Raw genomic sequence first — 41,435 nt, 5'->3', positions numbered from 1 at the left:
ACTCCTGACTCCTGACTCCTGTCACCTGTCACCTGTCACCTGTTCCCTGTTCCCTGTTCCCTACAGCTAACACCATACCTTCATAAGCTAGTAGCACATTGGGAAGAGCAGACTTAATTTCGTCTTGAATTGTGTCCAGAAAATCATCATCATCGTCTGGGTGATGGTGAGATATCACCAGTTTTTTGACATTAGCAAATTGAGCTAAATCTACTGGAGTTTTCCAGAGTAATTCCGCATATTCATGATTTTTATCAGTTGGTGGAGTATAGGTAGCATTAGTAACCAATAAATCAACATCCTGAATAATTGGTAAAATTTGGTTCTGCTCTTCTAAATCAAGACTCTTGTGTAAATCTGTCACGTAGGCAATGCTATAGTCTCCCCAACTTACCTTGTAGCCAACTGATCTCTGAGTTTTATTAATTAACGCCGTTGTAATTTTGACATCACCTAACTCTACTGCATTAGCAGGAGTCAAGTTATAAAACAGCAACTCTGACTGCATCACCTGTAAAGGGTAAGGGAAGTGAGGTTGGAGCATCTGGTCGCACAAGCATTGTTTGATTGATGCACCATTTGAGGCCGCTGTACCGTAAATATGAAAGCAATTATCGGTAACAAATGCTGGAGCAAAAAAGGGAAATCCTTGGATACGATTGGATTGACAGTTGGTAAAAAATAAATGGGCTTCTAGGGGGTTTTGTTGTTGTTGCCAAGATTTACCCAAGACACGTAAGCCAGTACCTCCATCAAAAATCAAGCGTTGCCCTGCTACATATATTTCTACACAAGCAGTATTACTACCATACCGACAGGTATGACTATTGGGGGTGGGTATCAAACCACGGACACCCCAAAATTTAATCCAAAACTCCCCAGCAAGGTGATTGAGCGGAGGAGTTAATTCATCATTGACGTAGCTTTGGGAATCAGAACGCTCAATATTTGACATATTCCTTGAGATTAGAGCTTACTGAGCAGATCATCGTAGTTTCTTACTTCCAACATCCGGTTTTTTTCGTCCACAATGACAACCGTAGGAGAGTAATGTTTTAACTCTTCTAGTGTAAACTGCCCGTAAGTCATTATAATCAAGCGATCGCCTATAATGCCTAGCCGTGCGGCCGCTCCATTTAATTCAATGATTCCTGAGTTAGCTGGAGCCGGAATTGCATAAGTAATAAAACGCTGACCATTAGCACTATTCACTACTTGTACTTGCTCATAAGGTAAAATACCAGCTTTATCTAAAAGGACTTGATCGATACTAATACTACCCACATAGTTAATATTTGCCCCTGTGAGGGTACAGTTATGAATTTTAGCTAAAAGGAGAGTCCGCTGCATTTCGTTTTAGGTTGTTCCGCAACAACCGGGAGTAGTGTGAGTCTGTTTAGTTGATGGGTATTTATGAAAATGGTAACATCTGTAACTGGTAATTGGGAAAAGGACAAGAGGCAAGATGTGAGTTACTTTTTCCAAGTCCCAAGTCCCAAGTCCCAAGTCCCAAGTACCCATCTATCTATTAATTTTTAGCAGCTTTGATGAATTTCTCTACTAAGGGTTGAACCATCTCTACATCCTGCCAACCGAGAATTTCTGTCACCTTTTTTTCCAAATTTTTATAAGAACGGAAAAATTCAGCAATTTCATCCAAACGGTGGTTAGGTATATCTTTCAATGATTTTACATGGGCATAGCGGGGATCTTTGTCAGGAACACAAAGAATTTTTTCATCGCGATCGCCACCATCAATCATTTCCAAATAACCAATCGGTCTGGCAGGAATGACGCAACCGGGAAAGGTTGGTTCATCCATCATAACCATACCATCCAGGGGATCTCCATCATCAGCTAAGGTGTTGGGTATAAAGCCATAGTCATAAGGGTATTTTACCGAAGAATAAAGTACCCGGTCTAGAGCAAAAGCGTTCAATTCCTTATCGAACTCATATTTATTTTTACTCCCGCCTGGAATTTCAATCAAAACGTTAATCACACCCGGTTTAGGTTGGGCAGGAATAAGAGATAAATCCACAACAACACTCCTTCGCTAACAGTTATTCTAGGTAGCACGCAGTTTGGCTCCCCGTGTAAGATTTTAGGACAATTTTGCCTCTGTTCCCAAAGTCTTTGTGCAGAAAACGCAGATCCCCGACTTCTTGGAGAAATCGGGGATCTTGTTATTCATAGTTGATTGATAATAGCTGTAGCACAATTAAACTGAAGCCAGCAACAGTTACTTCTGGCTTCTGGTTAAGTGGTAAGTTAGGGTTGGCTGATTATTTTGAACATCAGGTGAAGAATAGTGGGAGATGATAAATACTGGTAGGATCAGGGTCACGAGTGCGATCGCCGTTCCCACAATGTCTGCCAAACGTTGGGAATATGTGTCGGGAGGGTTGGCAGACTGGCTATTTGAATTCATAAAAAATTCTGGTTGTTCCTATCACTTGTAGTTCAAACTCTCGTTGAGAGCTTCATTTCTATTTTAGCTATTTTTCTCAGATAAAGCCTGTAGCTTTCACGAATCTTATCCTGTTTCAAAAGAAACATAGTCATGTGATTTTGTGATCATCGTCACATAATAATTAATTAATTTGTGCATTTACAGCAATTTGGGATTTTGGATTTATTGAAATTTATATAAAACTTAAATACAGTTCCAATTAGAGACATTCCAGAAAATTAGAGTCAGGAGTCAGTGAACAGTCAACAGTGAATGTAGAGACGTTCTATAGAAAGTCTCTACAAGGTTTTTAAACCACGCACATTTAATTACCAGCAGATGTCTAATGAATTACCTGCTATAAGCACTCATGGGTTCTTTGATAAAGCGGATATAGAGATGCCTAAAAGTAGACTTAATCACACGTGGCATAGCAAAATCAATGGGCATTAACTGATCAGGTAAACGCCAATCTTCTATTTGTAACAAATCAGGAGATAAATTAGGAAACTCAATTTCACTCAGTTCAGGACAAATACCCAATCTTTGAGAAGCAGCAATAGTGGGAACTTGTAAAGGATCAATTTTGAGAATTTCCAAAACTGCCCGATCTAAAGCAAACACATTACTTGATGCTGCTAAAACTCCCAAATCACGAGGTTCACCATTACTAGGTCCATTACCTTCATGACCAATAATACCATCTAAAATGGTTAAAGTTGGATTAATTGCCCTGGCGGTTTCTACTAACATTTCCCCAAAGCGGTTAGCATCTTTTCCCGCTTCTAGATGCCACCAAGCTTTCATTTTTCCAGGAACGCAACCAAAGAGATTTTTCACACCCAAAGTTACAGTTAATTGCATATGAGATTTAACTTTGGGCAAGTTAATAATTACATCTGCTTCCATTGCTTCTTTTGATAAAAGCAAATGATTAAAATTATCGTTCACGGTTTGGTAACGTTTACCGTGAAATTCCACAATAGGAATATTCAACTCTTCTAAAATTGGTAATAACCCATTTGCTTCCGCTACACCTTTAGCACTACCAAAAGCGGGACTATCTCCTAAAAATGGTTTACCACCAACTTCCATCACCATTTGGGCAACAGCGCGGACTAATTCTGGGCGTGTGGTACATTCTTTTGTAGGACGAGAACCTGTGAGTAAATTAGGTTTGAGTAAAACGCGGTTTCCTGGTTTCACAAAAGCGGCTATTCCCCCTAAAGGTTCTAACAGCGTTGTCAAGGATTCTCTTAAAGCCTCTTGTTCGTAGGATTTAGCCCGAATTAAACTAACGGATGGTTTTAGTGTCTGCATAATTAATAATTGCGTTATTATCTCACAATATAAACGATTTTTAGAGAATGATGGTATTGTCAGAATCAGGATTTACAGGATTTAAGGATGTAAAGGATGTTTAGTTTCAGGGTTTAGCAATGCTAAACCCCTACAACTTTATAGAGGAACAATTGCGCTCATTTGTTCCAAATCTAAAACATTAGCTAATTCTGCTTCTGTCATTAAACCTTTTTCAAGAACTATCTGACGCAGAGATTTTCCTGTTTCTAAAGATTCTTTAGCCACAGCCGCAGCGTTAAGATAACCAATGTGGGGATTTAAGGCAGTCACTAATGCTAAACTACCTTCAGCATAAGTTACACATCTTTCTTTGTTGGCGGTAATTCCTTGAATACAATTGTTAGTTAATGCAGAAATTGTATTCCCTAAAATTTCGATGCTGTGAATTAAATTGTAGGCAATTAAAGGCATCATTACATTTAATTCTAATTGTCCTGCTTGTGCTGCTAGTGCGATCGCATTATCATAACCCATCACCTGAAAACATACCATTGATGTCATCTCTGCCATTACCGGGTTATATTTCCCTGGCATAATTGAAGACCCTGGTTGCACTGGAGGGAGTTGAATTTCCTTAAACCCGGTTTTGGGTCCTGAGTCCATTAACCGCAGGTCATGGGAGATTTTAACTAGGTCTTGGGCTAAATTTCGCACGCACCCGGAAACATTCACAAATGCACCCATACTTTGCATCGCGGCCATTAAATGGGGTGCTGGTTCTAAAGGCATTTCTAACAACTGGGAAAGCACTTCTACTACTCGTTGACGATATTGGGGATGGGTATTCATTCCCGTACCGGCTGCACTTCCACCTAAACCAAGTACCATCAAATCACCGGAAGCAATGTATAATCGGTTTTGATGTTCTGTGAGAATTTGCGCCCAAGCCCGAAAATTTTCACCTAAACGCACAGGTACAGCATCCTGTAAGTGAGTTCTTCCCGATTTGACGATGTCTTGAAATTCTACCGCTTTAGCTTCCAGTGTGGAAATTGCAGCTTCTAAAGCTGGGTGTAAGGTTTGGGAAAGTGCTAATAAACCACCGATGCGGATAGCGGTAGGGATGACATCGTTGGTAGACTGTCCGTAGTTTACATGATCGTTAGGACTAACCCGCTTGTAATTGCCTTTTTCGTCTCCCAGAATTTCCAAAGCACGGTTAGCGAGAACTTCGTTAATATTCATGTGGTGGGAAGTTCCCGCACCTGCTTGGTAAACATCAACAACGAATTGATCACGGAGTTTACCGGCTAAAATTTCATCAGTAGCTTGGATGATGGCTTTGCTGATATCTGCGGGAATACAATCTAATTCTCCGTTGACAATTGCAGTAGCTTTTTTAATATACAAACCAGCATCTACGTAAGTGGATAAAGGCTTTAAACCGCTAATAGGGAAGTTTTCGATAGCGCGTTGGGTTTGAATGCCGTAATAAACATTACTAGCAATTTGGCGATCGCCCATCGAGTCCCGTTCAATGCGAAAATCTGTATTGTTAGTCATCGTCTGTGTGGATAATCTCAAAATACAGATCATCCCATGCAAGTACACCAAAAGCCTAATTTAGCAATCTTTTTTAGGATAAACTTGAGGCTAAATACAAAGGAGGTAAAAATATTATGGTAGCAACACCAACCCGTCAATTAAGTTTAGAAGAATTTTTACAACTACCAGAAACTAAACCCGCAAGTGAATATAGCAACGGAGAAATAATTCAAAAACCCATGCCACAAGGTAAACATAGCAGATTACAAGCTAAATCAGTTAACGCGATCAATAATCTAGTGGAAGATGCAAAAATTGCTTTAGCTTTTCCAGAATTACGCTGTACTTTTGGTGGACGTTCTATAGTTCCAGATGTGGCTGTATTTGCGTGGAATAGAATTCCCGTAGATGAAAAAGGTAATATTGCTAATGTTTTTAATACCTATCCAGATTGGACAATTGAAATCCTTTCTCCTGAACAAAGTGCAACTAAACCTATAAAAAATATTTTACATTGTTTAAATCATGGTACTAGCTTAGGTTGGTTAATTGATCCTGAAGAATGTAATATTATAGTTTATCCCCAAAATCAACAACCAATTTATTTAGAAAATGAAACAGATATATTACCAGTTCACGAAATAGTGAAAGAATTACATTTAACATTAGGACAATTATTCAAATGCTTAAAATTAAACTAGATATAAAATAAAAGATCCACGATTTCTGTTTTATCCTGATAAAAAAATGATAAATTAATCATAGAATTCGGGTATCTAAAAATTCTCTGCGTCCTCTGCGTCTCTGCGGTTCGTTTAAAAAAAGCAAACTTAAAAATTATGAACTTACCAAATACAATAACCTTTTCTCGATTATTAGGAATACCATTTTTACTTTATGGTTTATATATTCCCACACCCCAAGCACAATGGATATGTTTAACTATATTTTTAATTGCAGCGTTAACTGATTGGTTAGATGGTTATTTAGCGAGGAAACTGAATCAAATTACTGATTTAGGGAAATTTCTTGATCCATTAGTAGATAAATTATTGGTACTTGCACCGTTATTAGTGTTAGTTGAATTAGGTAAAATACCAGCATGGGGAGTATTTGTAATTTTAGCACGAGAATTAGCGATCGCAGGTTGGCGTGTCAATCAAACCACTATCACTGGTGCGAATATTTGGGGAAAACTAAAAACAGTTAGTCAAATAATTGCGATCGCTCTACTCATAGCACCTTTACCACCAGCTTGGCAACTTCCGGCTTTAATTTCCTTTTGGATTTCCGTAATGTTAACGATAATTTCTGGAGTTATCTATATAATACCGCCAAAAAGCAGTATGATTACTGAATAAAGCAAGCTAAGTCAAAACCAGTACATATTAATTAACAGACTTTTGCTTTTTAAAATACTTATGATGACAAAAAACACTTGCATTTTCTTCAAAAATCCAGTTGTTAGAGTATTAACTGCTATTTTCATTATTGCCAGCGTACCAACGCAGAGTGGAGCGCAATTAACCCCAGGATACCAAGTTAGCATTAAATTTCCACCAGTAGCCGACCGGGGAGCGCCAGAACGAACTTCACCAGGAGGGAGAAGAGGGGGTTGTGATTTAAAAGAAGCAACACCATCACATATCAATTCCAGGATAGAGCTAACCGCCATAGCACCAATCAATAACATTATTACAACCGTAGTACCTAACCCGGCAGTTTATGTGCATATTGCTACTATCATCGATCAGCAAGTTAATTTTCGTGTATTAGAAAAAGGCACAAAAATAGAGGTTTATAACACCAATTTTCAATTACCTCATACTGCGGGTATAGTAAAAGTCAAACTTCCAGAAACAGTAAAGTTACAAGCAAATAAAATCTATAATTGGGAGTTTTTAGTAATATGTGATCCTGAAGATTCATCGGACGATAAATTAGTAAAAGGTTTGCTTGAGCGTAAATCTTTGACTTTTGAACAACTCGATAAAATAGAGCAAATCAAAGAAAACCCCATAGAACAAGCTAAATTGTATGCAGAATATGGCGTTTGGCATGAAACTTTAGAAATTCTTGATTTGTTGCGGAAAAATTCTCAATTTAAGGCAGAGTGGAATGAACTTTTATCATCAGTGAAATTACAAAGCTTGGCTAATTATCCTGTGATTAATTGTTGTCAAGTTGCTAATTCTCGCGCTGCACCTGCAACAATAAACAACATTAAAAAACCTCAACCTGATTCTTTACCAAACACGGGCTGGGGAGGAAATTGATGATTTTACAGGATGTTTGAAAACGTAAGAATTCAGGTGAGAGGATAATATCCTCGACTTCTTTTGTTTATGGTTTTCATAAATGATAAATTGATCTAGTGAAGTCGGGGATATGTACAAAAGATATTCATTATTGAAAATGAACATCCTGTAAATTCTGATTCAGATAAATTGATTAATTCTTGTCCAAACTTTTTCTAACAAATCAGGATTATTCATATCAAAATATTCCATATTACGAGATTGTCTAAACCAAGTGCGTTGACGTTTGGCAAATTGTCTTGTATGCAAAGCAATTAATTCTGTAGCTTCATCTAAAGAAATTTCACCAGCTAAATATTGCTTAATTTCTTGATATCCCAAAGTATTTAATAAAGGTAACTCAGCACCATATTTTTGAGATAAATATTCAACTTCAGCAACTAAACCATCTGCAATCATTTGTTCAGTTCTTCTCCGAATTCTCATATCTAAATGTTCCGGTTCAGAATCTAAGCAAATTTGCAAAATCGGATAATTCGGAGGGTTTTCTCCTTGCTGTTCAGAAATTGGCAATCCAGTGACATAATATACTTCTAATGCTCTTAAAGTCCGCACTAAATCATGAGCGTGGATTTTTTGGGCAGCAATGGGATCAACTTGTTGCAACATCGGGTAAAGTTGATGTTGACCTAAAGATTCTAATTGCGATCGCAATTGTGGTTGTGGTGATACTCTCGGAATCTTCATACCTTGAACAATTGAACGAATATACAAACCAGTACCACCAACTAACAACAGTGGAGAAACACCAAGACTAGCAATTAAAGCTTGTGCTTGTTCCTGATAATCTGCTAATGTCATTATTTTAGTTGGATCACAAATATTAATTAAATAATGTGGTACTAATTTTTGTTCTGCCAAAGTCGGTTTAGCCGTGCCAATGTCAAACTCACGGTATACTTGACGAGAATCGGCACTCAAAATTACCGCATCCAACCGTCTAGCTAAACTCAAAGCCAAACCAGACTTTCCTGTTGCTGTAGCCCCACAAATTACAATTAATTTAGTCATTAGTCATTAGTCAGCATAAACACTCTTCCCAGTCCCCAATCCCCAATCCCCAGTACATTCCATCCCCTGTATAAACTTCCCATAAAATCACGCTACAGACGGCAACAAGGCTTTTGTGTTATAATTTTGGGGTGATTTTACTTTTTTGGCCTAAAGGCCAAGTTCAACCCCAAGCATCAGGAGAATTTTCATGACGAGCAGTTACAGTGCCGATCAGATTCAAGTTCTGGAAGGTCTGGAAGCCGTCCGCAAACGACCAGGGATGTACATCGGTACTACAGGTCCGCGAGGACTCCATCATTTAGTTTACGAGGTAGTGGACAACTCTGTTGATGAAGCTTTAGCAGGTCATTGTACCCATGTTGAAGTAGATATCAATGCTGATGGTTCTGTCACAGTCACAGATGATGGTCGGGGTATTCCCGTAGACATTCACCCCAAAACTGGTAAATCAGCTTTAGAGACTGTGTTAACTGTTCTCCACGCTGGTGGTAAGTTTGGTGGTGGTGGCTACAAAGTTTCTGGGGGTTTACACGGGGTGGGGATTTCGGTTGTTAACGCCCTGTCTGAGTTTGTAGAAGTTACGGTTTGGCGAGATAAAAAGGTACATAAGCAGAGATATGAACGGAGTTTCCCCGTTACAGAATTGGTAGCAACACCTTCCGAAGAAGATAGAACTGGTACATCTATTACCTTTAAGCCAGATACACAAATTTTTACCACCAGCATAGAATTCGATTACATTACTTTATCAGGTCGTTTGCGCGAGTTAGCGTATCTGAATGCAGGTGTCAGAATTATTTTTACGGATCATCGTTTAGAAATCCTCAAAAGTGATGAACCTAAGATAGAAACTTACGAATACAAGGGTGGTATTAAAGAGTATATCGCCTACATGAATCGTGAAAAGCAGCCTCTTCATGAAGAAATTATCTATGTCCAGGGGGAACGTAACAACGTCCAGGTAGAAGTTTCCTTGCAGTGGTGTACTGATGCTTACACAGATAATGTCCTGGGCTTTGCTAATAATATTCGGACTATTGATGGTGGTACTCACTTAGAAGGGTTAAAGGCAGTTTTAACCAGAACATTAAATGCGATCGCTCGCAAACGGAATAAAATTAAAGAAGGTGAATCTAACCTCAGTGGTGAACACGTCCGAGAAGGTTTAACCGCTGTAATTTCCGTTAAAGTTCCCGATCCTGAATTTGAAGGACAAACCAAAACTAAACTTGGTAATACTGAAGTTCGCGGTATTGTTGATTCTTTTGTCGGGGAAGTTCTCACCGAGTATCTAGAATTTCACCCAGCTATCGCTGATTCGATTTTAGATAAAGCTATTCAAGCCTTTAAAGCTGCTGAAGCTGCTCGTCATGCGCGGGAGTTAGTCAGACGCAAATCAGTCCTTGAATCCTCTCCTTTACCCGGTAAATTAGCAGATTGCAGTTCTCGTGACCCGGCTGAATCTGAAATATACATCGTGGAAGGCGATTCAGCGGGTGGAAGTGCCAAACAAGGACGCGATCGCCGTACCCAAGCAATTCTCCCTCTTCGTGGTAAAATTCTCAACATTGAAAAAACCGACGATGCTAAAATCTACAAGAATAACGAAATTCAATCATTAATCACTGCACTGGGTTTAGGCGTAAAAGGTGAAGAATTTAACCCCTCACAATTACGATATCATCATGTAGTCTTAATGACTGATGCTGACGTAGATGGCGCACACATCCGCACTCTATTGTTAACTTTTTTCTATCGCTATCAACGGGCGCTGATTGAACAAGGTTTCATCTATATTGCTTGTCCTCCACTTTACAAAGTAGAACGGGGAAAAAATTACCAGTATTGTTATAGCGATCGGGAATTACAACAGCATCTAGGTACTCTTCCCAGCAACGCTAACTATACCATCCAACGTTTCAAAGGTTTGGGAGAAATGATGCCAGAACAACTCTGGACAACGACAATGAACCCCCAAACCCGTACCCTCAAACAAGTAGAAATTGAAGACGCAGCAGAAGCTGATCGGATATTTACCATTTTAATGGGCGATCGCGTCGCACCCAGACGAGAATTCATTGAAACCTATGGTTCTAAACTTAACCTCACCGATCTAGATATCTAACCTGCTATCTGAAAAATATCGCTAGAGGACTCCCGTTATCTGAAAACGGTGAGGAACTTTACTTTTTCTTGATGAAAAAACTAGGTTCTCAGCCTCTCCTCGTCGACGGGGAGAGGTTTGGAGAGGTAACAAATGTAGTATTTTATTAGTAAAGACGTAAAAATACTTAATTCTGAACAGGGCTGCAAAGCCACAAATTATCTAAATACCAATTTATTCCTCTGATAAACAGACAACTACTACCCAAATATTTGCCAATATCGTCATATACCGCTATGGTAAAAAAATATTGAATTGATTTTTAGTGTATATCCGATGTAATTTTTTCATAACTAAGTAAATTGTTTAGCATATCCAATGACAAATTATTTCTCGACTGATTAAAATATCCTTGTATACAATAGGAACAGTTTGTCAAGTTGCATAGGGTTGAAATCTCCACAGTGCGCTAATGTGTTAATAGGGACGAAAGGAAGGAAATCTAAAATCATTCCGTTAATCGGCTCATTCTGCCACAACCTTAACTCCTTAGTTCAGGTAATGGGCATAGCATATACAAGGCTCTGTGCCTGGAAACAAGCACCACCAAGGTTGCACTATTACCCTATCTAAGAAAGCGGTTAGCCCAGTTTTACTCTCCCAAATAAGTAATTTATGAAGGAATGGTAAACATGGGTACATCAATACTGCTAACTTTAATGAACAGCCAATGTGCTGTTGCCAGAAAACTATTGTTGTACTTAAAGTCTAGAACCTACCGGGAGCAAGTGTGCCTACCTTTTAATTTAATGAGAATGCCACTGCCAAACCAAAAAGTTTTCGACAAAATTTAATGGTGCGACTACCGTTTTTAATGTCTTTTTGATAAAAGTGGCTGCATCTTGTTTAACGAGTTCGTGATTAACACACAAAAAGAGTGCAATTTCTGTGAAACAGGCTACAATCAGAACAGTCTTGACAGGTAAATCTGCCAGCAGTCATATCCATTATGTCTGACGTGGTTAATTTCTTGATTAAGGTGCATCTGGTTTTAAGCCAGTTAATCAGAAGTTGTGTACAACGGCAACAGTAGTGAATTTTACTTTGTTAAAGCAAGTCACATAAAAGTGATCATTGCCACTAAAGTAAAAAACCCACCTCCATTTGGAGGCAATCATACCGGAAAGCTCATAGGCCACCCAAAAGCCTATTTTCGGTAAAAATTAAGCTCGATCAAAAGAGCAGTAACCACATCTTGAGTAATTGATTCTGCAAGGAGCATGAGGAACGCGGCATGAACCAGGCTAACAACGTACTCGATAATATTTATCGGCCTGACCTAGAAATGATAAATCCGCCTGAGATCGAAGAAGAACTCTTATTAATCGAGGACGAAGAGGACTTACTAATTGCAGATGACGGCGAAATTGATGATTTTTTAGAGCCTCAGACTGATGAGGACGACGCAAAGTCTGGAAAAGCCGCTAAATCGCGTCGTCGGACACAAAGCAAGAAAAAGCACTATACCGAAGATTCGATTCGGCTTTACCTGCAAGAGATCGGTCGTATCCGTTTGTTGCGTGCAGATGAAGAAATTGAACTGGCGCGGAAAATTGCTGATTTACTGGAATTAGAAAGAGTAAGAGATCATCTGTACGAGCAGTTAGAACGCGAACCCCAATTTAAGGAATGGGCAGAAGCGGTACAATTGCCATTACCAACCTTCCGTTATCGCCTCCACGTCGGTCGTAGGGCGAAAGATAAGATGGTGCAATCGAACCTACGTCTTGTGGTTTCTATTGCCAAAAAATACATGAATCGTGGCTTGTCCTTTCAAGACCTGATTCAAGAAGGTAGTCTCGGTTTGATTCGCGCAGCTGAAAAATTCGACCACGAAAAAGGTTATAAATTTTCTACCTACGCTACATGGTGGATTCGTCAAGCAATTACAAGAGCGATCGCTGATCAATCTCGTACTATCCGTCTACCGGTTCACCTCTACGAAACCATATCACGGATTAAGAAAACTACCAAGCTATTATCTCAAGAAATGGGTCGCAAACCCACCGAAGAAGAAATTGCGACTCGCATGGAAATGACTATCGAGAAACTGCGGTTTATCGCTAAATCTGCCCAGTTGCCAATTTCTTTAGAAACACCCATTGGTAAAGAAGAAGATTCCCGTTTAGGCGACTTTATTGAATCTGATGGAGAAACACCAGAAGACCAAGTTTCCAAAAATCTACTCCGAGAGGATCTAGAAAAAGTTCTCGACAGTCTTAGCCCCCGCGAAAGAGATGTTTTGAGACTACGCTACGGTTTAGATGACGGACGGATGAAAACCCTTGAAGAAATCGGTCAGATTTTCAACGTTACCCGCGAACGAATTCGCCAAATTGAGGCCAAAGCACTCCGTAAATTACGTCACCCCAATCGTAACAGTGTCCTCAAGGAGTATATTCGGTAGTTAATTCGTGGTCAATTGTGATCAAAACAAATAGCTAGAAAAACCTGGTAGTTAATCAAAACCACCAGGTTTTTTAATTTACAGATAATTAATTTGGCATCTCAAAATTTAGAGAATACCCCAGAAGTGCAAGAAACCTTGACCTGAAAATAATTCAATTAAGGCAGCTGATAAAAAGCCAATCATTGCCAAGCGACCATTCCAAATTTCTGCTTGGGGGGTGAATCCCCAACGCCAACCGTTGAGGTCTTCAGGTAGAGAAGTAATAGTTTTTGTTGCGTTAGTCATGGTTCGCACTCCAAGCTGATTTTACTAAGTTTTGTTGCCTTATGTAAATTAATATAACAAATATTTTCAATAACGCAACATTGATTAATGTTTTTGTAGCGATTTGTGAAAATAAAATATTTTCACAAATCTCAAAAATCAACCAAAGGGAAGATTGTAATCACTCTTGGTTTATGCTCTACACTTTCACCTCAACAACGGTGATAATTTTCTCATCACGGTTGACCTGTAAAATATTGTCACCTTTAGCATCTCTATCTAAAATCGGAACTGTATCTACGGGTATTTTGATTACTCGATCCTTATTAGTAACTAGCGCCACTTCCCTTCCTGGGTTTACCCTTACCATTCCCGCTAGATAATCAGTTTTATTATGGAATTTCAGCAGTTGTATGCCTAAATCACCACGATTAGCTGCTCTTAAATTACTTGCAGGTATTTGCTTGGCGTATCCTTCCTGAGTAACCAGCAGTAATTGATCATCTTTACTAACAGTGACACAGCCAACCATTTGCTGATTTTTAACAAGGCGGAATGCTTGTAAACCCATTGCTGCCCGACCCATAAGAGGCAGTTGTTCCTCATTCACTGCAAATCGTAACAAGCGACCACCTGAACTAGCTAAAATCAAATGCTGACCGCTGGTAGTAAACTCAGTAAAAGACAACTCATCATCATCTTTAAGTTTTAAAATCGTGATCCCGCGCCGACTGAGGTTAGCAAATTCCTCCATCGCTATACGCTTAATGCGTCCTTGTTTGGTAAGAAGCACCATTTGAGTAGTTTCAGGAGATGCTGGCAGCACAAATCGGCTCACAATACCTTCCACGTTGGCTTGAGCCGTACTGGTGAGCATAGTAATTAATGGTGTTCCCCGTGGAGAACGTCCAGTTGTCGCCGGAATTTCACCCACTTTCACAGGGTAAACTTTGCCCCCCGTGTTAAGGATCAATAAATCCTGCTCCGTATTAGTTAACTCAGTTTGCAGAATAAAATCGTTCTCGTGTAAACCATTTTCTGTTTTCGGCTTCTTCCCTGTGGTTGAAAGACGACGCACATAACCGCGCTGAGTAAATTCTAAAATAGCTTCTTCTGGAGGCTGTTCAGATTGGAGATTTTGGATTTTGGATTTTGGATTTTCTTCTGTTGGTGTTTTTCCCTTTTCTGGCTGAATGAGAGTTTCGCTGATAGCGGAAATTTTGGTACGTCGAGAATCACTATATTTACGTTTGAGAGTTCGTAAGTCTTTTTTTAACGACTTCAGTAATTCCCGTCTATCTTCCAGTAATCTCCGCAATGAGGTAATTTGCTCATTGAGGTTGTCAAATTCTTGCTGCAAATTCTGCTGCTCTAAACTGGTGAGACGACGTAATGGCATCGCCAAAATTGCATCTGCTTGCACCTCACTCAAATCTAGTTGGCTACAAAGGGTTATTTTGGCTGTACTACCATCGGGAGCTTGGCGTAAAATGGCAATGACTTCATCCAATTGAGATAAAGCCTTTAATAAACCAGAAACAAGATTGACTCGGTTTTCAGCTTTACCTAATTCGTAACTGTAGCGACGGTTGAGAGTATGTTCTCGGAAATTGAGAAATTCCAGCAATATTTGCCGTAGGCTTAACTGGCGGGGTTGTCCATCCACCAAGGCCAAAAGAATCGCCCCAAAGGTACTTTGCAGGGCTGTTTGATGATACAAGTGCTGGAGAACATCCTGGGGGTTGGTATCGCGTTTGAGTTCAATGACTACTCGCATTCCTTCCCGATCGCTCTCATCCCGCAAATCAGAAATACCGTGTAAACGGCCTTGATTGACCAAATCCGCGACTTTTTCAATCCAACCTGCCTTATTCACTTGATAAGGCAACTCTGTAATGATAATTGCTGTGCGTCGCTTACTGCCCCTAGTTGCTGGAATCTCTTCTAGGCTGGCTACACCCCGCAGCACAATCCCACCTTTACCGCTGGTGTATGCTTCCCTAATCCCTGAATTACCAACAATTTCTCCACCTGTGGGAAAGTCAGGTCCGGGGATGAGCGCAAATAACTTTTCATCTGTCAAATCCGGGTTGTCAATTAAAGCGATTAAGCCATCGACTACTTCCCCTAAGTTATGGGGTGGAATATTTGTAGCCATTCCCACCGCAATACCCGCACAACCATTAAGTAAGAGAAATGGTAACTGAGCAGGTAATACGGTTGGTTCTTGCTGGGAATTATCGAAGTTACCGATAAATTCCACGGTTTCATCGCCAATTTCTGCCAGCATTCCCTCGTGACTCACTGATGCCAGGCGTGTCTCTGTGTAACGCATCGCTGCTGGTGGGTCATTATCGACGCTGCCAAAGTTACCATGTCCTGCTAGTAAGGGGTAACGGCTGGAAAATTCCTGTACTAACCTCACCAAAGCATCGTATACAGATTGATCTCCGTGAGGATGATACTTACCTAATACATCACCAACTACACGAGCGCATTTTCGATAAGGTCTATCTGGCGTTAAACCGAGTTCGTGCATGGCATACAAAATCCGCCGATGTACGGGCTTTAAGCCATCACGCACGTCCGGTAACGCCCGCCCGACTATCACACTCATGGCATATTCTAAGTAAGACCGTTGCATCTCGGTGTGCAGGGCTGTTGGGATCACCTGTCCCGTGCTGAGAAGGTTTAACTGTTGTGCCATGAGTTTTTTCCCTGAATTCTAACTATACAAAATTCTCTGAAACTTACCACTGTATCAACCACAGCATCACGAATAAAATAGGATTCCTCATACAATCTTGATCCTCAGAGCATAAAAAACAGTAATATTATCCTTGATGTTGGGGATACACATTGATTATTCAAAAGGTGGCAGATATTATTTGCTGCATAACGTAATCTATACCAAATCGGGAGATATTCTACTGTTTAAAATTGATGAAACACTCTAAATATCAATAGTTCTCAATCCCAAATCCCAAATCCCAAATCCAATCTGGGGTTGCTATCCTCCCTTACCCACACTAATTCAAATTCTCATGAAAACTGTTTTAATTGTCGAAGATGATTTAATTAATGCTCGTGTTTTTTCCAAGATTTTAACCAAGCGGGGTGGCTTGGGGGTAAAACACACTGAAGATGTGGAAGAGGTAATGAAAATTGCCCAAGCAGGAGAAGCTGATTTGATTTTAATGGATGTTTCTCTCTCACGTAGTATTTATCAAGGTAAATCTGTTGATGGTATCAAAATTACACAAATGTTAAAATCTGACCCGCAAACAGCAAAGTTACCTGTAATTTTAGTGACTGCACACGCTATGGAAGGCGATCGCGAGAACTTTCTCAAACAAAGCGGTGCTGATGGCTACATCTCAAAACCAGTTGTTGACCACCAACTATTTGTTGATCAGATCATCGCGCTTCTACTCAAAAATGAGTCTTGAGAACTGCTAAGTGATGTTAGCAACATTCACCCATAAATTATTTTGAACTTTTAGGGCTATTTCTCTGCCTATTGAGAATATATGTACTATAGATGGGTAAGATTAGGCAAGTATGAATGGGGAATTGGTAATGGTAAAATTAATTACCCATTACCAATCAGCATGAAAGCATGAATGGCTAACATTAAGTAGGTGGACAGAGAAAAACCGAAGTATGTAACAAAAAGTAAAGTTGCCCAAAACCTCTTGTCTGTTCCCTGTTCCCTGTTCCCTGTTCCCTTGTCATAACGACAATTTTCAACGCCAACCTACTTACCGTCAGAGATAGAGGCTGAATTTTCATCATCCTCAAATCAATCCTCTTAATCTTAGATCGGAGAATCTTGATCCCAATTACCAATAGTAGATAGAAGCCGCTGAAACCTCTTTACTGTAAAGGTTGTGGGTCGGGGATGATTACTCCTTCCGGCGCATCTAAGGCTGATTGCATCCGAGGTAATTCTAAGAACTTTTTAGTATCTAGCAGCAGACGTTTACCCCAGAGGTTTTGTTTGAGAAAATCTAAATCAGCATAGCGTTGATCTATACGAATTGCTGCTTCGCCCATAGCTAAACCTTGTTGGTTGTCACCACTGTTATATATTGCTACCGCTAATGCCAATAAAGGTTCTGCTGCCTGCTTGTCAATGGCAACGGCCTCCTGCCATTGCTTAATTGCTCCTTGAACATCACCTTGCTCATATTTGATTAAGCCAATGTTGTTAATTGCTGGCCAGAATTTTTGATCTCGATCAACTGCTTGATTAAATTGAGCGATCGCATCTGGTAAACGACCTAGCATATAATAAGCATTTCCTAAATCAAACAACCCTTCAGGGTCATTGGGTTTTAACTTCAAACCAGCTTGGTAATGGGCTGCTGAAGCTTGATAATTTTCCCGCTGGAAATTAGCTGAACCCAAAGCAAACAAAATGTCAGGATTTTTGGGATTGAGAGTTTGCGCCTTTGTTAAGGCTGCGATCGCTGGATCAAAGTCTTTAGTTTGCAAATACAATCCACCTAACAGCAGCCACACTTTATCATTTTTAGGAGCCAGTTGAGTCGCCAGTTTCGCTCTTGGCAAAGCCAAATCAATTTGCTGAAACTGCGCTAATTGAGCAGCCTCTTGGGCTAAACTCAACCCTTGCTTCTCCAATTTATCTGTATCAATCTGTACTGTATGAGGTATGAGTGCCTGGGCGTGAACAGATGAGGGCATATTCCACAAACCACAGGCAACTAGAAGAGAAATCAAATGAAGGTGTTTTGGCACACTAACGCCTCTTAGCCACAAATCAAAGAATCTTTCAGATAGCTTAGACGATCTCCGCTCTAGACAACAGGTAAAATTTACAGTATTTATTGCTTGCTGCATTAATTACTGGAGATAATCTAAGTTTAGGATAGTCTAATTGTTGAATAATTTGTGTGATTAGTTACGTAAATACAACTGGAGACAGGTGGTAAGCGGAAAAACCCTATTGACATCAACAGCAACATTGGTTAAATTAATAAGTGACTACACACTTATTTATGGCACGCACACCAAAAATCACTAATGAGCAAATTTTAGATGCGGCCCGTGAAATCTTTCTCGAACAAGGATTTGGGGCTTCAACCTTAGAAATTGCCCAAAAAGCAGGGATTTCGGAAGCGTCGATTTTCAAGCGCTTCTCAACCAAAGAAAAACTATTTTTTGCGTCAATGGGAATTCCTGAAAGACCTCCTTGGGTGCAAGAACTTGATTCTTTATCTGGGAAAGGAAATCTCAAACAAAACCTGATTCATTTGTGTCTGCAAACTTTAGAATTCCATCGTCAAGTGATGCCACGATTGATGATGTTGAAAGCGTGTGGTAATCTGCTTCCAGAAACGGCAAGTATGATTAAATCGAAACCTATCCGCGAGGTTAAAGTATTCACTAACTTCCTAGCCCAAGAAATAGAACAAGGACGGTTGCGTTCTTGCGATCCCCATACTCTTGCTATGATATTGCTAGGATCACTCATGAACTATGTTTTCTTAGAACAGATGCACCCCGCAGAAGTTATCAAAAAAGAAGAAGCCATATTTGTCCAGAATCTTGTGGATATTGTTTGGCAAGGAATTGCACCGATTGCAGATTAATTGCACAACAACTTCACTAAAACATTTTTTTGGGAAATTAATAAGTGATTACTTACATTTTATTTTTGTCACTTGTTGATTAGTAATTATATCTTTTTTCTATCCATCCTCAAAAACTAGCAAAATTTATCCAATCAGGTAATGGATGATCTTATATTTAATTGCTAGTATAAAAGTAAAACTAATCATCAACAATGTATTGATTCTATTGATGACTTCTATAAACAGCATTCTTGATTATTGAGTTCAAAAATTTAACAACTTTCCATCTTAGTAAATAGTGCAAAATAATATGACTACTCACATAGAACTGCCGCTGATTGGCAAAAAAATTAAATATCCATTTCGCTGGTTCATGGGGTTAATGGTATCTGGTATTTTCATAGTTGGGACAACCACAGCCTTAAAAATAGCAAATCCAGAAAACCGCAAACAAGACATTACTAAACTCACTATTCCAGTTCAAGCAAGAAGTGTCACAGTGAGGATTACAGCGAGTGGAAAAGTCCAACCGGTGCAAAGCGTCAATATTAGTCCCAAAAATCCGGGAATTATCACCGAATTGGAGATTGAACAGGGGGAAAAAGTCCAAAAAGGGCAAATTATTGCGCGTATGGATAACTCGGAAATTAAAATGCGAATTCTCCAATTTCAAGCCAACTTAGAGCAAGCAAAAGCGCAATTAGCAGAGAGTCAAGCGGGGAGTCGTCCTGAAGAAATAGCCCAAGGAAAAGCGCGTGTAGCCCAAGCTGTAGCCCAGTTAGCTATCATTCGGGCGGGGAATCGTTCTCAGGAAATTGATCAAGCTAGGGCGGCTGTAGATTCAGCTAAAGCCCAAGTAGAACTAACCCAAGCCAGGGTCAGACGTTATCAGGGATTAGCAAAAGAAGGGGCGATTTCCCAAGATTCTTTAGACCAGTATATTAGTGAAGATAAGAGAGCAAAGGCTAGTTTACAAGAAGCTCAACGCCGATTATCACTGCAAAAAGTTGGCAACCGCAACGAAGATATCAAAAAACAAGAAGCAGTAGTTACCCAAGAACGGGAAGCACTGAGAAAGCTAGAAAATGGCAACCGTCCCCAAGAAATTGCTCGATTTAAAGCAGTTGTAGCGGCGGCAAATGCTCAGTTAAAACAGCAACAAGTTCAGTTAGAAGATACCATTATTCGCGCTCCTTTTGCAGGGATTGTGACTCAAAAATATGCGAACATAGGAGCTTTTGTGACACCAACAACCTCAGCTTCTACAAGTACATCAGCAACGTCTAGTTCAATTGTAGCTTTAGCAACGGGTTTGGAAATTTTAGCTCAAGTTCCTGAAGCTGATATTGGTAGAATTAAACAGGGACAACAGGTAGAAATTGTTGCTGATGCTTATCCAGACCAAGTATTTAAAGGCCGTGTCCGTCTGATTGCACCTGAAGCCGTGATAGAGCAAGGTGTGACATCGTTTCAAGTGCGGGTGGTGATTGATAGTGGTGCTGATAAACTGCGTTCTGGTTTAAATGTGGATTTAACGTTTTTGGGCGATCGCATTAATGGTGCGTTAACTTTACCAACAGTGGCCATTCTCACCGAAAATGGCAAAACTGGCGTATTGATAGCAGATGACAATAATCAACCCCAGTTTCGAGAAATTACAATTGGCACACAAATCAAAAATGAAACTCAGGTTTTAGAGGGAGTAAACAAGGGTGATTTGATATTTGTGAACCCACCCAAAGAATACAAAATTAAAAAAGCCAAAGAAGAGAAAAAATAATGAATTTTCTAGAAAGCGTGCAAATGGCAGGTAAAACCTTACTTGCTAACAAATTACGTAGCGCCCTAACAATGTTAGGTATTATTATTGGTAACAGTTCAGTAATTGCCATGATCGGTATTGGAGAAGGGGGGCAAAAATTTGTAGATAATCAACTAAATTCATTAGGAACAAACATCTTATTGGTGATTCCTGGTAATGAAAAAATGGATCGAATTTCTCGAAATATTATCAGAACTTTAGTTTTAGAAGATGCTTATGCGATTGCCACTCAAGTACCTACAATAGCAGCAACTACGGCAGAATTAAATAGTAGACAGGTGGTTACTTATAAAAACAGAAATACCGATGTTAATATTATTGGCACAACTCCCAAATTTTTGATAGTGCGAGATTTTGAAGTAGCAACAGGCAGATTTTTCACTGACATAGATATGAAGCGTCGCAACCAAGTTGTGGTGCTAGGGGCAAAATTGAAAGAAAAGCTTTTTGGGAATACAAATCCCGTCAGTCAACAAATCAGAATCAAAAATGCCAGTTTTCAAGTAATTGGCGTACTAACAGAGAAAGGTTCAAGTTTGGGTGTAGATTATGACGAATCAGCATTAGTTCCCATTCTCACATCAGCAAATCGTTTGGTAGGAAGAACTTCTCCATACGGATTAGAACTAAGCTATATTGTTACTTCTGCAAAAGATACTGATAGTGTGGATGCAGCAAAATTTCAAATTACCAATTTACTCAGACAAAGACATAAATTAGTTGGTGAAAATGACTTTACTATTCGCACCCAAAAAGATGCTTTACAAACAGTAGGTCAAATTTCCGGTGCTTTGACAATTATGCTAACTGCGATCGCTGGAATTTCCTTATTTGTTGGCGGTATTGGTATTATGAATATTATGCTCGTTTCTGTTACTGAACGTACCCAAGAAATTGGCTTAAGAAAAGCCATTGGTGCTACCCAACAAGACATCTTAATTCAGTTCATTATTGAAGCAGTAATTGTTTCTGTAATTGGTGGTGTAGTAGGAACTACTGTTGGTGTTGGTGGCATACTTTTAATCGCAGCTATCAGTCCTTTAGAAGCCAGTATTTCGATTGCTTCTATTACAATGGCTGTGGGTATTTCCGGTGGAATTGGTTTGTTTTTTGGCGTAGTTCCTGCGCGTCGTGCGGCTCAACTTGACCCAATTGTGGCATTGAGGAGTGCATAATTAATTTGTAATTATCAAATCTATAAAAAAATCAACCAGCATTGGGGCAACCACGGGGGGTTTGTCCCTACGTGGGAAAATTTTCGGGGTTGTTGGGATGGAGGGTGTCAACATCCCATAATATTGGATTATCTTTTATATATTCTCGCAAGCGATCGCATGATTTTTCGTTACGAATAATGTGTTCATGATAATTGCGTTGCCATAGTCTCTTTTCAAAAGCTGGCCATTCCTTTTCATAAACACCATGACGATATTTAGTAGTGGTTAAAGACTTAAACCTATGAACAATATCTCCTAATTTCATTGAACAATTAGGTTCAACAATAATCATGCCATGAATATGATTAGGCATTAAAACAAAGGCATCCAGATCAATTTTTGGGTAATAGGCAGGAATTTCATCCCAAACAATTTGTACCATTTCTCCTGCTGGTGAAGGCTGCATTATACCATCTTCAATTTTACCCAATAGCGATCGCCTTTGGTTAACACAAATAGTCACAAAATAAGCACCTGCCTGAGAATAATCATATCCTTTCAGACGAATAGAACGACGATGATGAATATCACGATTATACGCCATAAAAACAAATAATATACGTAGGGGCAATCCCCCCGTGGTTGCCCGAATAATTTGTGGTTGCCCCGATAATTATCTGATCAATGATCAATTATACATGGGTTTTATTGTGATGCGATCGCCCAAATAAATCGCATAAAATACGTAGGGGCAATCCCCCCGTGGTTGCCCCGATAATTTATGGTTGCCCCCATATTATCGGATTAATAATCAATTCTACATGGGTTTTGATTTCATGCGATCGCCCAAATAAATCCCCAATAATTTGTGGTTGCCCTGATCATCATTGGTTGCACCAATTTATATATGGGTTTTGATGTGATGCGATCGCCCAAATAAATCCCAAATCCGTAGGGGCAATCCCCCCGTGGTTGCCCCAATAATTTGTGGTTGCACCGATAATTATATGTATTGGTTTTGATTTGATCGCCCCAATAATCCAAATAATCAATTTATTGATCAATACAAATATCGGGTTAATCAAATGATTACCACAAATATTAAGGCGATCGCATGGTAATTATAATTATCGGGGCAACCACAGGGGGATTGCCCCTACATTTACGGGTTAAATTTTGGAAAAGATAAAAAATGAGTGACTATTTCCACCATCTCCAAAAGTTGTATAAACAGAATGACAATTAACAAAAAGAGCAGGAAATTGTCCTTTAGATCCTACATATCGACTACTCTCACACATATCTGAATAACTCAACCACTGATCTCCTCTTCTCCAATTAACTTGAAATCCAAAATCACACCATTTATCATAATTAAACACGCCTGGTGTACCACCGCAGTCAATATAGATTTGTTTCTGGACAGAAAAACCAAAACGACCGTTACTATGTTTCACCCATAAATCATCAATTATTTTTAACTCATCATAGGGAAAGTTTTTATTATCATTAGATATTGACCATCTTTCAGGTTCTCTTGCCATAATTTTGCGTGTTTCTTCGTCAGCGTCTTTCCATCTTTTTTGCGACAAAACGAGGTCTAATTGTGAATATTTAGCTTGAAATTCCTGTTGTTTATGAGCAGTTTCTTCCTCCGCACGTTTACGGATTTCCTCCTCCTCAGCGCGTTTATGAGCAGCTTCTGCTTCCCGACGTTGACGCGCTTCCTCCTCCTGACGACGGGTATCATTCCATTCCTTTTGCAAAGCATCCCGTTTATCGCTGGAATGTCCTAAAGTTACCGCTTGGTTATAGTTAGCTAGGGCAATTTCATAGTTATTTAATTTTAGGTAAGTATCACCTCGTAAATCGTAAAATTCAGCCCTTTGCGGTTGGAGAGAAATAGCCTTATCTAAATCAGAAATAGCACTATTATATTCCTTCAATCCATCACAAGCCATAGCTCGTTGATAGTAAATATTTGCTTGAGGATTTAAAGAAATAGTCCGATCAAAATCAATCTTAGCTAGATCATAACGTTGGGCTTGTAAATGTTCCATGCCACGCTGAAAACATGATTGAGCAATATTGAGATAATTCGTTACTCCTAAAACTTGTAAACAAGCATTGAAAGATTGGACAAAATTACTATCTTCAGGTACAAGCATTTTACCAATATCAATAATTGGATCAACACTATTATTAATACCTCGTTGTTTTAACCAAGTTTGCATAATTGCTTGTACTTGGTTAGCAAAACCATAACGTGAGGGAACAGACTGTAAAATTTTTGCCCAACCTAAACGCAATTCCACCATAACAGCGGGTTCAGTTTGCTCTAAACCATCAAACAGGGCATTACAGTAGTCAATTACAGCTTTTGTTAAAGCTATACGTTCTTCATCATCAAGATTAGCTTCATCAAATAAATCAGGCAATAATGTAGGCAAAAGGGGTAATTGCCGTTGGGGTGCATAAATTAAGAAATATTCATCTGTCACCATTCCCACATGAATAGAGTGTAAAACTTCCATGTAGTGAGTGAAAGTTTCCCGACTGCGGCGACTAAATTCGGCTCTATCCAAGTCTGTTTGGATGGCTTTTCCTTGTTGTTGCCATTGTTGGAATAGGTTTTGAGAAATTTCGCTAATGGTATCTTGCCAACGCAGTTTACGCACGACAGTTTCAAAACGAGCGTCATCAAAATCATTGTTCCAAAAACCGATGTTGATATTAAAAAATGATTCTTCTACTTCCGTTTCTAAAACTAGAACTGGAATAGAACGTAATTCACTAAATATTTGATTAACTGCTGACTCTGCTCGACGATTTTTTGTTACCCATTCTCCCGCCATAAATTTTACTGGCCGTTGGTTGAGAGTGTATTGTTTAAATAGTTCCCTTAAAGCACCAGAAAGGGTAGATTCCATCATGGGAAATTGACTTTGAGCAGTGCTATTTGGTAAAGGATCGTAACGCAATACCGGAGGCGAAAAGAAGACGGTCAGGGGCATTTCTGGGCGGTTGTGGATTGTTTCTAGGATGTCATCAGCAACGGCAAAAACGGGACTATTACGATCTCTTCTAGCATCATCACGATTTTGTTTATCTCGTTGTCGGGTAATTTGAGCATCAAGAAACCGAATTTCAATGGCAAATTGTTGATCTGTTTCAGTTTTCCACTTTTGAAAGGCGATATTATCAGCTTGGATGGCAATTTGTACTTCTGCTTTAAATTTTTCAATTGCTTGGGTAAATTCCCGTTGTTTTTCTGCTTCTAATGCTTGGAATGCTTGCCGCATTTTTTCTTGTCTGAGCAAAGTTTCCGCTTCCATAGCTTTAAGAGTAAGGCTAAATTCCTTATCTTCTTGACGTTCTTTAGCTTTGATACTTTGCCGCATCATTTCCATTTTGGCATCAAATTCCATCCGTTTCATTGCCAATTGTTGAGTGTCATTATCCCGTTTTTGAGCAAGTGCTAAAGATTGTGTTTGGGTAGTAATAGCACGGGTTTGATTTACTGCTATTAATGTGGGAGCGATAGTCCCAGCTAATTTAACAATACCACCAACGATAGCTCCAAAGATATTCATAGATAAACTCCTGGTATTGATGTTTTGGTAATTTTTAATCAGTATTGTAGGGTGCGTCAGATATGACAAATTTGTTTATTTGTGAAGTTTATTCTGTCTGACGCACCCTACGAATATTTCCACTAGAATACATAGACAATATCCTCTAAAATTGGTTGGCGTAAATGTTCGCGTAAAGCATCTTTTGTTCCCATATCTACCGGACATTTTAATAAATCTTGAATATAGAGTTTAGCTTCAATAAACTGAAATAAACTCATTGATTCGGATAATTCTGCTAATAAATCCACATCACTATCAGAACGAGCTTCATTACGAGCAACAGAACCAAATAATTCAAGAGATTTTACTCCTAAATTTTGTAATTCTTGTTGATGTGTTCTGAGAATTTGTAACACTTCTTCACGGTTCATAGTCATTTTTCCTCATTTTTCTGTAAGAAACTTTGTAGTTAGGCTTTAGTCCTAATTATGTGGTACGTCACATTATCAATCTATGGTAAAATAATTAGATTAAAAATGTGCCGCACCTAAATATTTATTCCTTTATTCGCCAAATTTTCATTGAGTTATCCCCACCTCCACTAACTAAAGTATAACCATCTGGACTAATTGCTAAATTACATACACCTCCAGAATGGATACCAGAAAAAGATTTTAATTCTTTCCCCGCATCTAATTCCCAAACTTTAATTTCATTGTTATGACTTCCACTTACCAAAAATTGATCATTTGCACTAATGGCAAGAGTTTTTACGTAATGAGAATGTCCACTTAAAGTTCTAATTTCTTCTCCTGTATTAATATTCCAAATTTTGATTGTTTTATCGTGACTTGCACTCACTAAAAATTGACCATTTGAACTAATCGCAACTTTCAATACTGGAGCAGAATGTCCAGCCATATAGTAAATTAGCTCACCATTGTTTAAATTCCAAACTTCCATAGCAGAATCTTCACCACCACTAACTAAAGTCTGATTGTCAGGAGTAATAGCAAGAGTCAAAATTTTATTCTCATGACCTGTAGTAAAACTAAATATTTCTGAGCCTGTTTTTAAGTTCCATACTTTAATATTACCAGAGCGATCGCCACTAGCAATGATTTGATTATTAGGACTGATACAAACACTATCAATAGGTGCATTATTTCCGCTAAAAGTCATCATTTCTGATTTAGTTTGTAAGTTCCAAATCTTGATAGTTTGATCTTCACTACCAGTAACCATGATTAACCCATTATTACTAATAACATTAGAACTAATAGCGATAGCATTAATATTATTAGAATGTCCAGTAATACCGTGAGTCTCTTGAAGGGTTTTTAAACTCCAAAATTTAATAGTTTTATTGTCATTACTAACATTAACTAATGTTTGACTATCAGGAGTAATCGCAATTGTATTAATGTGACTACTGCATCCTGAGAAAGAGTGAATTACATCAAAGTTCTCTAATTTTTGTTTGCGTTCATTTTCCTTGCGTTTGACATCATCCCAAACACCTTGAACAACCTGTTTATTTTGCTGTGCTTGACTAGATTTAGGATCAATTCTTAAAGCCGAATCGTAATCTAAAATTGCCTGATTATATTGCCCTAACTTGTAATAAGCATTACCTCGATTACAATAAACAATATCCCAATCAGGATTAATTTTCAAAGCTTTACTATAATCATGAATTGCCTTTTGAGTTTGATTTAACTTCATATAAGTCAAACCACGATTATAATAAGCATAAGCCCATTGAGGATTTAACTCAATTGCTTGATCAAAATCTGCAATTGCTTGAAAATATTGCTCATTTTTAGAACGATTTAAACCTCGTTGGTAACAAGCATCTTTAACACTCAAAGAATGACTATCATTAATTGCTTGTAAACATTGATTTAACTTATTTACATATTCAATATTATCAATGGTTAAAGCTGATATTACTCCAGTAAGTAAAGATTCAAAATCATTTGGTATTTCTAGATTATGTAACTTTAACCACTGTTGTAGGGAATAAATAATCTGTCCTTTTGCCCAAACCTTATCATCTAAATTCGCAAAACCCAAAGCTAAATCTAAAGCCAAATCAGGAATGAGAGCGCAACGTTCATTATCCTCAGATAAAACATTATAGATATTTTGGTAATAGAAAATAATGGATTTAATTAATTCTTGCAATGCTGCTATATCATTGACTTGCTTAATTAAATTAGGCAAAATTTGAGGAAGACTAGGAGGTAAATTGTATTCAATCAAGAAATATTCATCAGTAATTAAACCAGAAAAAACACAATGATAAAGAATAAAAAATTGTCCCAATTCTTCAAAATCTTTATTATTAATCCGATAATGCAGTTCTAATTCACTAGAGTCAATTCCTGCTGCTTGAAATTTTTCCTCTTTTTGTAAAATCTTTAAATTCTCAATATTATCTCTACCATAAATTTTATCAACTTCTTCTGGAGTTTCTCCGGTAGCGATTAATTTTTCTCTGGTCTCTAGCCATTTTTTGGCTCGATTTTTCGCAGCGTCATAAAGAATATCTCTATAGGGTAAACGAGAAATAATCGGATCATAACGAAAATTAGACCAATTTAAACCCCAATAAGCAATCCGAAAATTAAGATAATCTCCATCAATTTCTGATTCTAATACTAAAGTTGGTTCTGATTTTAAAACACCAAATAAAGCCTTAATACTGCCTTCACTATGAAAGGTTTTACTTACCCAAGCACCTGCTAAAAAGTCTAAAGGACGCTTTTGTTGCTCATATTGTTTGAAAAATTGTCTTAATCCTTCAGCTACAGTTAATTCAAGATCAGGAAATCCTTTGTTATTATTAGCAGCATTAGCAAAGCGTTCAAATTGTAATTTAGGTGGTGCAAAAAAGATATGTAAAGGCATGATTCCTATAGTATTAGAATTGAGAATATCAGAAGCTACTAACCACACAGGAGAATTTTCTAATCTCTTTTGTTCCTCAACAACTTTTAAAGAAGTTTGGCGTTGATAAATTGCTAATTTTTGCTGAAATTCTTGATTAAGATTTAAAATTACTAATTGTAATTCTTTTTCTTGTTCAAAACGCCAACGTTGAAAATCAAGATTTTTATCACTAATTGCCATTTGGACTGTTTGAATATACTTTTGTAATTCAGCTTGACGTTCGTGACTTAATCTAGCTTGTTCAGCTTGAAAAGCCAGATTTTTCTCCTGTAATTCTTTAGCCCTTTGATGACTTAATTGTGATTGTTGAGCCTGAAATTCTTGTTGTTCTTTTCCTTGAATATACTGTAATTTTAACTGAGAAACTTGCATTTCATCCCGTCTTTCAGCTAGAGCAGTATTAGACTCAATAACTGCTATTTGAGTATCTCTATGTACTTTTGCTATTTGCATTTGTGGAATTACATTTAAAGCAGCATTAAATACAGTTTTTACCCAATTCCAAACCATAATTCACCTCCGATAATTTAACTTAATTTTAAAGTTTGTAGCTGGGACAAAGCCCAACTACAAGCCTATCCCACCAAATCTAATAAGTAGTAGGCAGCATTAGCAAAACCACTGTGATTACTACCTTTTACAGCTATCGTGCCATCGTTTTTATGCACATGACCACAACTGTCAAGGTAGCCAACTTTGACATCATTGACATCATAAATATTCATGTCTGTACCAACGCGACCTTTGTATGTGTTGCCAGCAGAATAATAATTGCCAGTATACAGTTTTCTTCCTTCACAATGACCTCGAAGATGTCCATCTACATAGAAATTTTTGCGATCGCCATCAAATCCATAATCATCACATCCCCTAAATGTCATTTCATGATCTTGATGTTGAGATGAATCATGAATTTCTGTAGTTGCAATATAACCATCACTTGCGTTCATTGCTGCTTCAAATTGTGCCACAGGAATCTCCATTGCTTTACCATCTGGTGATAAAGAATCATTAACAATGACATAAGAATTATCAGGATTTAAAGGATCTATTTCTAAGCCAATTAACTGCACAATATGATTAGCTTCCGCACCTTGATAATGACGAGGATCGAATAAATCAGGTGCAGTTTGTCCTAAAAGAGAATTATGATCTGGTAGCCATTCAATAGTAGAATTTACCCCAACAAAAACCTCTTCGTGATTATTTAATTTATCAGCAATTTCGCTCAGAGTGCCACCATAATGATGTTCCACAGAAACATGAGTTTGTTCTGTGATTAATTTTCCAAAATCATCCGCAGATGTCCCTATATTTGGACTGTACCAATGCTGTTCTTGGGCATGATGAAGTAATTGTTCTTGGGAAAAAGATTGATGATTAAGATGTTCAATGGCATTCTGTTGAGCCGCAATACCACAAGCATCATTAGAGATTTGTTGATGCCAATGATTCATTTCTTCTATCGGATTACCAATGACAATACCATGAGGATGATTCGGATCAAATTGATGATGGGGACTTAAAGAATGTAAATCATTGTTTACAACTTCCTGTGTCCAAGGATTGTGATTTTCAGAAGATGATCCAGAATGTTGATCTGTTGAAAAATCAATGTTCAAGGCGTTAGCAAGAGTATTTAACAAATCATCATTATTCATAAAATACATTTCCTTTAATGGTATGGGCAAACCCCCTGTGGTTGCCCCGATTAGGTTTTGGGGCGGGTACAGAGTACACAAAATCGCCATTTTCTTGACTACAGAACAGTTGTCCTAGAAATCGCAATTTTAATTAATCTTTACAAAAATAGTAATTTCTGGGCTACAAAGTAGTCGTGCAAAATAAATTGAACATTTTAAAAATCCCTAAACCAATCAATTTTGTAGGGGCAAACCCCCTGTGGTTGCCCCACATATCGGGGTAAGCAGGTGGGCGCTACCCCTACATTAAATCCAAATCTTTTATATAATTAATTATGCCTGTCTACTAATTATATTTCACATGAGGACAAATCTCCATGTCTAATACTCTCACTGTTACCGATTCTAGTATTACTAATCCTGAGCCAAAATCAGAAATTATTCGTTTAGAGAACATATTTAAAATATATGGAGTTGGAGAAACCGAAGTAAAAGCCCTAAATGATATCAACTTAGTTATAGAAGAAGGTGAATATTGTGCAATTATGGGAGCATCAGGTTCTGGAAAATCTACAGCCATGAATATTATCGGTTGTTTAGATCGTCCCAGTTCGGGAAATTATTATTTAGATAATCTGAATGTAGCCCAAATTGGTGATACAGAATTAGCACATATTCGTAATAAAAAATTAGGGTTTGTATTTCAACAATTCCATTTATTAAATCAATTGACAGCAATGGAAAATGTGATGCTGCCAATGGTGTATGCTGGTGTTAAGCCTGGGGAAAGAAAAGAACGGGCAATTGAGGCATTGATAAAAGTAGGTTTAGAAAACCGTCTCAATAATAAACCTACCCAATTATCAGGGGGACAACAACAAAGAGTAGCGATCGCTCGTGCCATTGTCAACCGTCCTGTTGTCCTTTTAGCTGATGAACCTACAGGTGCTTTAGACTCCCGCACAACGCAAGAAGTTTTAGATATTTTTGGTGAATTAAATAGCAGCGGGATTACAGTTGTAATGGTGACGCATGAAACAGAAGTTGCTCGTCAAACTAAGCGGATTGTTTGGTTTCGTGATGGTCAAATGGTACACTCTAACATTACACCAAGTGAGTTACATCAGCTTGTAGTTTCTTGATGAAAGATTAGAATCAAAAAAGATGACTGTGACTAAAGTCACACGAGCCACTTATATCTCAGGGCTAAAGCCGCTGAGTTTTACGCTTACCGGCTGTTCCTATAATGTCCTAAAGGAGAATAAAGTATAACTTGGAGAGATTCACCAATAACATCCAGAATTTGTGTGAGGGGATTGCATCTCTGAGATCCGGTCAAATCACAATCAAAGGAGTAGTATGACGTTCACAGACTAAAACTTATTTACCAATTACCAATTATCAATTACCAATTACCAATTACCTATGACCTATGACCTATGATCAATCAGCAATAATAGAACCAATAATAAAACCATTAATTGAACTCAGAGGTATTTCTAAATCATTTGGTAAAAACAAGGTTTTAGATGATGTTGATTTAGAAATTTACAAAGGAGAAGCAATAGGAATTATTGGACCATCAGGAACTGGTAAATCGACGATTTTAAGAATTATTGCTGGGTTATTACAGCCCGATGAAGGAGAAATTTATATCCAAGAGAAAAAGCGAGATGGCTTAATTGAGGATGGCGCTGATTCTGTAGGGATTGGGATGGTATTTCAGCAAGCGGCCTTATTTGATTCGTTGAATGTGGATGAAAACGTTGGTTTTTCATTGTATCAAAATTCCACATTAAAGCGATCGCGTATTCGCCAACTAGTCAACGAAAAATTAGAAATGGTAGGTTTACCAGGAATTGGCCATCTTTACCCCTCAGAACTTTCAGGAGGAATGCGAAAACGGGTAAGTTTTGCCCGGGCGATTATGTCGAATCCCGATCATCCCGCAGATAGTCCAGAAGTTTTACTGTACGATGAACCTACAGCCGGACTTGATCCTATTGCCTCAACGGTCATTGAAGATTTAATCCGTAATTTGCAATGTACCCATGGTGGCTGTAGTACCTATTGTATTGTGACTCACCAAGAGAGTACCATTCGACGTACAGCTGACAAGTTGATATTTCTTTATCAAGGGAAAGTGCAATGGCAGGGTAAAGTAAGTGAAATAGATCACACTGACAACCCTTTGATCAGACAGTTTATGAGTGGGAGTACACAGGGTCCAATTCAAGTAGTTACTTAATACTATTTTGGATTTTAGATTTTGGATTGTGAAATATTGACTTGATAGGCTTTTCATTCTTCTATCTGTCACTGTTATTTTGCCCATTGATATCACAAATCAGGACTAGTTTTATGGAGCGCGGAAAAATGCGAAGTCTAATCAGCGGCTTCACCGCTACACGAACCTTTAGAGAAGGTTCAGTGGGATTGATCATCTTACTCGGTTTAGGAGCATTCGGGGTAATTCTACTGTGGTTAAATAGAATCACTCCCGGACGTAGTTCTTATAAAGCTGTGGTCGAATTTGCTAACGCGGGAGGAATGCAAAAGGGCGCACCCGTTCGTTATCGTGGTGTAAAAGTGGGTAGTATTTCTAATATTAAACCAGGAGTAAATGCCGTTAATGTAGAAATTGAAATTAACGCTCCTAAATTGCTCATCCCCGCTGAATCTAAGATTGAAGCAAATCAAAGTGGATTAATTAGTGAAAGTATTATTGATATCACCCCAAAAACTACCCTACCAAATGATACTGATCTTGCTGGACCATTAGACAAAGATTGTAATCCCAGCCTGATTATTTGTCATGAAGCTAATAACTTAAAAGGTCAGATTGGTATCAGCGTTGATGAACTGATTCGTCAATCATCTGATTTCGCGGCTCGATACAATAATGAGAAGTTTTATCAAAATGTTAATCGACTTTTAGTCACCTCTGCGGATGCGGCTACTAGTGTTGCTAATCTGAGTCGAGAACTGCAAGGTGTCAGTAAAAGTTTTAAAGGAGAAATAGGGACATTTTCTAATACTGCGGTAACACTACAAAAAGCCACAAATGAACTAACGGCGACAACTACAAAAACGGCAAATCAATTAGGTGCAACAGCTGGTGATTTTAGTACAACTGCAAAACAAGCCAGTCGCTTGCTGAATAACTTAGATGAGTTATTGACTACAAACCGTTCTGCTTTGGTGGGGACTTTAAATAATATGACCCAAACCAGTAATCAACTGCGTCAAACAGTTAGTAGTTTATCACCTGCGGTTAAGCGTTTAAGTGAAGGAGAATTATTGAAAAATTTAGAACTTCTTTCTGCTAACGCTGCTGAAGCTTCAGTTAATTTAAAAGATGCTTCTAAAACTTTAAATGATCCTAAAAATATTGTTTTACTGCAACAAACTTTAGATGCAGCTAGGGTGACATTTGAAAATACACAAAAAATTACTGCTGATTTAGATGAATTGACAGGCGACCCCAAATTCCGCCAAAATCTTCTGCAATTGGTGAATGGTTTGAGTAAATTGGTTTCTTCTACAAAGGATATACAGCAGCAAACCAAAGTTGCGGTTACTTTAGACTCACTCAAAGCATCTATCAATCAACCAAAAATTGCAACACCTCCCGTAGCTTTGAAAGCTTTTGCAACTCCATCAAAAGTTGTCACTCCCACCCCTGATGTCAAAGCAGTAGTATATCAACCAAAAAAAGAAATTATCGCTCCACCAGAATTATTACCAACTTTAGTAATTCCTGTAATTCCTACACAGTCCCCCCAGGAAAAAGAACTAATTCAACCCTTACCTGAAGCTGTGGAAACTGTAGAAAACAACCCAGCAGAAGAAGCAGGGGAGCAGGGGAGCAGGGGAGTAGGGGGAGTAGGGGAAGTAGGGGAAGTAGGGAGAGTAGGGGAAGTAGGGGAAGTAGGGGAAGTAGGGGAAGTAGGGAGAGAATAACAACTGAAGCAATGACTAATTCCAATCTTGGGGAGCATCCCAATTTTGCTCTTCTTTTTTGCCGCGACTTTTATAAATACCGCCTGTATCATGAAGTTGACGAGTTTTGGCAAAAAGTTCTTCTGCGGTTAAACCCCAACTTTGTAAAACTTTATCTAAATCGTTTTGAATGTCCCGTGCGCCTGGAAAGCCTTGATAGCGAATTTTTAGCCTAGCCAATTCGGCTAAATTGTATTCTGTTGCCTCCTGAGCGAGTAAACTATTAATAAAGGGGCGATCGCGGTTGTAAAGGGGATGCTGTTGGTCTTTACTTGCTGAAGATTCTGTCATAATTATTACCACTGATAGGATTTCAGATTGATCAAGACTAAAGGCTTAATAGTCTGCTAAATTAGCTATAATTGGCGAATGACGGCAACTACACCTGGGCTAATACGGCTCTCACCACTGCCATCCAATTTTAAATAAAGATACATTATCTTTAAGAAAATACAAGAAACTTTAGATGAGGGTGAACTTTAGATCACCCAAAGTCCAAGCAGCAAGGGAGCAAGAACCCGCTATGTTTGAACACTTCACGTCCGAAGCCATTAGGGTAATTATGTTAGCTCAGGAGGAAGCACGCCGCCTGGGACACAACTTTGTAGGAACAGAACAAATTCTCCTGGGTTTAATGGGAGAAGGAACAGGGGTTGCTGCTAAAGTGCTGGCCGAATTAGGCGTTACCCTCAAAGATGCGCGTCGGGAAGTAGAAAAAATAATTGGTCGGGGTTCTGGTTTTGTGCCGCCGGAAATTCCTTTTACACCAAAAGTAAAAAGTCTATTTGAGCAGTCTTTTAGAGAAGCTCACAGTCTTGGACACAATTACATAAACACTGAACATTTATTGTTAGGTTTAAGTGAGGCTGGCGAAGGCGTGGCCGCTAAAGTCTTGCAAAATCTGGGAGTTGATTTGCAGACTATCCGAGCAGCTGTGATCAGTCGCCTGGGTGAAGATGTCACGGTTTTTGCTGGTGGTGGCAGTACCAAACGCAACCAAAATCTCAGTATAGAGGAGTTTGGTAGAAATCTGACCAAAGTCGCTCAGGAAGGGAAACTTGACCCTGTGGTTGGTCGTCAAAAAGAAATCGAGCGCACGGTACAAATTCTCGGTCGCCGGACAAAGAATAACCCAGTTTTGATTGGTGAACCAGGAGTTGGAAAAACTGCGATCGCAGAAGGTTTAGCTCAACGGATTATCAACCAAGATGTACCAGAAGTTCTCCTCAATAAGCAAGTAATTAGTCTGGATATGGGCTTGTTAGTTGCAGGAACTCGTTTCCGTGGCGACTTTGAGGAACGCCTGAAAAAAATCATGGAGGAAATTCGCTCCGAAGGCAACATCATCCTCGTCATTGACGAAATTCACACCTTAGTTGGTGCAGGTGGGACAGAAGGCGGCTTAGATGCAGCTAATATCCTCAAACCAGCTTTAGCTAGAGGTGAACTGCAATGTATTGGCGCAACCACCTTGGATGAATATCGTCAACATATTGAACGAGATGCGGCTTTAGAGCGTCGTTTTCAACCAATTTTAGTGGGTGAACCATCTGTAGAGGAAACAATTGATATTCTCAACGGTTTGCGTTCTGTTTATGAACAGCATCACAAAGTCACCATTTCTGATGCAGCAGTGGTAGCAGCAGCACAGTTATCAGATCGATATATTAGCGATCGCTTCCTCCCAGATAAAGCCATAGACTTAATTGATGAAGCTGGTTCTCGTGTGCGTTTACGCCACTCCCGCATCATCAACAACAAAGAAATCAAACTGCAACTCAAAAACATTACCAAAGACAAAGCTGAAGCCATCAGACTGCAAGATTTTGGTAAAGCCAGTAGACTGCATCAAGAAGAACTGGAACTGCAAGCCAAACTGGACTTAGAAGATAACCTGAAAACAGTCAAAGCCATTGTTGACGAAGAAGACATCGCCGAGATTGTTGGTTCTTGGACAGGTGTACCCGTTAACAAACTCACTGAATCAGAATCAGAGTTATTGTTGCACTTAGAAGAAACCCTACACAAACGCCTCATTGGTCAAGAACAAGCCGTAGTAGCTGTTTCTCGTTCCATCCGTCGCGCCCGTGTCGGCTTAAAGAGTCCTAACCGCCCCATCGCCAGCTTTATCTTCTCTGGTCCGACAGGGGTAGGGAAAACCGAACTAGCCAAAGCTTTAGCGGCTTACTTCTTCGGCTCGGAAGATTCCATGATTCGCTTAGATATGTCCGAATACATGGAGAGCCATAACGTCTCTAAACTCATTGGCTCACCTCCCGGTTACGTAGGCTACGACGAAGGCGGACAACTAACGGAAGCCGTGCGGCGCAAACCTTACACAGTGCTACTTTTCGACGAAATCGAAAAAGCGCACCCCGATGTATTCAATATGCTGCTGCAAATCTTGGATGACGGGCATCTCACGGATGCCAAAGGCCGGAAAGTGGACTTCAAAAACACCTTAATTATCTTAACTTCCAATATTGGTTCTAAGGTAATTGAAAAAGGCGGTATGAGTTTAGGCTTTGAATTTGATAACCAAGCTGATGCTAGTTATCACCGTATCCGCAACTTGGTAAACGAAGAACTAAAAGCTTATTTCCGTCCTGAATTTCTCAACCGTGTTGATGAAATTATCGTCTTCACTCAGTTGAACAAAGAAGAAGTTAAGCAAATTGCAGAAATCATGTTACGTGATGTAGCTAAACGCTTAACAGAGAAGGGAATTAAACTTCAAGTCACAGAAAGCTTTAAAGACCTAGTTGTGAGAGAAGGTTACGACCCCAGTTATGGTGCTAGACCCTTACGCAGAGCCATTATGCGTCTGTTAGAAGATTCTCTGGCTGAGGCTATCTTATCTAGTCACATTCTGGAAGGTGATACAGCCATTGTTGATGTCGATGATGATGGAAAAGTTCAAGTCAGAAAAGCAGAAACCCGCGAATTCCTGTTAGCTAAAGCTGGTTAATTCTGAATACCATCTCAAAAATAACTCGGTTTAAAGGGTAATGGGGAAAGGTGAAGAAAAATCTTCAACCTTTACCCTTTTTTTCTTTCAATTTGGTTATGAACATTAACAGAAATACATCAGAATTGAGGCAATACTTTTCGGTTAAGGGACTTCCAAATAAAAAAACACTCAACACCTAACGTAAAAAATCTCTCAAACCCTCATTTCTCTGCGTTCTCTGCGCCTCTGCGGTTAGTTAATCCGGATAATTTATTTCTCGGAAGTCCCTAATATGTAGGTTGGGTTGACGTTAGGAAACCCAACATTGATAGGCTTTGCTTGGGTTGCGCTATCGCTTAACCCAACCTACATAAGTTTACTGAGTGAAAACATTGAACTAAACTTGTAAAATCAGGTTACAATAACTAAAATTTAGCGGGAGATAGCAATTTTTGGTGAATAAATCTAAATCTCAAATTCCTAATTTACCACTACCAGCACCCCTTGTAGCTGCAAATTCTGGCTCTTTTACTGAGTATACAGTAACTCAAAGAATGCCAGATATTGCTCGGCGGGTGATTTTAGAAAATCAATTCCCCACCGAGATAAATCAAAGCTTGGAAAAACTAGCAACAGAATTACCAAGAGGATATTTACCACCTTTAACAAATGACTCTGGTGCAGATTTTTACGACTGGGAGAAATATCTACAACCTTATAAAAATCAGCGTTGGCTAGATGTACCTTGGTTTGTTGCAGAAACTTATTTTTATCGTCTGATTCTCAATATAACTAATTACTTTCAACCAGGAGAATATCAAAATATTGATCCATTTTTATTACAAAAAAACCAAGGTTTAGAAACATCAATTGATGCGATTATTTCTTTGTGTATTCAATCACAGAAATGGTTAGATGAGTCACAGCAAGAAGGGAAACCTAACAAATCTTCTCTGATTGCGTTATTATATTTTGCATTATGGGGAAATCGGGTTGATTTAAGTTTATGGTCAGCTTTTGAAGATGACAGAAGTAGTTTTGATATTCAAACTCAATTAAGTAACATTTTAGTAGATGACACATTTGCGGTTACTAATTTGTTAATAAAGTCTGAAAATAACTGCATTGATTTTGTGATTGATAATGCTGGTTTTGAGTTAGTTTGTGATTTATGTCTAGTTGATTTTCTCTTAGGTAGTGGCTTTGCGAATCAGGTTTATTTGCATTTAAAACACCATCCAACTTTTGTATCTGATGCGATGATTAAAGATGTGCATTATACGAAGGATTTTTTAGTAAAAAGTAGCAATATTCAAGTTCAATCTTTGGGAAAGAGGTTAACAGAAAACCTAGCTTCAGGTAAATTAGTTTTAACTGAAGATTATTTTTGGACTTCACCTTTAGCATTTTGGGAAATACCCATATCACTTAAAAGTGAGTTAGCAAAATCTAATTTAATAGTTGTGAAAGGTGATGCTAATTATCGGCGTTTATTAGGCGATTTACACTGGGATTTTACCACAAAATTTGCAGATATAGTTTCTTACTTACCTGCACCAATCTTAGCTTTACGCACCTTAAAATCAGAAGTAGCCGCAGGTCTGAAAACCGAGGTTTTAGAGGAATTAGCAACAGCTGACCCTAAGTGGTTAACAAATGGACAATGGGGGGTAATTCAGTTAGTAGAATAGGGAATTAATTTATCTGAATCCTGATATTAAATCGTCATAGGTGACTCAACATAAAGAGTCGGTTCTTGCATAGTAAATTCAATACCATGAGTCAGCAACTTTTTAGAAATATGTTCATTTGCTAATTCTAATAAACGCTTGCGAAAGTCAATTGAATTTTCATGAGAACCCAAAATAAAGAAACTTACCCTAGCACGAACTCCTGGTTGATCTTCTTGGGGAAACAAATTAATTTTTGTACTGTTGGGATCGATTCCAAATAAAGTAATTGTACTTTCCTTAATGACTTTTTCTAGTAATGCTTCTTCCTGTTTTTCTAGGATGCGAGAAAAATCAAGATAAAGCAAAACCATTAATTTTTTACCTCTAGTAACATTTTCAATATCAACTTTTGCCATGACTGAATTAGGAACAATTACCAGGGTACTTTTAGCAGCAATTCTCAGCTTTGTAGAACGCAAACCAATCGATTCCACACGAGCAAATAATATACCTTGAGAACTTAAACTGATGCGGATGTATTCTCCAGCTACAAAAGGACGATCTAAATATAAAACAATTGTACCAAAAATTTGTTCCAGAGTGCTTTGTGCTGCAAAAGCAACAGCTATACCCCCAATCCCTAAACCTGCAATTAAACCTATTAAATTCACATTCTGACTTTGAGCAAATGCTAAAGCTGCGATAAAACCAATAACAACATTAATAACAGTTTCAACAACTAGCAATAATTCATCTACTTCTAAACCTAATTTACGAATTAAATCAATTCCGTAGATTCGCAAAACCTGACGAAACAAGCGAGATATTAAAGCTGCAAAACTGCTAATTAGTGCTAAATCCAGAAAAAATTTCAGGAATAGATAAAAACCTGTATATTGTTGTAATAAATTCCAAGATACAGAAACAAGAACTAAAGTCCCTGTAATTTTCAAAAGATTTTCCAGAGGATCAATTAAACTTTCATAAATCTTGACTATTGGTTGAGGTGTAAATTTATGAATGATTAATTTTAACAACCCAGGAGTGTATTTACCAACTAGTAAAGATGCAAGAAAAAAGAAACAAAAAATTACTAAATTCATTCCCAATGATATCAGAAATTTTCGTATTTCTTCATCAATTGGCAACCAGTTTTGAAGATCAACTAAAATCTGCATTGTACTTATTTACTTCTCTTGCTTAACTTAATTTATATTGTGATTGGTGCATCAATATTCACTGCTTCATCTGCAATATCAAAATTAATCCCAAATTCTTGCAGTTGCATATTAATATTTTGTTTAGCTATATCTAGCAATTGATGACGCATATCCATACCTACTTCACCAGTACCAAGAATAAAAAAGCTAATTTGTGCCTGAGTGGTTTCAATTTTTTCATCTGAGAAAATATTTTTAAAATTTACTTCAGTATTGCGGGAATCTATGCCAAATAAATCATTGCTACTTTCTAAGATAACTTGACGAATCAAAGCTTTTTCATTCTCGTTAATTTTTTGATGGAATTTCAAATAAATTAAAGAAACTACTTTTCTTCCTCCTGTGAAGTTTTCGATATTTAATTGAATTAGTGAATCGTTGGGAACTATGGTTACAGTTCCCTTACCGGAATTTCTAATTTTAGTAGAACGTAAACCGATTGATTCTACTCTACCAAATGTGCCATCAGGTAAACCAATATAGTCATCAACTACAAAAGGTCTATCAATATAAATAACAATTCCCCCTAATAACTGTTGCAAAGTTTGTTTAGCTGCAAAAGCCAAAGCTACTCCACCAATTCCTAAACTTGTGACTAAACCTAAAAGATTAATTTGATGAGCTTGAGCGAAAACGCAGAAAATGGTGATAAAAATTAGACCTTTGGCGATAATATTAGATACTACTAATATTTCACCATTCATTTTTTGCTTAATTGCTGACTCTAACAAATAATAGTTAAAGAATTTATCAAACAACTGGAAGGTTAACACACCAACCATAATAGCTATTGATATCCCCAAGGGAATTTCTATATATTTAAGCCAAGTTTGTTGGAGAATTATTAACAATAAAATATCAATCCCCATTAACAAACTAACAAATATTACCCATTTTTTGTAAGGTGTAATAATTTGCTCATAAATTTTCTGTAATTGCGGAGACAAAAACCGATTAATGATTGATTCATTCATTTTATGCCAACAGAAAAACACCATAAATTCAGAAACCACGCCAATATTTTACAACTATGCAAAATTTGCCTAAGCTGTTTTTGAAAAATATCATCTCTGATGATACTATAGACTACTCCTCACACTTTGGACTCAAACAAGTCTACTTCATGACAAGACTGGGATACTTACTTACAGAAGATAAAGACAACAAATTTTCTTTAATTTCTGTAAATGCTAACATTATACCAAATGGATGATGATAATTTAACTCTGTTGATTAAAAAAATAATTAGATATCTTAAAATCATACTGAAGGCATAGGTAAAAATTTTAATCAACCACATCACAGTATTATTCTGAATAAAAGATCAACTTTAAATATCTAAGTAACATTACTAAGATGAGATATAGGACTC

Annotated in this window: 32 protein-coding genes; 14 read left to right on the top strand and 18 right to left on the bottom strand. The window is 38.2% G+C overall.

Annotated features, from left to right (window positions below; all coding sequences use genetic code 11):
• Positions 1 to 28 precede the first annotated feature (28 nt).
• From VB694_RS11455 to VB694_RS11430, 6 genes are all read right to left on the bottom strand, one after another.
• Positions 29 to 955, bottom strand: a complete 927-nt coding sequence (locus VB694_RS11455; RefSeq protein ID WP_323360442.1) for an MBL fold metallo-hydrolase — start codon at positions 953 to 955, stop codon at positions 29 to 31.
• A gap of 11 nt (positions 956 to 966) precedes the next feature.
• The gene (gene panD / locus VB694_RS11450; RefSeq protein ID WP_323360441.1) at positions 967 to 1,350 is read right to left on the bottom strand and encodes an aspartate 1-decarboxylase; all 384 of its coding nucleotides are present in this window, start codon (positions 1,348 to 1,350) and stop codon (positions 967 to 969) included.
• A 178-nt stretch (positions 1,351 to 1,528) separates the two neighbouring features.
• Complete coding sequence (locus tag VB694_RS11445) at positions 1,529 to 2,041, bottom strand: inorganic diphosphatase (protein WP_323360440.1); 513 nt, start codon at positions 2,039 to 2,041, stop codon at positions 1,529 to 1,531.
• A gap of 201 nt (positions 2,042 to 2,242) precedes the next feature.
• Complete coding sequence (locus VB694_RS11440) at positions 2,243 to 2,431, bottom strand: hypothetical protein (protein WP_323360439.1); 189 nt, start codon at positions 2,429 to 2,431, stop codon at positions 2,243 to 2,245.
• Between the two features lie 372 nt (positions 2,432 to 2,803).
• On the bottom strand, positions 2,804 to 3,772 hold the full coding sequence (locus tag VB694_RS11435) for a DUF362 domain-containing protein (RefSeq protein WP_323360438.1): 969 nt from the start codon (positions 3,770 to 3,772) through the stop codon (positions 2,804 to 2,806).
• 138 nt (positions 3,773 to 3,910) lie between these two features.
• The gene (locus tag VB694_RS11430) at positions 3,911 to 5,317 is read right to left on the bottom strand and encodes an aspartate ammonia-lyase (protein ID WP_323360437.1); all 1,407 of its coding nucleotides are present in this window, start codon (positions 5,315 to 5,317) and stop codon (positions 3,911 to 3,913) included.
• Positions 5,318 to 5,433: 116 nt separating this feature from the next.
• Here VB694_RS11430 and VB694_RS11425 point away from each other — a divergent pair, with 116 nt between their 5' ends.
• From VB694_RS11425 to VB694_RS11415, 3 genes are all read left to right on the top strand, one after another.
• Entirely contained in the window at positions 5,434 to 6,000 is a 567-nt protein-coding gene (locus tag VB694_RS11425) for a Uma2 family endonuclease (protein ID WP_323360436.1), read from the top strand.
• A gap of 138 nt (positions 6,001 to 6,138) precedes the next feature.
• Positions 6,139 to 6,660: a CDP-diacylglycerol--glycerol-3-phosphate 3-phosphatidyltransferase gene (gene pgsA, locus VB694_RS11420; RefSeq protein WP_323360435.1), complete on the top strand. Its 522-nt coding sequence runs from the start codon at positions 6,139 to 6,141 to the stop codon at positions 6,658 to 6,660.
• A 60-nt stretch (positions 6,661 to 6,720) separates the two neighbouring features.
• The gene (locus VB694_RS11415; RefSeq protein WP_323360434.1) at positions 6,721 to 7,575 is read left to right on the top strand and encodes a DUF928 domain-containing protein; all 855 of its coding nucleotides are present in this window, start codon (positions 6,721 to 6,723) and stop codon (positions 7,573 to 7,575) included.
• Between the two features lie 162 nt (positions 7,576 to 7,737).
• Here the strand turns inward: VB694_RS11415 and miaA are convergent, their stop codons facing one another.
• Complete coding sequence (gene miaA / locus VB694_RS11410; RefSeq protein WP_323360433.1) at positions 7,738 to 8,628, bottom strand: tRNA (adenosine(37)-N6)-dimethylallyltransferase MiaA; 891 nt, start codon at positions 8,626 to 8,628, stop codon at positions 7,738 to 7,740.
• A 190-nt stretch (positions 8,629 to 8,818) separates the two neighbouring features.
• Between miaA and gyrB the strand changes: the two genes are divergently transcribed.
• Both gyrB and rpoD read left to right on the top strand, forming a co-directional pair.
• A complete protein-coding gene (gene gyrB, locus VB694_RS11405; RefSeq protein ID WP_323360432.1) occupies positions 8,819 to 10,756 on the top strand; it encodes a DNA topoisomerase (ATP-hydrolyzing) subunit B in 1,938 nt (645 codons plus the stop codon).
• Between the two features lie 1,273 nt (positions 10,757 to 12,029).
• Positions 12,030 to 13,202, top strand: coding sequence for an RNA polymerase sigma factor RpoD (gene rpoD / locus VB694_RS11400; protein ID WP_323360431.1), 1,173 nt, complete (start codon positions 12,030 to 12,032; stop codon positions 13,200 to 13,202).
• A 108-nt stretch (positions 13,203 to 13,310) separates the two neighbouring features.
• Here rpoD and VB694_RS11395 read toward each other — a convergent pair whose 3' ends face one another.
• On the bottom strand, positions 13,311 to 13,490 hold the full coding sequence (locus VB694_RS11395) for a chlorophyll a/b-binding protein (RefSeq protein ID WP_323360430.1): 180 nt from the start codon (positions 13,488 to 13,490) through the stop codon (positions 13,311 to 13,313).
• Between the two features lie 178 nt (positions 13,491 to 13,668).
• Positions 13,669 to 16,176 carry a DNA gyrase subunit A gene (gene gyrA / locus VB694_RS11390; RefSeq protein ID WP_323360429.1) on the bottom strand — a complete coding sequence of 836 codons (2,508 nt, stop codon included), beginning with the start codon at positions 16,174 to 16,176 and terminating at the stop codon, positions 13,669 to 13,671.
• A 337-nt stretch (positions 16,177 to 16,513) separates the two neighbouring features.
• Between gyrA and VB694_RS11385 the strand changes: the two genes are divergently transcribed.
• Positions 16,514 to 16,918 (top strand): response regulator, encoded by a 405-nt coding sequence (locus tag VB694_RS11385; RefSeq protein ID WP_323360428.1) that lies wholly within the window; start codon positions 16,514 to 16,516, stop codon positions 16,916 to 16,918.
• A gap of 427 nt (positions 16,919 to 17,345) precedes the next feature.
• On the opposite strand, the gene VB694_RS11380 is transcribed toward VB694_RS11385, so the two are convergent.
• Positions 17,346 to 18,230 carry a tetratricopeptide repeat protein gene (locus tag VB694_RS11380; protein WP_323360427.1) on the bottom strand — a complete coding sequence of 295 codons (885 nt, stop codon included), beginning with the start codon at positions 18,228 to 18,230 and terminating at the stop codon, positions 17,346 to 17,348.
• A 260-nt stretch (positions 18,231 to 18,490) separates the two neighbouring features.
• On the opposite strand from VB694_RS11380, the gene VB694_RS11375 reads away from it, so the two are divergent.
• From VB694_RS11375 to VB694_RS11365, 3 genes are all read left to right on the top strand, one after another.
• Positions 18,491 to 19,084, top strand: a complete 594-nt coding sequence (locus VB694_RS11375; RefSeq protein ID WP_323360543.1) for a TetR/AcrR family transcriptional regulator — start codon at positions 18,491 to 18,493, stop codon at positions 19,082 to 19,084.
• A gap of 292 nt (positions 19,085 to 19,376) precedes the next feature.
• Positions 19,377 to 20,846: an efflux RND transporter periplasmic adaptor subunit gene (locus VB694_RS11370; RefSeq protein ID WP_323360426.1), complete on the top strand. Its 1,470-nt coding sequence runs from the start codon at positions 19,377 to 19,379 to the stop codon at positions 20,844 to 20,846.
• Positions 20,846 to 22,063, top strand: a complete 1,218-nt coding sequence (locus tag VB694_RS11365; protein WP_323360425.1) for an ABC transporter permease — start codon at positions 20,846 to 20,848, stop codon at positions 22,061 to 22,063. Before VB694_RS11370 ends, VB694_RS11365 begins: the two co-directional genes overlap by 1 nt.
• 67 nt (positions 22,064 to 22,130) lie before the next feature.
• Here the strand turns inward: VB694_RS11365 and VB694_RS11360 are convergent, their stop codons facing one another.
• From VB694_RS11360 to VB694_RS11340, 5 genes are all read right to left on the bottom strand, one after another.
• Positions 22,131 to 22,649, bottom strand: coding sequence for a transposase (locus VB694_RS11360; protein WP_323360424.1), 519 nt, complete (start codon positions 22,647 to 22,649; stop codon positions 22,131 to 22,133).
• A gap of 565 nt (positions 22,650 to 23,214) precedes the next feature.
• Positions 23,215 to 25,638 carry a GUN4 domain-containing protein gene (locus VB694_RS11355; RefSeq protein ID WP_323360423.1) on the bottom strand — a complete coding sequence of 808 codons (2,424 nt, stop codon included), beginning with the start codon at positions 25,636 to 25,638 and terminating at the stop codon, positions 23,215 to 23,217.
• A gap of 122 nt (positions 25,639 to 25,760) precedes the next feature.
• A complete protein-coding gene (locus VB694_RS11350) occupies positions 25,761 to 26,051 on the bottom strand; it encodes a nucleotidyltransferase family protein (RefSeq protein ID WP_148764663.1) in 291 nt (96 codons plus the stop codon).
• A gap of 124 nt (positions 26,052 to 26,175) precedes the next feature.
• On the bottom strand, positions 26,176 to 29,085 hold the full coding sequence (locus VB694_RS11345) for a tetratricopeptide repeat protein (protein WP_323360422.1): 2,910 nt from the start codon (positions 29,083 to 29,085) through the stop codon (positions 26,176 to 26,178).
• Positions 29,086 to 29,150: 65 nt separating this feature from the next.
• A complete protein-coding gene (locus tag VB694_RS11340; protein WP_323360421.1) occupies positions 29,151 to 30,236 on the bottom strand; it encodes a hypothetical protein in 1,086 nt (361 codons plus the stop codon).
• A 359-nt stretch (positions 30,237 to 30,595) separates the two neighbouring features.
• On the opposite strand from VB694_RS11340, the gene VB694_RS11335 reads away from it, so the two are divergent.
• The 3 genes from VB694_RS11335 to VB694_RS11325 all read left to right on the top strand — a co-directional run bounded on the left by VB694_RS11335 (position 30,596) and on the right by VB694_RS11325 (position 34,181).
• Entirely contained in the window at positions 30,596 to 31,360 is a 765-nt protein-coding gene (locus VB694_RS11335) for an ABC transporter ATP-binding protein (protein ID WP_323360420.1), read from the top strand.
• A gap of 290 nt (positions 31,361 to 31,650) precedes the next feature.
• Positions 31,651 to 32,466: an ABC transporter ATP-binding protein gene (locus VB694_RS11330; protein ID WP_416233479.1), complete on the top strand. Its 816-nt coding sequence runs from the start codon at positions 31,651 to 31,653 to the stop codon at positions 32,464 to 32,466.
• A gap of 128 nt (positions 32,467 to 32,594) precedes the next feature.
• A complete protein-coding gene (locus tag VB694_RS11325; RefSeq protein ID WP_323360419.1) occupies positions 32,595 to 34,181 on the top strand; it encodes an MlaD family protein in 1,587 nt (528 codons plus the stop codon).
• Positions 34,182 to 34,196: 15 nt separating this feature from the next.
• Here VB694_RS11325 and VB694_RS11320 read toward each other — a convergent pair whose 3' ends face one another.
• Positions 34,197 to 34,511, bottom strand: a complete 315-nt coding sequence (locus VB694_RS11320) for a DUF3288 family protein (protein WP_323360418.1) — start codon at positions 34,509 to 34,511, stop codon at positions 34,197 to 34,199.
• A gap of 232 nt (positions 34,512 to 34,743) precedes the next feature.
• Between VB694_RS11320 and VB694_RS11315 the strand changes: the two genes are divergently transcribed.
• Positions 34,744 to 37,188, top strand: a complete 2,445-nt coding sequence (locus VB694_RS11315; RefSeq protein ID WP_323360541.1) for an ATP-dependent Clp protease ATP-binding subunit — start codon at positions 34,744 to 34,746, stop codon at positions 37,186 to 37,188.
• 434 nt (positions 37,189 to 37,622) lie between these two features.
• A complete protein-coding gene (locus VB694_RS11310; RefSeq protein ID WP_323360417.1) occupies positions 37,623 to 38,861 on the top strand; it encodes a damage-control phosphatase ARMT1 family protein in 1,239 nt (412 codons plus the stop codon).
• A gap of 26 nt (positions 38,862 to 38,887) precedes the next feature.
• On the opposite strand, the gene VB694_RS11305 is transcribed toward VB694_RS11310, so the two are convergent.
• Positions 38,888 to 40,021 carry a mechanosensitive ion channel family protein gene (locus VB694_RS11305; RefSeq protein WP_323360416.1) on the bottom strand — a complete coding sequence of 378 codons (1,134 nt, stop codon included), beginning with the start codon at positions 40,019 to 40,021 and terminating at the stop codon, positions 38,888 to 38,890.
• Positions 40,022 to 40,053: 32 nt separating this feature from the next.
• On the bottom strand, positions 40,054 to 41,037 hold the full coding sequence (locus VB694_RS11300) for a mechanosensitive ion channel family protein (RefSeq protein WP_323360415.1): 984 nt from the start codon (positions 41,035 to 41,037) through the stop codon (positions 40,054 to 40,056).
• Positions 41,038 to 41,435: the final 398 nt, after the last annotated feature.

It is taken from the genome of Anabaena sp. UHCC 0451 (genome assembly GCF_034931405.1).
Classification (GTDB): Bacteria; Cyanobacteriota; Cyanobacteriia; order Cyanobacteriales; family Nostocaceae; genus RDYJ01.
Note: the sequence above shows the minus strand (reverse complement) of the source record. Positions and strands in the feature narration are given on the sequence as shown.

Bases quoted from the DNA above. Each gene is read 5' to 3' on its own strand.
- VB694_RS11455 (WP_323360442.1), bottom strand. From the start codon at position 955: ATGTCAAATATTGAGCGTTCTGATTCCCAAAGCTACGTCAATGATGAA.
- panD (WP_323360441.1), bottom strand. From the start codon at position 1,350: ATGCAGCGGACTCTCCTTTTAGCTAAAATTCATAACTGTACCCTCACA.
- VB694_RS11440 (WP_323360439.1), bottom strand. From the start codon at position 2,431: ATGAATTCAAATAGCCAGTCTGCCAACCCTCCCGACACATATTCCCAA.
- VB694_RS11435 (WP_323360438.1), bottom strand. From the start codon at position 3,772: ATGCAGACACTAAAACCATCCGTTAGTTTAATTCGGGCTAAATCCTAC.
- VB694_RS11430 (WP_323360437.1), bottom strand. From the start codon at position 5,317: ATGACTAACAATACAGATTTTCGCATTGAACGGGACTCGATGGGCGAT.
- VB694_RS11425 (WP_323360436.1), top strand. From the start codon at position 5,434: ATGGTAGCAACACCAACCCGTCAATTAAGTTTAGAAGAATTTTTACAA.
- pgsA (WP_323360435.1), top strand. From the start codon at position 6,139: ATGAACTTACCAAATACAATAACCTTTTCTCGATTATTAGGAATACCA.
- VB694_RS11415 (WP_323360434.1), top strand. From the start codon at position 6,721: ATGATGACAAAAAACACTTGCATTTTCTTCAAAAATCCAGTTGTTAGA.
- miaA (WP_323360433.1), bottom strand. From the start codon at position 8,628: ATGACTAAATTAATTGTAATTTGTGGGGCTACAGCAACAGGAAAGTCT.
- gyrB (WP_323360432.1), top strand. From the start codon at position 8,819: ATGACGAGCAGTTACAGTGCCGATCAGATTCAAGTTCTGGAAGGTCTG.
- rpoD (WP_323360431.1), top strand. From the start codon at position 12,030: ATGAACCAGGCTAACAACGTACTCGATAATATTTATCGGCCTGACCTA.
- VB694_RS11395 (WP_323360430.1), bottom strand. From the start codon at position 13,490: ATGACTAACGCAACAAAAACTATTACTTCTCTACCTGAAGACCTCAAC.
- gyrA (WP_323360429.1), bottom strand. From the start codon at position 16,176: ATGGCACAACAGTTAAACCTTCTCAGCACGGGACAGGTGATCCCAACA.
- VB694_RS11385 (WP_323360428.1), top strand. From the start codon at position 16,514: ATGAAAACTGTTTTAATTGTCGAAGATGATTTAATTAATGCTCGTGTT.
- VB694_RS11375 (WP_323360543.1), top strand. From the start codon at position 18,491: ATGGCACGCACACCAAAAATCACTAATGAGCAAATTTTAGATGCGGCC.
- VB694_RS11370 (WP_323360426.1), top strand. From the start codon at position 19,377: ATGACTACTCACATAGAACTGCCGCTGATTGGCAAAAAAATTAAATAT.
- VB694_RS11365 (WP_323360425.1), top strand. From the start codon at position 20,846: ATGAATTTTCTAGAAAGCGTGCAAATGGCAGGTAAAACCTTACTTGCT.
- VB694_RS11360 (WP_323360424.1), bottom strand. From the start codon at position 22,649: ATGGCGTATAATCGTGATATTCATCATCGTCGTTCTATTCGTCTGAAA.
- VB694_RS11355 (WP_323360423.1), bottom strand. From the start codon at position 25,638: ATGAATATCTTTGGAGCTATCGTTGGTGGTATTGTTAAATTAGCTGGG.
- VB694_RS11350 (WP_148764663.1), bottom strand. From the start codon at position 26,051: ATGAACCGTGAAGAAGTGTTACAAATTCTCAGAACACATCAACAAGAA.
- VB694_RS11345 (WP_323360422.1), bottom strand. From the start codon at position 29,085: ATGGTTTGGAATTGGGTAAAAACTGTATTTAATGCTGCTTTAAATGTA.
- VB694_RS11340 (WP_323360421.1), bottom strand. From the start codon at position 30,236: ATGAATAATGATGATTTGTTAAATACTCTTGCTAACGCCTTGAACATT.
- VB694_RS11335 (WP_323360420.1), top strand. From the start codon at position 30,596: ATGTCTAATACTCTCACTGTTACCGATTCTAGTATTACTAATCCTGAG.
- VB694_RS11330 (WP_416233479.1), top strand. From the start codon at position 31,651: ATGACCTATGATCAATCAGCAATAATAGAACCAATAATAAAACCATTA.
- VB694_RS11325 (WP_323360419.1), top strand. From the start codon at position 32,595: ATGCGAAGTCTAATCAGCGGCTTCACCGCTACACGAACCTTTAGAGAA.
- VB694_RS11320 (WP_323360418.1), bottom strand. From the start codon at position 34,511: ATGACAGAATCTTCAGCAAGTAAAGACCAACAGCATCCCCTTTACAAC.
- VB694_RS11315 (WP_323360541.1), top strand. From the start codon at position 34,744: ATGTTTGAACACTTCACGTCCGAAGCCATTAGGGTAATTATGTTAGCT.
- VB694_RS11305 (WP_323360416.1), bottom strand. From the start codon at position 40,021: ATGCAGATTTTAGTTGATCTTCAAAACTGGTTGCCAATTGATGAAGAA.
- VB694_RS11300 (WP_323360415.1), bottom strand. From the start codon at position 41,037: ATGAATGAATCAATCATTAATCGGTTTTTGTCTCCGCAATTACAGAAA.